This window comes from uncultured Gilliamella sp. (assembly GCA_945271295.1).
GTDB lineage: Bacteria > Pseudomonadota > Gammaproteobacteria > Enterobacterales > Orbaceae > Gilliamella.
Genome location: CALYPG010000017.1, coordinates 1 through 56,103, shown reverse-complemented (window position 1 = coordinate 56,103; position 56,103 = coordinate 1). Strand labels below are relative to the sequence as shown.

Below are 56,103 nucleotides of genomic sequence, written 5' to 3'. Positions count from 1 at the left end.
CAATCACTTCAAGTTATCGTTATCGTCGTCGTTATGGTCATTTTGGTGATCGTGCGATGTTTGTACCATTCCCATATCCATTCCGTCGACCAAAAGGCATGACCGCTGAAGAGTATGGTGAACATTTAGTTGCTGAATTTGCACGTTTGTTTGAAACAGAATATCACGGTGTTTGGGATCCAAAAGTTGGACAGGCTGAATATGCAGCATTTTATGCAGAACCTTTACAAGCAACAGGTGGTTATATTGTTCCGCCACGTAATTATTTCAAAGGACTTAAAAAAGTCTTGGATCAATATGGAATTTTATTAGTAGTTGATGAAATTCAAATGGGCTTTTATCGTACTGGTAAACTTTGGTCAATTGAACATTTCGATGTAAAACCTGATGTGGTAGTGTTTGCCAAAGCATTAACTAACGGATTAAATCCATTAGGTGGTTTATGGGCGCGTGAAGAGTTAATTAATCCACAAGTATTCCCAGTTGGATCTACTCACTCAACATTTGCTTCAAACCCACTCGGTACGGCTGTTGGTCTAGAAGTATTAAAAATGACCTCAGAAACTGATTATGAAAAAATGGTGATGGATAGTGGTGCTTATTTCCTTGAAGGATTAAAAACGCTAGAGAAAAAACATAAAGAAATCGGTGAAGTTGACGGTTTAGGTTTAGCGCTTAGAGCAGAAATTTGTACTGAGGATGGCTTCACCGCTAATAAAGCATTAGTGGATAAAATGGTTGATATTGGTATGTCAGGTGATCTTGATTGGAAAGGCACTAAAATGGGCTTAGTACTTGATATTGGTGGTTATTATAAAAATGTAATCACATTTGCACCGTCATTACATATTTCTCGTCAAGAAATAGATCAAGGTATTGAACTACTAGATCAATTAATCACTCGTGCGAAAAAAGAACTTTAATACTCAATTTCTAATCTTCCCGCCGACTTTATGTTGGCGGGCTTGCTATAGCAAAGTTACTCATTATAAAGACTTATGAAATATATCAATCAGTTAGAACCTACTGAACTAATAGATATTTTTTTAACTCATCCACCTAAGCACTTTTGTGCATGGCTAAGTGAAGATGGTGTACCTGCATTTTCGGCTAAATTTGATTTATTAACAACGGCTGCTGAAGATTTTAAAAATAAAATTCAGCAACTTCCTTTTTTTAAAAAATGGCAACATTGGCTACAACCAAATACCTGTTTTATTGGTACTACTGTTTCAGAATATACTTTACTCAATCATCACATTAATGTAGAGCAGTTAGCTGATAATCTAAAAGCGACTTATGCCAAACAATATCCTTTTTTAATTGTTAAAGATTTACCTTTAGCTTCTCCATTACTTAATGAAAAAGATAATCAATATTCTCAACAACTTATTTCGTCGCTAAAAAAACGAGGCTTTATTGAAGTTGAAGGACAAGCATTAGCTTGGGTACCGATTAATTTTACTAGTATTGATGATTTATTTACTCGTTTTTCATATAGTCGTCGTAAAAACTTTAGACGAAAATTAAAAGCTCGTGAAAAATTAGCAATCGATATATTACAAAGCGGTGATGATTGTTTTTTTGACGATACAATATTAGATAAATATTATCAGCTGTATCTAAATGTTTATCAGCAAAGTGAAGTACATTTTGATTTATTAACTAAACCTTTTTTTATTCAATTATTACAAAACAAAGCCGCTCAAGCTCGTATTTTTACTTACCACTACAATGGTGAATTGATTGGTTTTAATATCTGTTTTGTGGTTAATAACATGTTGATTGATAAATATATTGGGTTAGTTTATCCTCAAGCAAGAGACTTAAATCTCTATTATATAAGTTGGTTTATTAATCTTGAATATGCGTTACAACAAGGATTTAGTCACTACATTGCAGGTTGGACCGATCCTGAAGTTAAAGCATCGTTAGGCGCAAGTTTTACCTTAACCAAGCATTTAGTTTATATTCGCAATCCATTATTAAGAATAGCATTGCGTAGCATGATTGGTCATTTTGAAAATGATAAGGAGAAAGTGGCATGACATTTCCTGTTATACTCAATTTCGATCAGAGTGTAGGTGAGATTAAGCATGCAAATATGATCAATGTTACTCATTGGCAAGATAGTATTCGCTTTGGTTGTTCAGAGAAGAAATTTCGGCAATTTAGTCACTCACTACAACAATTGTTACCCGAAAATCATGGTACAGTGCTAATGGGTAGTGGTGATTACCACCATGTTTCTTTGTTACTTATCGAGCGTCTGGCTAAGCAATATTCAGCAGAGAATCCTATCCAAGTGGTAATTTTTGATAATCATCCAGATAACATGCGTTATTTGTTTGGCATTCATTGTGGTTCATGGGTAAGTTATGCTGCAAGCTTACCATTTGTTAGTCATGTGCATGTATTAGGAATTACCTCACATGATATTGGACTTTCTCATTTTTGGGAGAATAGGTGGTCGCCACTTTTCCATAAAAAACTCACTTATTGGAGTTTAGATGTCAATGTTTCATGGGCAAAAAAAATAGGTCTGAGTCATGCTTTCCGTCATTTTGTTACGCCAGATGAGTTGATTGCAAGTTTTTTATCAGAACAATATCATAGTACTCAACCCGTTTATTTATCTATTGATAAAGATGTATTGAGCGAAGAGGTTATTCATACTAATTGGGATCAAGGTAAGCTACAAACTTATCATATACTCGACACGATTACCTCAATAAAACAACGTATTATAGGTAGTGATATTACTGGTGAACTGTCAATATGGCAATCATCCAATTGGTTTAAACGTTTGTTAAGTTCATTAGATAAACAACCCACTATTTCACCTGATAACCTGATTAACTGGCAACAAGAACAACACCAACTGAATTTGACGTTATTAAAAGCATTAATATAGATTGATAGAAATATTGTAAAAAAGTTTCAGGAAAGATAGATGTTTCAGTATAAAACTGACTATCTAACTTGATTAGTTAGTGAGCTAAATCAAAGTTGTTTATTGGAATTTTGTTTGGTTAACTTATTTTCAGCAAAAGCTAAACATAAAATACCTGAAATAATTAATATAGCGCCAATTAATTTATATGACGTAATTGGTTCATGAAATAACCAAACTGAAACAATCATTACCGTTACTACTTCAAAATGTGAAGCAGCAAAAGCAGGTCCAACAGGCGCTTTTTTTAACAGCGTCATCCAAGTAAAAAAAGTTAAAATATAACCAGCAATTGAAATATAAATCCAAGGATTAGTAAATACTCGAATTAACCACTCAATACTCATTGCTAAAGGTTGGGCATGAATTGCGGCCAGTTTGAAGCTACATTGAGCAATAGTATCGAAAATCAGTAATACAGTAAAACCGATTAAATAGAATCTTGCCATATTAACTCATCCCTACAAAAATTACGCCAAGAGTGATTAACAGCATACCGATAATACGATATATTGTAAGTAACTCTTTAAAAATAATGCGCCCCATCAGCATAATGGTAATAATATTAAATGAAGCAAGCAATACTCCTTGTGATAGGGGGACTAAGGTTAAGAATGCTAGCCATAATAAAAATTCTGCAATATAGGCAATAATCCCTATCCAAATCCAGACATTTTTAGATAGATCTAACCAATAATACCAACCATTACGGTTATTGGCCGAAGTAGCCGCAAATTTAAAAGCAATTTGCCCTAATGTATCAAAACAGATATTGCTGACCCAAAGCAAAATAACTAATGGTGACATGGTGCTTTCATCCCATCTTCTGCAATTTTATTGAAAAAGGCCACTGATTCTTTAATCACTTCTCGCCTTTGACTATCAATGGTGACTAGATGATAGCTGTCATGTAATATAATAAGTTTAGTTGGGGCAGAAACGTGTTTTTCGACCAATTTAGCATTCGTTTCAATGTTGGCAATATCATCATTACCTGAATGAATAATTAAACAAGGTGAAGTGACTTTAGGTAACTGCTTACGCACATTCTTAGCTAATAACTGCATTTCAGCCAGAGCGGGAAATGGGTTACCGGCTAGTCCAGCTGCGCCACTATCACCACTAAGCATACTTTCCGATACTACCGCGCGAATGCGTTCATCTTTTAGCCCATAAGGTGGTTTTTCAATAAAAGAAACTTTTTGGAAAATACCCAGCTTTTTAAAATAAACTAACAAGAAGAAAAACCTTTTAGCCCAAAAAGGCATACTCCAACCATCATAATAAAATGTTGGGGCATAAACACCAACACCTTTGACTTGCTCTGGTCTATCGGCAGCAAGCTGTAATGCAAGTAGGGCTCCCATTGATAGTCCAGCAACAAAAAGATTATCAACATGCTGAGCTAAATAATCCGCGCCATCCCGCACACTTTGATACCAATCTTGCCATGTTGTTTTACAAAGATCGGCTTCTGTACCACAATGACCCGCTAATTGCACGGCATAGACAGTAAATCCTGCTTTATGTAGCCCATTGGCTAATATTCGCATCTCATTTGGCGTACCGGTTAATCCATGAATCAAGAGCACGCCATTTTTATTGCCAGGTAAAAAATAAGATAAATCTTGAATTGTATCCATTATAATTCCTTATTTACTTTACCATCATGACAGGAATTGCCATTTGTTGTGCGTGTTTTAAGGCTTTGGTTACATCAGTAAAACAATTTATAGCACGGTGTTCGATTTTATTTTTTTCACAATAATGGATCAGCTTATCTTTTGCAAAAACAAAATCCACATTATGTGACACACAGTAATCTGAAGTTCCATCACCTACATATAGTATTTGATTAAAATGTTGCTGTTTTTTTACATGGTTACATTTACAATTACCACTTTGCTTAATACAATCTTTATTAGCATAAGGAAATTCGAGCCGCCAGCTGCGATTATTGTCATGCATTAGTTTATTAGCAAAAATAGGTAAATGCTCCATCCCATGACGCTTTAATATAAACTCAATGGCATAATCTAATCCATCACTGACAATATGCACAGGAATGTGATTTTTTTCGGTATAATCAATAAATGCTTTAAATGTTGGATCAATTTCAATTTGTGATAAAACATGATTGAGTTCATTTAAATTTGCATCCATTAAGGCAATCTGTTTACTCATGCATTCTTGAGAGCCAATTTTACCGTTAACCCATAATTCTTCAAGTTCATCACAACCATCTTGACCGAAATGACTCAATAAGGTATCAGTTACATCCTTCACGCTAATGGTGCCATCAAAGTCACACAACACAATTGGTTTTTGTTGTTGTGAATGAGATAGATAAAACAGATGATTTGCAATAGATGAAAAAGTGTTCATTTCTTAATAAAGATAGCCAATTTATATATAAATGCGCAAATTCTCTCATAGAGTGCTTTTAAACTTTGTAGACTCTTTGTATATATTTTGTAACGGGGTTGAAATTGTCTGTATAATGGGGCATCCCTAATTACACATCATAGTAATAAGCAGGAAAAATGAGTGAACGAATATTAATTATCGAAGATGATGAGCGATTAGCTAACCTAATTCAAGTATACCTTATCCGACAAGGCTATAATGTTCAATGGCATAATAGTGGTGATGGGGCTGAAGAAAAAATTCAACAACTTAATCCTGATCTTGTTATTTTAGATGTTATGTTACCAGAAAAATCGGGATTTGATATCTGCCGCGATATACGCACATGGTTCAATAATTTTATTCTTATTATGACAGCTAGCGAAGATAATATTGATGAGATTGTCGGACTAGAGTTAGGGGCAGATGATTATTTAGCCAAGCCAGTTGAACCTAGATTACTTCTTGCTCGTATCCGTGCTTTATTACGCCGAAAACAGATAGAATTAGATAAAGAAGGGGCTAAGGATTTAATTATACCATCTAATGGCAAAACCATAGTTTTTGATAATCTGGTAATTGATGGTGAAAATCGTAAAGTATTATTACAAGACCTAGAAATTGATTTAACTACAGCTGAGTTTGATCTTTTATGGTTACTTGCTAATAATGCAGGCAAAATCTTATCTCGAGATGATATTTTTTCGCAGGTTAGAGGGATTGATTTTGATGGTAGTGATCGTTCGATTGATGCTCGCATTTCACGGCTCCGTCGTAAATTACTTGATGATCCGGATAATCCATCAAGAATCAAAACAGTGCGGGGGAAAGGCTATTTATTTTTACGCGAAGGGGATAACCATTGAGTCATTTACTCGCTAAACCACTATTTTTTAATCGTCGTATTATATTCTACCTTGTTATTTTACTTTCATTGCAGTGTATTATTGCTTATGGCGCTTTATTGGTTTTTGACTCTTTACCTTCTTCATTAACCGATATGCCTGATGATCATATTGTGTTCCGAGAATCTCAACGTGGAACAGTCAATTTAATTCGCATGCAAATTAATGAAAATAAAGATCGTCCACTGCAAGAAGTCGTTAAGGAATTACAACCTTATTTTGGTTATCCAATTGAGATAATGCCAATTAATACATCACTACCTCATTCTGTACACAACGAATTAGTCAAACTTGGATTTTCATATGATGGTGATAAGGAAGTTGTCTATGTTGATTTAAAAGATGGTAATTTGTTGCAATTAGGTCCGATTATAATGCGAGATATTTTGGAATCTAACACTATGTCTTTAAGTGTTTTCTTGCTTATTTGGGCACTATTTAGTGCTATTATCTTTTTTATTCTGATCTATTTTGCCTTTAGTGCTGTTTGGAAAGATCTCGTTAATATTCGGCAAACGGCTGAACAACTAGGGCAAGGAAACTTGCATGCACGCACAGAAAATGTAAAAGGTTGGTTATTTAAGCCATTAGCAAATGTCCTGAATAATATGGGTACTCACATTGAACATTTAGTTAGTACTAATCAAACTATTTCACATGCTATGGCGCATGAATTACGAACGCCTCTTGCTAGAATGCGTTTTGAGCTCAGTATGCTTGAAGAGTCGATCGATGAACAAGAAAGATTACTGTTACAAAAAGGCATGAGTGATGATATTAATGAACTAGAAACACTGATTAATGCTAGTTTAAATTACTTTAAAATGCAGCAAAGCAATATTGAGTTAAATCTAACCCGGGTATCGTTAAAAGAGTGGGGAGATAAAATCTGTCAGTCCCTTGAATTATTTAAACCTAAAGAATTTGAATTGATATGTAATTGCCAAAATGTTGAAGCATTAATTGACACCAATTTAATGGAAACCATAGTCAAAAATTTATTACTTAATGCTTTCAAATATGCAGCACATAAGGCCGTCTTAAATCTGAGAAAACAGCAAAATAGTGTGGTTATTGAGATTGATGATGATGGTGCTGGTATCCCTTTTGATGCCCGCGATAAGATTTTTATGCCTTTTTCCAGACTTGATACCAGTCGAACTCGTTCAACCGGAGGTTATGGTTTAGGTTTAGCTTATGTCAAATTAATGGCTGAATTTCATAATGGTAAAGCTTTTGTTGTAACCAGCCCATTAGGTGGTGCAAGATTTGTGGTATCACTGAAATCAGGTAATGAATAAATAATGATTAATAATCCAATCTTGTGAAAATGTTTCAGATTAACTATGCGTTTTAGTATAAATTTGCTTTTGGCGATTTAAATACCTAGTTTTATCATTTCGAAAAAATAAAAAATTTGTTATATTCTTCGACTAAAATAATAACAGTGACAAAGCTGATTTTAAATTTGTCATGAGTAAATATATATTCAGAGGTTTGTTATGAGCGGTTCATTACCGACAGAGACTCGTCCAACTAATTTTATTCGCCAGATTATTGATACCGATCTTGCGGCAGGGAAATATAAAACCATCCATACTCGCTTTCCACCTGAGCCTAATGGTTATTTGCATATTGGCCATGCTAAGTCAATTTGTTTAAATTTTGGTATTGCTAAAGACTATCAAGGTAAATGCAATTTGCGTTTTGATGATACCAATCCGGCCAAAGAAGATGTTGAATACGTTGAATCGATCAAAGAAGATGTGCGTTGGTTAGGTTTCGAGTGGGATGGTAAGATATGTCACTCCTCTGATTATTTTGAGAAGCTTTATGGCTATGCTATTGAATTAATTACTAAAGGATTAGCATATGTTGATGAACTTTCGGCTGACGAAATCCGTGAATACCGTGGCACCTTAACTCAAGCGGGCAAAAATAGTCCTTATCGAGATCGCAGTGTGGATGAAAATTTAGCCCTATTTAAGCAGATGAAGGAAGGTAAATTTGCCGAAGGTAAGGCTTGTTTACGCGCTAAAATTGACATGACATCACCTTTTATTGTGATGCGTGATCCGGTCTTATATCGGATTAAGTTTGCAGAACATCATCAAACGGGTAATAAATGGTGTATTTACCCAATGTATGACTTTACTCACTGCATTTCTGATGCGATTGAAAATATTACTCACTCGTTATGTACACTTGAATTTCAGGATAATCGCCGTTTATATGATTGGGTATTAGATAATATTACTATTAGCGCGCGACCACATCAGTATGAATTTTCAAGATTAAATTTAGAATATGCAATTACGTCAAAACGTAAACTCAATTTATTAGTATCAGAAAAAATAGTTGATGGCTGGAACGATCCTCGCATGCCAACCATTTCAGGCTTACGTCGCCGTGGCTATACGCCAGCATCTATTCGTGATTTTTGTCAGCGAATTGGTATTACTAAACAAGAAAATACCGTTGAAATGAGTACACTTGAGTTTTGTATTCGCGAAGATCTTAACGAAAACGCACCTCGAGCTATGGCGGTACTTGATCCGGTTAAAGTGGTTATTGAGAACTTTTCTGACACACTTGATGAAGTGCTCAGTATGCCAAATCATCCTAATCGTCCTGAATTAGGTCATCGGGAAGTGACTTTTACCCGTGAGATTTATATTGATCGTGCTGATTTTCGAGAGGAAGCGAATAAAAACTATAAACGACTGGTATTAGGTAAAGAAGTGCGGTTGCGTAATGCCTATGTTATTCGTGCAGATAAAGTTGAAAAAGATGTACATGGTAATATTCAAACTATTTATTGTACTTATGATCCAGCAACACTAAATAAAAATCCTGAAGATGGTCGCAAAATTAAAGGGGTTATTCATTGGGTTTCGGCTAAGTTTGCTAAACCAGCTGAAATTCGCTTATATGATCGCTTATTTAATACACCAAATCCAGGCGCAGCCGAAGACTTTTTAGCAACGATTAATCCCACTTCATTAGTTATTAAGCAAGGTTTTGTGGAACCAAGTTTACAAAACGCTAAAGCTGGACAAGCTTATCAGTTTGAACGTGAAGGTTATTTTTGTTTAGATAGTAAATATGCAACTGAAGATAATTTAGTGTTTAATCGAACTGTGGGCTTAAGAGATAGCTGGAATGAATCCTCATCAAAATAGTCACAATCGCCGACTGTAGTCGGCGAATTTTTCTACTTAATTTATCAATTATTGATTTTTTTAATCTCTTTAATAAGCTTCAACGCTAAAATAATTAAGAAGGCGGCTCCTGCTATTAAACAAATCCAAATTATCCATTTAGGAAAATGAGAAGGTTCCGTAGTGGTTTGAATTAATGCACTTTCCCCAGCAAGCTCTACTCTATCACCAAGATAAGCTTGTGGCAAATCAATTGCCGATTGTACATTTGAAAGCAATGCTTGCTCGGTCAACGAAGCCGAAGTTGCTTTGATCGATCCCCACGCTAAAATAAAAGGTCCATTATTGCTACTATTAAAAATAATACTCATGCGATCACGATAGGCGGTAATTTTTGGGGCTTCATCAAAGCTAGCATTGATAGCTCTAATCTGTAATTGTTGGACATTTAAATTGGCATAATCTAATTTAATGCGCTGTGGTTGATCATCGCTATTAACTCGACGAATAATATAATCACTGAGTTTATGCCAGATTTTATCATCATCACTTGTTTTATAGTACATGCTAAGTGGTAACACAGATCGGGTACTAGCTAATTGAATCGATAGCTCTTTAACTGGCTGTGGTGAAGGTAATATGTAGGTTGCTTCTTGATGATTAGAACTTGTTAGTACAGAATCGATTGGAAACAATGCTACTTCAGTACGATTATTTTTTGAAGTAAATTCAACTGTTTTGAAATTAGGTATGGCATTTTGTTTTGCTGTTAATACGATAATCCAATAGTGAGCTTTAAAATTATATTGCGGTGGAATATCAATGGTATTGAGCTTAAGAGATTGGTTATTATTGTTATCAGTAAGTGACATAATCGGAATATTATCCATCACTGATCGCCAATTTTTTAAATCATAACTACACATTAATCTAGCTGTGGCTTGCCAATTTTGAGTTATAGTGGTATCAAAATCAATCGATAAACTCGTTATTGATTTTTCTAGTTTAATATTGTCAGGAATTTGTAGTAAATAAGTTGCACTGTTACTATCTTTATCAGTGGTTTTATCAAGATTAATTTGAATATCTTTGCTATTGATATTGATGTTGTATCGTTCAAGATCTTGGTTGCTGCTATCATCTGAATTAATTTTGCGGCTGTTATCTAATGAATAAATCGTGGCCGGGAAAGTTTGGCTCTCATTATTTTGTTGGTAGATATTAACTAATGAATAAGGCACCGGTTGTCCCTTTTGATTAAATACCCTCACATCATCTAAATAGCTAGAAACAGTTTGGGTATAGACATCATTAGTAAGATCAATTCGATTATACATGCTAGCTTCATCAGTTAGCTTAATTGTGGCGCCATAGGCATAATCGAGAGTTGTTTCGGTTGCATGACTTAGTCCACTGATTAACAATAGCAAGTATAATAATGGTTTTTTCATAATTTATTCATCCATAAGAGAAATCTATATTATTTTTCATACCTAAAGGTATAACTGTTATTCCTGTTGTTTATCTATATTTACTGGGATTTTGGGTGGCAATGGTGCTAAATAACCAATTAATAGCATTAATAATGCGACACCGATAAACACAAATGCTCGTAATAATCCATCGAGTTCCACACTGTCTACAAAGACTAATTTGGCTACAATAACGCTTTGTAAAATAACGCCGGCATACCATACTTTACGCAGTAAGTAACGGTGGGCAATCCCCACTAGTATAACTGCGGTTAATGTCCAAATTAACGATAATACCACTTGAATAATGTTAGTATGCCATAAGGAATAGAATGACCAGTTAAGATTAAACCATTGGCTTAGGCTTCTTAATACCATACTATTTGCCCATAAAAAAGCCAGTGCAATTAATAAAGTAATAACAATATTGGTTAATGGTTTTTGAATGTTAGTGATATCGATGATTGCGGAGTGATCTTTTAAAACAGGTGTAGCTAATTTCAACCATAGACCAAGCATAATCCAAGCGAAGATTGCACTTTCTTCCAGAGGGTTAAGCAATGGCATATAGTACCAATAAATAATTTGTCCACTTAGAGTAATGCCGATGATTAATGAATAAGTCAAATAAATGGCAATTGGTAATAACCCAACTAACCAGTACGATTTAATTAAAGAAGAGGTAACCAGTATTCGTCGTTTAATTAAATAATAACACAGTAATATAATGCTACTTGCAACAATTGTAAGTAAGCTAAACTCAACTATTTCGAATCCCCATGGCAGTGTATTTAATAATGATCTAATTTCATTAAATAGCCAAATTAGCATTATCCAAAACAAGCTAATATGTAATATATAAAATAGCTGTTTTTGTAGTTGGTTAATTAGTTTTTTTGCTTTATGTAAATAAACATAAGCACTGATAAAAGCAACCGGCCAAACTATGCTCCAAAAACCAATATTCTTGATGCTGTAATGTAAAGTAACGCCATTATTTAAAATGGCTAATAACAGCACGGGCCAGAGCGTAAGGGTGGCATAACATAGCAGATCCCATTTTAATTTCCTACCAATGAAGTACCATAACCACACGGAGATAATAAAACACAGGATAATAGGTTGGGTTTTAGGAACACTCCCCATGGTTTGCATTATGCTAATTAAAATCCAAATTGCCCATATAATACTGGCTATTATAATAAATACGATTTTTAACACATTTGCTGAGGTATTATGCACATTACGATAATAGTGCCATAGACAAGCATTAAATAGCAAAACAGCACTCATCATACCAAAAAGAGTAATAAACTCAGTTGTGGATAAATAATATAGTGGTATAGAAATAATACCAGACATCATCCCTAATAACGTAATTAAGGCACCAAACCAAGCAAAACGATATTGTTTTTGTGTGAGCATTACCCAACTTAATGTTGTACCTTCGAATAGCCAGATTAATGCAGTCCAGTTAGCACTAAAGGCTAATGGAATGGCTAAATTACTGAACCCAATACCAATTGCCAGTCCAAATAACGAAGTTGTTTTAGCGGTAGTTCGCCAGGCATGCAATGTAATATATGCACCAATTAAGTAAAACAGTCCAAATCCTAAGGATGAAAATGCAGGACCAAATTCCCACTGGCGTGTAATTGCATATTGCAAAGCAAAACCTGATATTGGTACCCCAAAGAGTAAAATTAAGTCGATTGGATATTGATAATGTTCTTTTTTTATACTACGAATTGAAAGTAATACAGCTAATATACCGTAAATTAACATATTAGCGAGAATAAAAAATTGACACTCAGTATAAAATTCTGGTTGGTAAGATTTCATGCCCCATAATAACGACACAATAAAGGTAAATAAGAATCCTATCAGATTAAGTATGCGCCAAGATTGCCAGTTACTAATTACTAAAATAGCACTTGATAGCATTAAATAATAACTAAATAGTGCAATATGATTACCCGAACCGGTGGATAATAAAATCGGGGCTAAATAACCACCGACACTGGCAATAATCGCCATAATCATAGTACGTTGTAATATGGCAAATAAAATACTTGTACCACAAATAACAATTAATAAAGCAAAAGCTAATAGCACTGGTACTAGATCATAAAGTTTGAATGCCGCAAATATGGTTAAATATAAAATACCAATGGCACCACCTTGTAATATTAACGCATAAAGCTGTTTTTTATGACGTAGCCGCCAACCGATAGTTAATAATGCAATACCTAAAACTAAAGCTCCTAACACCCGAATTTCTGGTGATAATAAGCCATGTTCAATACTATATTTAAACAGATACGAGAGACCGAAAAACAGAATAATAATAGCGACTTTAGCCACAAGATTGCCTTTAAGTAACCAACTAATAAAATGATTAGCTACATCAGTCGACTGGTCTGACGATATTTTTTGTGGAGCAGTAATGAACAAATCGTCTGATTGTTGTAATTGAGAGGGGCGTGCAAGTGGTTCGGTATTAACATCAGGTTCAGTTATTGAAGGATTCTGCGAATCCGGTGCTATTGACGTTATTTCATTAGTTAGTGAGCTATTTTCATTCTGAGATTGTTCTTGATTTGGAATTCCATGAGTAATTTCACCATTTATTTCTGATTTAATCGGGGTGTTAATCTCGCTTAATTCAAACTGTTGAACTTTTTTTTGTAATTCAGTTAGCTGAATTTGCAAACCCGTAATATGATCTTTCATGTTGGATAAAACTATAATTACCACAACAAACATGATGATTATCATAATCAGCAAAAGAAAAGTCATTGTTTTTCTCGTATCGTTTTATTAATTGTTTTTGTTCATCAATTACGATTCTAATATATAACTAATAAATATACCTAAGTATATTTTTATTTTTTATTCAACCGTAAAAACTAACTATTTCGATCAATTATGTATGGAACTTACATTTATAGTTAAATTATTTTCAAATCAGTTTTTGTTTAATATTTAATCGTGGCATACTTAAACGTTAGTATGTCCTGAAACTTTTTTACAAAAAACTAGCATACAGATGAGCTTTTTTCCGTTAAAATCTATCAGAATTGCTTAGTAATGTCTGTCGGAGAAAAAATGAAAATAGCAAAAGATACAGTGGTAAGTTTGGCATATCAAGTTCGAACTAAAGATGGCGTTCTTGTTGACGAAGCAACAGTTACCGCACCTTTAGAATATTTGCATGGTGCTGGAAATCTATTACAGGACCTTGAAAAGGCATTAGAAGGTCATCAAGTTGGCGATAAATTTGATGTTGAACTGATTAACGCTTATGGTGATTTTAATGATGCACTTGTACAAAATGTACCTCGTGACGTGTTTGTTGGTGTTAATGAACTTGAGGTAGGAATGCGTTTTTTTGCTGATACTGAACACGGCTCTTTACCCGTTGAAATTACCGCCATCAATGGAGATACCATTACTATTGATGGTAATCATATGTTAGCAGGACAAGATCTATATTTTAATGTCGAGGTATTAGCGATTCGCGCGGCAACTGAAGAAGAAATTTCTCACGGACATATCCATGGATCTGATGCTCACAATCATAGTCATGGTGATTGTGGTTGCGGTGGACATAGTCATGGTGAAGACGAAGATGAAAACAGTGGTTGCTGTGGTGGTAATCATGGCGGATGTGGTTGTCATTAGTGTAAAAAAACAAACAACTAATAATAAAGCGCTTAATTGCGCTTTTATTTTTTAATAATGTAAAATGTTTAATCTTTCTGTGAAATAATTCACAAAATCTGAAAACTACCATTTTCCATCTTAATCATTTCATCAATAATCATCTTTTTCTATAAAGAGAATAAAGTAGTTATGCCTTCACAAACTACAAGATTAATGCCACGAGAGAAGCTTTTACAATTTGGAGTTGAAACTTTAAGTGATGCAGAATTACTTGCGCTATTTTTACGCACAGGCACGCGCAAATTACCAGTCATGGAGCTATCGCAAAAATTACTCTATCAGTTTGGTTCTTTGTATCATTTAATAAATGCAAGTCATAGTGATTTTTGTAAGATACATGGGCTTGGCACAGCTAAATATACACAATTAAAAGCCGTTGTTGAACTTTCTCACCGTTATTTAAATGTGAAAATGATAAAAGAAAATTCACTTACTTCCCCATCATTAACACATCACTATTTAGCAAGCCGTTTAGCAAACAAAGAACGGGAAATTTTTATGGTTCTTTTTTTAGATAATCAAAATCATGTAATTACCTCTGAAGAGATGTTCACCGGTACTTATAATTGTGTGGAAGTTCATCCTCGTGAAGTTGCCAGACGAGCATTACAACATAACGCTGCCGCTTTGATTTTAGCACACAATCATCCTTCAGGTGTGGCTGAACCTAGTCAAGCAGATCGTAATCTTACTAGAAAAATCGAACAAGTTTGTGAATTAATTGATATACAAATTATTGATCATATCGTAATTGGTAAAGGCGAATATGTTTCTTTTGCGGAACGAGGATGGATTTTATAGCTAATTTTACCTACAATAGAGCTTGTTAAAGTAACTCATTAATGAAGATATTTCTATGAACCAACAACTAGAATTTTTAGAAACAAAAGTCGCTTTTCAAGAAATCACGATTGAAGAACTAAATCAATCGGTAACGAATCTACAAGCTGATGTGAGTAAATTAAAAGAACAATTAATTCTACTATCACAAAAATTACAAGCAAGCCAGGTATCCAATATTGCGAACCTATCAGAAGAAACACCACCACCACATTATTAGTTTAGCTTTAATAATATTTTTTGATTAATCAAATTAAATATTTCAAATACAGTTAACTGTTACGAATGAATATTTTCATTCTCAACTTTAAATAAAATCATATGTCTTATTCGTATAAAAATCTATCGACAATAAGTTAACGAAAAAGTTAAATTAATAAGCTCTTACTCCATTTTTTTCAAAGCCTAGGTTTCTATAATAATCACATCACGAGAGATTTTGAAAATGAGCTGTAATCTATTGTTGAATAGAGTAAATATTTTATTTATAAATATTTTATAAAAATAAAATGTAATTGATAAAAATAGTGATGTTCATGAAATTCTACAGCTATGGCTGTGTTGCAGTACAATAATAATTATGAATAAAAAACCGGCACATTAGCCGGTTTTAATACACAATGGTTTGATAATATAATTATTCAGCTGCGACTTCTGCTTCCACTGCTGGACGATCAACTAATTCAATATAAGCCATTGGAGCATTATCTCCATCACGAAAGCCACATTTTAAAATACGTACATAACCACCTGGGCGCGTAGCAAAACGTGGACCTAAATCTGAAAATAATTTTTTTACTGTATCTTTATCACGGATACGAGCAAAAGCCAAACGGCGATTAGCTACGCTATCGCTTTTAGCTAGCGTAATTAACGGTTCAACGACACGACGCAACTCTTTTGCTTTTGGCAATGTAGTTTTGATGATTTCATGTTCAACAAGTGAACTAGTCATGTTACGAAACATTGCTTGGCGATGGCTGCTATTTCGGTTCAGTTGACGACCACTTTTACGATGGCGCATAACTTTATCCTTCTTATATAAATTTTATCTTAGTCTTCAACAATACTTGCTGGTGGCCAGTTCTCAAGACGCATGCCTAAAGATAAACCACGAGATGCGAGCACATCCTTAATTTCAGTAAGAGATTTTTTACCAAGATTAGGGGTTTTAAGTAACTCGACTTCAGTACGTTGCACTAAATCACCAATATAATGAACTGCTTCTGCTTTTAAGCAATTAGCAGACCGAACAGTTAATTCCAAATCATCTACTGGTCGTAGAAGAATCGGATCAAATTCCGGTTTATCTTCTTTCACTTCAGGTTGACGTACATCACGTAAATCAACAAAAGCTTCAAGTTGTTCAGCCAAAATAGTTGATGCGCGACGAATAGACTCCTCAGGATCGATAGTACCATTAGTTTCCATATCGATAACTAGTTTATCTAAATCGGTACGTTGCTCCACACGAGCAGCATCGACAGAATAAGCGATACGCTCAACAGGGCTATAACATGCATCAACTAATAGACGACCAATTGGTCGTTCTTCATCTTCTGACTTAACGCGAGCAGAAGCAGGGACATAACCACGTCCTCGTTGTACACGAATACGCATACTAATTGAAGCATTTGCATCAGTAAGATGACAAATTACTAAATCAGGATTAACAATTTCAACATCACCATCGTGAGTAATATCCGATGCAGTTACCGCACCAATACCTGATTTATTTAAAGTCAGCATTACATCATCTTTGGTATGTACTCGTACAGCTAATTTTTTCAAATTAAGCAAAATATCAAGTACATCTTCTTGAACACCTTCTTTAGTACTATACTCATGCAGAACACCGTCAATTTCAACTTCGGTTACTGCATATCCTGGCATTGAAGATAATAGAATGCGGCGTAGTGCATTACCTAAAGTATGACCAAAACCACGCTCTAGTGGCTCTAAAGTCACTTTAGCATGAGTTTGACTGTATTGAACAACATCAACTAGGTGAGGTTTTAAAAACTCTGTTACAGAACCCTGCATTATGTCCTCTCTTAAGTGCTAAACTTTACTTAGAGTAAAGTTCGACGATCAAATGTTCGTTGATGTCAGCAGATAAATCTGAACGCTCTGGTAAGCGTCTAAATACGCCTTCCATTTTCCCCGCATCAACTTCTAACCAAGTTGGTTTTTCACGTTGTTCAGCTAGTTCTAAAGCAGCTTTAATACGCGCTTGTTTTTTCGATTTTTCGCGAACACTAATTACATCTTCTGGTGAAACTTGATAAGATGCAATATTAACTACGCGTCCATTAACAAGAACAGCTTTATGACTAACTAATTGACGAGCTTCAGCACGAGTTGCACCGAATCCCATGCGATAAACAACGTTATCTAAGCGACGTTCTAAAAGGTTTAATAAGTTTTCACCTGTATTACCTTTAATACGCGCAGCATTTTTATAGTAATTACGGAACTGACGTTCAAGAATTCCATAAATACGTCTAACTTTTTGTTTTTCACGTAACTGAACACCATAATCGGATAAACGCGGTTTACGCGCACCATGTTGTCCAGGAGCTTGTTCTAATTTACATTTACTATCAACCGCTCGGACACCAGATTTAAGGAATAAATCTGTACCTTCACGACGACTTAATTTGAGCTTAGGTCCCAAATATCTTGCCATTTTATTTCTCCAATAATCCTAAACATTCAATGTTTAATAAAATTAAACACGACGTTTCTTTGGTGGACGACAACCGTTATGAGGAATCGGAGTAACATCAGTAATATTAGTGATGCGATAACCCGCTGCATTTAATGCACGAATTGTTGACTCACGACCAGGACCAGGTCCTTTTACCATAACTTCTAGATTCTTAATCCCGTAATCTTTTACGGCTTCAGCGCAACGTTCTGCTGCTACTTGAGCGGCAAAAGGAGTTGACTTACGAGAGCCACGGAATCCTGAACCACCAGCGGTTGCCCAACCCAACGCATTACCTTGACGATCGGTAATAGTTACGATTGTATTGTTAAATGATGCATGAATATGAGCTACACCATCAGAAACTTGTTTTTTTACACGTTTACGTGCACGAACAGGTGTCTTTGCCATTTATTTATCACCTCAATTATTTCTTGATTGGCTTACGCGGTCCCTTACGGGTACGAGCATTAGTCTTAGTGCGTTGACCACGGACCGGAAGTCCACGACGATGACGCATGCCACGATAACAACCAAGGTCTAATAAACGCTTGATACTCATAGTTACTTCACGACGTAAATCACCTTCAACAGTAAATTTAGCGACTTGTTCACGTAACTTTTCAATCTGATCTTCAGATAGTTCTCTGATCTTAACATGTTCAGGAATACCTGCTTCAGCACAAATTGTCTTAGCACGAGTATTTCCAATACCATAAATTGCTTGCAAAGCAATCACAGCATGTTGCTGATCAGGAATGTTAATGCCTGCTATACGGGCCACTATGCACTCCTTTATTATTAATGTTTAGTAAAATCACTATACTGAAAAGCCCGTTTTCAGGATACTCAAACAGCGAGTTTACAAATAAATTTAGGCTGGCTATTCTAGCCAGCTTTACTATACTTTGGCAAGTAAAATATGCAAAAGTTCACAACATTATGGTTAAATAAATTAACCTTGACGTTGTTTATGTTTACCTTCAACGCAAATAACACGAACAATGCCATTACGTTTAATGATTTTACAATTTCTGCATAGTTTCTTGACTGAAGCACGAACTTTCATGTTTTTCTCCGTAACTTCTTGCTAACTTATCGGCCATAGCCTTTAAGGTTCGCTTTCTTTAACACTGACTCATAACGATTTGGCATCATTAAAGTCTGTACTTGTGCCATAAAATCCATGATTACCACAACCACAATTAGTAAAGAAGTCCCACCAAATTGAACTGGAACTTTCATTGCACTTGTCATAAACATTGGTACCAAACATACAAAAGTAATATATATCGCGCCAACTAACGTTAAACGAGTCATTACTTTATCAATATACTTAGATGTTTGTTCACCTGGACGGATACCTGGAATAAACGCACCAGATTTTTTAAGTTGATCTGCTGTTTCTCTTGGGTTGAAAACCAACGCCGTATAAAAGAAACAAAAGAAAATAATCGCAGCCGCAAAAAAGATTATATATAACGGTTGATCATGCGAGAAGTATTGTCCAATAAGAACAATAATATATCTCCAACCTTCGCCATTTCCCTGAAACCAAGAAGCCATCATAGATGGTAACATAACAATGGTTGAGGCAAATATTGCAGGAATAACACCTGCCATATTAATCTTTAATGGTAAATGTGTACTTTGTGCTGCATAAACACGACGACCTTGTTGCCTTTGTGCGTAGTTAACGACAATGCGTCGCTGACCTCGTTCAACAAATACAACAAAATAGGTTACACCAATTACTAACGCTGCTACAACTAATAATAAAATCGGATGCAATGAACCAGAACGAGCTTGTTCAATTGTTTCATATATTGCATGAGGAAGACCAGCCACAATACCAGCAAAGATAATAATAGAAATACCATTACCTACACCTCGCTCTGTGATCTGTTCACCTAACCACATAAGAAACATAGTGCCAGTGACTAAACTAACCGATGCGATAAAATAGAAAGAAAAACCTGGGTTAATTACTACATGACCATATTCAGGGATATTTGGTAAACCGGTCGCTATACCAACCGCTTGAACAACAGCTATAGCTAAAGTTCCATAACGCGTATATTGGTTGATTTTTTTTCGACCCGATTCGCCTTCTTTCTTTAATTCTGCTAATTTAGGATTAATTGCTGTTAATAACTGCACAATAATTGATGAAGAAATGTAAGGCATTATTCCTAAAGCAAAAATTGAAGCACGGCTTAAAGCACCACCAGAGAACATATTGAACATACCAACAATACCATCGGATGAGGCTTTTGTTAGTAAATCCGATAACGCTTTAGTATCAATACCAGGAACGGGAATATAAGAACCAAGACGAAAAACAACAAGCGCTAAAAGCACAAACATTAACCGTCTTTTAAGCTCACCACTTCCGCCTCGTGTACTTTGAAAATCTAATCCTGGTTGCTTTGCCATCTTTCTAATTATTCCTCAATTTTTCCGCCAGCAGCTTCAATTGCAACTTTAGCACCTTTAGTTACTCGAATACCTCGAACTGTTACTGGTTTAGTTACTTCACCAGATAACATAATCTTAGCATATTCGATTTGTGAATTAATCACATTTGCAACTTTCAAGCTATTTAGATCAACAACATCACCTTCAACTTTCATCAGATCTGAAAGGCGAACTTGTGCTGTAACTAATGCTTTACGTGAAGTAAAACCAAATTTAGGCAAACGACGATATAAAGGCATTTGACCACCTTCAAAGCCGCGACGAACGCCGCCACCTGAACGAGATTTTTGACCTTTAACACCACGAGTACCAGTTTTACCCAATCCAGAACCGATTCCTCGACCTAGACGTTTTGGTGCATGCTTTGAACCCTCAGCAGGAGATAAAGTATTTAAACGCATTACTATTACTCCTCTACTTTAACCATGTAATAAACTTGGTTTACCATACCGCGAATCGCAGGTGTATCCTCACGTTCTACAGTATGACCAATACGACGTAATCCTAGTCCTACTAACGTTGCTTTATGCTTTGGTAGACGACCAATAGAACTACGAGTTTGTGTAATTTTAATTGTCTTTGCCATGGCTTAATTACCCCAAAATTTCTTCGACGGTTTTACCACGCTTAGCAGCAACCATTTCTGGTGATTTCATATTTTCTAAGCCATCAATAGTTGCACGAACCACATTAATTGGGTTAGTTGAACCATAAGCTTTAGCTAGAACGTTACGAACTCCAGCAACTTCTAACACAGCACGCATAGCACCACCGGCAATAATACCAGTACCTTCTGATGCTGGTTGCATATAAACACGCGAACCAGTATGAGCACCTTTAACAGGATGCTGTAATGTATCATTATTTAAAGCAACGTTAATCATATTTCGACGTGCTTTTTCCATTGCTTTTTGGATTGCTGCTGGTACTTCACGTGCTTTACCATATCCAAAACCAACGCGACCATTACCATCACCAACCACGGTTAGTGCAGAAAAACTAAAAATACGGCCACCTTTAACGGTTTTAGAAACACGGTTAACTGCGATTAATTTTTCCTGCAGTTCACCAGCTTGTTTTTCGATGTTTGACATCTTTAACTCCTACCTTAGAACTGTAGGCCAGCTTCGCGAGCAGCATCTGCCAGCGCCTGAACTCGACCATGATATTGGAAACCCGAACGATCAAAAGAAACTTCTTTAATATCTTTCGCTAATGCACGTTCTGCAATTGCTTTACCAACTGCTGCTGCTGCATCTTTGTTTCCTGTGTATTTTAAACTTTCACTGATAGCTTTTTCTAATGTAGAAGCTGCTGCCAGTACTTCTGATCCGTTTGGTGCGATAATCTGCGCATAAATATGACGCGGAGTACGGTGAACCACTAAGCGAGTAGCAAGTAGTTCATGCATCTTGCGACGCGCTTTAGTTGCACGACGGATACGAGCTGATTTCTTATCCATAGTGTTACCTTACTTTTTCTTAGCTTCTTTAGTACGCACAACTTCATCTGCGTAACGAACACCTTTACCTTTATAAGGTTCAGGACGACGATAAGCACGGATATCTGCTGCAACTTGTCCAATTAACTGTTTATCAGCACTTTTTAGTACGATTTCAGTTTGAGAAGGACACTCAGCCGTTACACCTTTAGGCAATTGATGTTCAATTGGATGAGAATACCCAAGTGATAAACCAATTGTTGACCCCTTAACTTGTGCACGATAACCGACACCAACTAGCTGAAGTTTTTTAGTAAACCCTTCAGTAACACCAATCACCATTGCATTAATCAGTGCACGTGCAGTACCTGCTTGAGCCCAAGCATCTGCATGACCGTCACGAGGAGCAAATTTAATATTATTCTCTTCTTGATTAATAACAACCGCATTGTTAATTGAACGAGTTAACTCGCCATTTTTACCTTTAATCGTAATTACCTGACCACTGAGTTTTACCTCTACGCCAGCAGGAATAACGACATGTGCTTTTGCAACACGAGACATTCTTTTCTCCCTTACGCTACGTAGCAGATAATTTCACCACCAAGTCCTGCTTGGCGTGCTGCTCGATCAGTCATAACACCTTTAGAAGTAGAAATAACCGCGATACCCAAACCTGCCATTACTTTTGGCAATTCATCTTTACGCTTATAAATACGTAAACCTGGACGACTAACACGTTTAATACTTTCTACAACCGCCTTACCTTGGAAATATTTTAAAGTAATTTCCAATTCTGGCTTAGTGTCACCAACAACTTTAAAGTCCCCGATATACCCTTCTTCTTTTAGCACATTGGCAATTGCCACTTTTAGCTTAGAGGAAGGCATGGTGACTGCAACTTTATTCGCAGATTGACCGTTACGAATACGGGTCAACATATCTGCAATAGGATCTTGCATGCTCATCTATAACACTCCCCTGATTACCAACTTGCCTTTTTAAGACCAGGAATCTCACCACGCATGGCTGACTCACGAACCTTAATACGGCTTAAACCAAACTTACGAAGGACGCCATGCGGACGACCAGTTTGACGACAACGACGACGTTGACGTGATGGACTAGAATCACGAGGAAGCGTTTGCAATTTCAGCACTGCATTCCAACGATCTTCATCTGATGCATTAAGATCAGAGATAATCGCTTTTAATTCTTGACGCTTTGCAAAATATTTTTCTGCTAGCTTTACGCGTTTCTTATCGCGTTCAATCATTGATTGTTTAGCCATTATGCCCTACCTTACTTACGAAATGGGAAGTTAAAGGCAGATAATAACGCTCGGCCTTCTTCATCTGATTGTGCAGAAGTGGTGATAGTAATATCTAAACCACGAACACGATCAACTTTATCATAATCGATTTCAGGGAAAACGATTTGTTCACGAACACCCATGCTATAGTTACCACGACCATCGAAAGATTTTGCGCTTAACCCACGAAAATCTCGAGTACGAGGAAGAGCAATATAAACAAGACGTTCGAAAAATTCCCACATACGTTCGCCACGTAAAGTCACTTTACAACCAATAGGATACCCTTGACGGATTTTAAAACCAGCAACTGACTTGCGTGCTTTGGTGACTAGTGGTTTTTGTCCACTAATTGCTGCTAAATCAGCAACCGCATTATCTAATAATTTCTTATCAGTAATTGCTTCACCCACACCCATATTCAAGGTGATCTTTTCGATCCGAGGGACTTGCATGACAGATTTGTAGCCAAACTGTTCTTGCAGTTTATTTACTACCTGTGCTTTGTAGTAATCATGCAGTTTCGCCATCGTACACTCCAAATTACTTATTTGATTAATTCATTAGTAGACTTATAAAAACGAACTTTTTTGCCGTCTTCAATACGAAAGCCTACGCGATCTGCTTTGCCTGTAGCTGGGTTGAAAATTGCTACATTAGAAACATTAATAGCTGCTTCTTTCTCAACAATTCCACCATCTTGATTTAATGCAGGTACAGGTTTTTGATGTTTTTTCACCAAATTAATACCTTCAACAATCACTTTGCCAGTAGACAAAACGCTTCTAACTTTACCGCGTTTACCTTTATCTTTACCAGTTAACACGATAACTTCATCTTCTCGACGGATCTTCGCTGCCATTACCCGCTCCTTACAGTACTTCTGGTGCTAATGAAATGATCTTCATAAACTTCTCAGAACGAAGTTCACGAGTGACCGGTCCAAAAATACGCGTACCAATCGGTTGCTCACTGTTATTATTTAAAATAACACAAGCATTGCGATCGAAACGAATGACAGATCCATCAGGACGACGAACACCTTTTCGAGTGCGCACCACAACAGCTTTAAGTACATCACCTTTTTTAACTTTACCACGTGGAATTGCTTCTTTGATGGTAACTTTAATGATATCACCTACTGCTGCATAACGACGGTGCGATCCACCGAGAACCTTGATACACATTACGCTACGTGCGCCTGAGTTATCGGCAACATCTAGCCTAGTCTGTTCTTGGATCATTTTAATGCTCCGTATAAATAAATTATTGTCTAATCTACCTTCATCCACCTCAACTACCATGGATAAGAATAGACAACCAAAACCCACTTATGTGAGGGCGCATAGTATAACACCACTCAAATAAAATGGATAGCATAAAATAAACGGCTACGTTCAGCCGTTTATTATATTGTGTGCAGTTTTTAATCAACTAGATTAGCTAACTGCCTTTTCAACGATGCGAACAAGCGTCCAAGATTTGGTTTTTGATAAAGGACGACACTCTTTAATTTCAACAGTATCACCAATACCACACTCGTTGTTTTCATCATGTACATGCAATTTAGTCGTACGTTTAATGAACTTACCATATAACGGATGCTTCACTTTACGTTCAATAGCTACAGTAATAGATTTATCCATTTTGTCGCTAATAACACGACCTTGCTGAGTACGAATTTTTACTTCAGTAGTCATATTACGCACCCGCCTTCTCAGTTAATAACGTTTTAACTCGTGCGATATTTCGACGCACTTGTTTTAACATATGAGTTTGATTTAACTGGCCTCCAGCTAATTGCATACGTAAGTTAAATTGCTCACGTAATAAATTAAGAAGTTCAGTATTTAACTCTTCAACGCTTTTTTCGCGTAGCTCTTTTGCTTTCATTTACATCACCGTCTTAATCACAAAGGTGGTTTTAATTGGCAGTTTTGCAGCTGCCAACGCAAATGCTTCACGAGCAACTTCTTCCGGTACTCCGTCCATTTCATAAAGGACTTTACCTGGTTGAATCTGTGCAACCCAGTATTCAACGTTACCCTTACCTTTACCCATACGCACTTCAAGTGGTTTTTCAGTAATTGGTTTATCAGGAAAAACTCGAATCCAGATTTTACCTTGACGCTTAACTGCACGAGTCATTGCACGACGTGCTGCTTCGATCTGGCGCGCAGTCAAACGACCACGTCCTACAGCCTTAAGACCGAATGTACCGAAACTAATATCAGTACTTACAGCAAGACCACGATTGCGGCCCTTGTGCACTTTACGGAATTTTGTACGCTTTGGTTGTAACATCAGCGACGCTCCTTATTGTTTTCGGCCTTTGCGCTGCTTTTTAGGTTGAGCAGCAGGTTGTTTTTCTGCTTGTTCAACGGCAGCCATACCACCAAGGATCTCACCTTTGAAGATCCACACTTTAACACCAATAATACCATAGGTAGTTAATGCTTCAGATAATCCATAGTCGATATCCGCTCGTAATGTATGTAAAGGTACTCGACCTTCACGATACCATTCACTGCGAGCAATTTCAGCGCCACCTAAACGACCACTTACTTCAACTTTGATACCTTTCGCACCCGCTTTCATTGCATTTTGTACCGCACGTTTCATTGCACGGCGGAACATAACTCGGCGTTCTAATTGAGAAGTAATGCTATCAGCAACTAATTTTGCGTCAAGTTCTGGTTTACGAACTTCAGCAATATTAATTTGTACTGCAACATCACGTTTTTCTCTTTTGTCTTTATATTTATTGACAATAGAAGCTACGGCATTACGTAATTTTTCAACGTCCTCGCCTTTTTTACCAATCACAATACCCGGACGAGCAGTATGAATAGTAATTCGAACGTTAGTTTCTGCTGAACGATCGATCACAATCTTAGAGATTGATGCTTGCGCTAATTCTTTATTTAAAAATTCACGCACTCTAAAATCACTTTCTAAATTATCAGCGAATGTCTTTGTACCCGAATACCATGTAGATGTCCAAGGCTTGACAATACCTAATCGGATACCATTTGGATTTACTTTTTGACCCATTGCTATTCTCCAGACTAGCGATCTGAGACGATCACGGTGATGTGACTCGTACGCTTCAAAATTCGATCTGCACGACCTTTTGCACGAGGCATAATACGCTTCATGGTTGGGCCTTCGTCAACGAAAATTTTCGCAACTTTTAGATCATCAATATCAGCACCATCGTTATGCTCTGCGTTAGCAATAGCAGACTCTAATACTTTTTTAACCAGTACAGCCGCTTTTTTATTGGTGTACGTTAAAATATCTAGTGCCTGAGACACATTCTTACCGCGAACAAGATCTGCTACTAAGCGAACTTTTTGTGCAGAAGAACGAGCGTGGCGATATTTTGCAATTGTTTCCATCTCTTTCTCCTACTTATTTCTTCTTAGCTTTCTTATCAGCCGCGTGGCCGCGATAAGTACGAGTCGGCGCGAATTCACCCAATTTATGCCCAACCATTTCATCGGAAACATAAACTGGAACGTGCTGACGACCATTATGGACAGCGATGGTCAAACCGATCATATTAGGAAAGATCGTTGAACGACGGGACCAAGTACGAATTGGTTTCTTGTCCCCGCTTTCCACCGCTTTCTCTACCTTCTTCAGCAAGTGTAGGTCAATAAAAGGACCCTTCTTGAGAGAACGTGGCATAGCTAATCCTCTATATTAATTATTTCTTATTACGACGGCGAACAATATACTTATCAGTACGTTTGTTGCTGCGCGTTTTCAATCCTTTGGCTTTTTGACCCCATGGAGACACAGGATGTTTACCAAAGTTACGACCTTCACCACCACCATGTGGATGGTCTACCGGGTTCATTGCTGTACCGCGAACAGTAGGACGAACACCACGCCAACGCGTTGCACCCGCTTTACCTAATACGCGAAGCATATGTTCTGAATTACCGACTTCACCAATAGTGGCACGGCAATCTGATAATACTTTACGCATTTCACCTGAACGCAAACGCAATGTTACATATGCACCTTCACGTGCAACAATTTGCACATAGCTACCAGCTGAGCGAGCAAGTTGTCCGCCTTTACCTGGTTTCATTTCAATATTATGTACGGTAGAACCGACTGGGATATTGCGCATTGGTAAACAGTTACCTGTTTTAATTGATGCATCAACACCAGACTGGATCTGATCACCTGTTTTTAAGCCTTTAGGCGCTAAAATATAACGACGTTCACCATCTTTATATAAAACCAATGCAATATTTGCACTACGGTTTGGATCATATTCCAATCGTTCTACAACTGCTGGAATACCATCTTTATTGCGCTTAAAATCGACAATACGATAATGCTGTTTGTGACCACCACCAATATGACGGGTAGTGATTCGACCATTATTATTGCGACCACCAGTTTTGCTTTTTGAATCAAGCAACGGTGCATAAGGCTTACCTTTATGCAACTCTGGGTTAACCACTTTAACAACGTGGCGACGACCCGGAGATGTAGGTTTACACTTAACAACTGCCATTGTTCTTACTCCTCCGAATTACTCAGCGACGCCAGCAAGGTCTAAGTTTTGACCTTCTGCTAAAGTAACGTAAGCTTTTTTCCAGTCGCTACGGCGACCGATTTGTTGACCACGACGTTTTACTTTGCCTTTAACAACAAGAGTATTAACGTCATCTACTTTAACTTCAAATAGTTGTTCAACTGCGGCTTTAATCTCTCTCTTAGTAGCATCTTTAGCAACTTTCAATACTAATGTATTAGTTTTTTCCATTGAAATAGATGCTTTTTCAGAAACATGTGGTGCTCGCAGGACTTTAAGCAGACGCTCTTCACGAATCATGCTAATTTCTCCTCTACTTGTTTAACTGCATCAACAGTGATAACCACTTTGTCAAATGCAATCAAACTAACTGGATCAATCCCTGCTACATCACGCACATCAACTTTATATAAATTACGTGCTGCTAAGAAAAGATTTTCGTCAACTTCAGAAGTAATAATAAGAACATCATTGAGGTTCATTTCATTTAATTTCTGAGTTAATAATTTAGTCTTAGGTGCTTCAACAGTAAAATTTTCAACCACAATTAAACGTTCCTGACGCACTAATTCAGAGAAAATACTCTTTAATGCACCACGATACATTTTGCGGTTAACTTTTTGGCTATGATCTTGTGGTTTTGCTGCAAATGTTACACCACCACTACGCCAAATAGGACTCTTAATTGAACCTGAACGAGCACGACCAGTGCCTTTTTGACGCCATGGTTTTTTGCCTGAACCAGCGATTTCTGCACGAGTTTTTTGCGCACGCGTACCTTGACGAGCAGCAGCTGCATAAGCAACAACCACTTGGTGAACTAGCGCTTCATTAAACTCACGTCCGAAGGTAGTTTCGGAAACAGAAAGCGCTTGCGCGTCTTTTACTACTAATTCCATCTCTATCTCCTCGACGTTAAGCCTTGATTGCCGGTTTAACAATTACGTCACTATTGATTGCGCCTGGAACAGCACCCTTAATTAATAAAAGGTTACGTTCTGCATCAACACGTACAATATCTAAGTTTTGAACTGTTACACGTTCATTACCTAAGTGACCTGCCATTTTACGACCTTTGAACACTTTACCTGGAGTTTGGTTTTGACCAATAGAACCATGACCACGGTGTGCCAAAGAGTTACCATGCGTTGCATCTTGAGTACGGAAGTTCCAACGTTTTGTTACGCCAGCAAAACCCTTACCTTTAGATGTTCCAGTAACATCAACTTTTTTAACGTCAGCAAAAATATCAACGTTAATGCTTTGACCTACAGTAAATTCACCTTCTTCGAAACGGAATTCCCATAGACCTCGACCAGCTTCAACGCCAGCCTTAGCGAAATGACCTGCTTCAGGCTTATTTACACGGCTTGCTTTTTTGCTACCTGTAGTAACCTGAATTGCTTGATAACCATCATTCTCAAGCGTTTTAACTTGAGTAATACGGTTGCTTTGAACTTCAACTACGGTGACAGGAATAGAAACACCTTCTTCGGTAAAGATTCGTGTCATTCCTACTTTACGACCGATTAAACCAATCATTGTTTAGACCTCTCAATCATTCAGTCTAGGATTAACCTAAACTGATCTGCACATCAACACCAGCAGCAAGATCTAGACGCATTAATGCATCAACTGTTTTTTCAGTTGGTTCAACAATATCAACTAGACGTTTATGAGTACGAATCTCATACTGATCACGCGCGTCTTTATTAACGTGCGGAGAAATCAATACGGTGAAACGTTCTTTGCGTGTCGGTAATGGAATAGGACCACGAACCTGCGCACCAGTGCGCTTCGCAGTTTCTACAATTTCAGCAGTTGATTGATCAATTAATCGATGATCAAACGCTTTTAACCGAATACGGATTCTTTGGTTCGACATGAGACCAGAGCTCCACTATTAAAAAGTTATAACAAAAGATCACTCCTCTTATCCTGTTTCGATTGACAGGAGAGTGTAATCCGTTCTTTTTCGTAACCCCCAAATCGGGAGTATTGTTGATATAATTCAATGTGTTCAGTTATTGTTTATATCTTTATATGCATTTGCTTATAGGAAAACCAATAAGCAAAGTGGAGCTAATTATACGGAAATTATTCACTTTTGCAAGGAGTAATTAACAAAACTAGCTGATACGATATATTATTCTATTTTACAATTCATGTAATAAGCTTAATCAACTTTTCAATTGTTCATATAATCATAACTTAATTTATTCTATTATCTAAAAAGTATATTCTTCTTGATAAAGGTTTTAGATTAAACCATCATTTACCTTTATAACTGGTTGTAACTTATTTGATAATTAAATTGACACTTGATATTTTTCATCTAATCATCTGTTTTAACTAGAAGTCGCAAAAAATGCAAATTTAATAGTTAAACAGCAAAACCTATAAATATGCCAGCAATAGTTGCACTCATCAAATTAGATAATGTTGCTGCCAATAACGCTCTTAACCCTAGTTTGGCAATTTCAGAAATTCGTTCCGGACATATTGCGCCAAAAGCGCCAACAATAACACCAATTGAACCAAAATTAGCAAAACCACATAATGCAAATGAAATAATTGCAATGGATTTTGCATCCATTGAAGCAAGATGATGAGATAAATCTGCATAAGCAACAAATTCATTAATTGCTAATTTTTCACCGATCAAGCCACCAGCCAAAGTTGCTTCATGCCAACCAATTCCCATTACATAAGCTATTGGAGAAAAAACATAACCCAAAATATCTTGCAGATTTAATGATTGCCAGCCGAACCAACTGCCAATACCACCAAGAAGACCATTAATTAGCGCAATTAACGCAACAAACGTCATAGCGACAGTTGCCACACCAACACCAATCTTTAAACCAACCATTGCTCCAGTTGCAACAGCTTCAATGATACTTGTTGCTTTTTTTTCGCCAAATGACATTTCTTTAAATTCAACTTTCGACTCTTCTGTTGCCGGGCTTAAAATACGAGCAAATAATATACCACCAGGAATTGCCATTAATGATGCAGCAAGTAGATATTCTAACGGAACACCAACTCCCGCATAAGCAATCAGCATTGAACCGGCAATAGATGCCATTCCACTACACATAGTGGTAAAAAGTTCATTAGTATTCATCTTATTAACAAAGGGTTTAACCGCGGCTGGAATTTCATTTTGACCAAGAATCATTGTCATTACAGCAACAAAGGCTTCAATTCTACTTATACCTAGTAATTTTTGGAATAAAGAGCCTAAAATATAAATAAACCAATTCATAAATCCAATATAGTATAAAAGAGAAATCAAAGCCGTAACAAAGATAATCGATGGAATAACATTTAGCGCAAACACAAAACCACCATCACCAAAAAGTTCCCCCATTTTTGGACCAACTAAACCACCAAAAACAAACGAGGCTCCAGCATTAGCAAATGAAACTAAATCAGTTATACCTTTAGCCGCAACTTCAACACACTGGCGACCTGCGGGAACAAATAGCATCAATCCCCCAAGTACAAATTGAAGTAATAATGCTGAACTAACAGTCCGCACATTTATTTTTCGACGATTTTTAGAAAAAATACATGCAACTAAAAGCAAGACTGCAATAGCAACAAATCCCCTAAATGCGTTCATAAACCCACCTTATAAATACTGCGCGAACACTCAACAGTGATGCCCGCATTTTTAACGGAGCGAATTTATAATACAACTTATTAGATATTGCAATAAGGAAGAGCTATTTATGAAACTAATTTGGCAGGTTGAATCATTTATTTTATGACAATGGAATTAAAAAACAGGTAATAACATTGGCAAAGAAATATAATTATCAATACTATAAGATTCTTACTAAAATAAAAGATGAATAAAATAGATAGTTAAATTGTAAACAACGATAAATCGCCGTTAAGGCGACTTGTTAATGATCTTCTTTAGCGTGATTTAGACTATATCGTGGAATTTCGACTTCGAGATCTTCATCAGTCACTCGAGCTTGACAGCTTAAACGACTTTGCGGTTCAACACCCCATGCTTTATCAAGCATGTCATCCTCTTGTTCATCGCTTTCTTCTAAAGAATCAAAACCTTTACGGACAATACAATGACATGTTGAACAAGCACAAGACATTTCACAAGCATGTTCTATTTCAATATCGTTGCGTAAAGCAACCTCTAAAATAGACTCTCCTTCTTCTGCTTCAACCGTTTTTCCTTCAGGACAAAGATCAGCATTAGGTAAAAAAGTAATTTTTGGCATAATTATCTCATCAATTAGATATCATCAACATTATGACCTGTTAACGCATGGCGAATAGATCTATCCATACGTTTAGCAGCAAAATCTTGAGTAAGGTTATCAATAACTTTAATGTATTTTTCGATCTCGTAACTGTCGCTAGCTTGACTTGCGACTTCTAACTGATGCTTAGCAGTTAAAATTAGATTGAGTTGATGTTCACTTAATAAATCAATATCTTTATCTAAAGCAGTTTGTAAACTTTCAAGTACTCTTGCCGCTTCAACTTTTTGTTCTGCTAACATTCTCGTTTGCTTATCTTGTTCAGCATAACTTATTGAGTCTTGAATCATACTCGCAATTTCATTATCGGTAAGTCCATAAGACGGTTTAACCTGAATTGCAGCTTCAACCCCAGTTGATTTTTCTAAAGCGGTAACACTTAATAAACCATCGGCATCAACTTGAAATGTAACCCTAATATGAGCGCCACCAGCAGGCATAGGCGGAATTCCGCGTAAAGTAAATTTAGCCAACGAGCGACAATCAGCAACACGTTCTCGTTCTCCTTGCAAAACATGAATCATCATGGCTGTTTGACCATCTTTAAAGGTGGTAAATTCTTGAGCACGAGCACAGGGAATAGTACTATTGCGTGGAATAATTTTTTCAACCAGTTCACCCATAGTTTCAATCCCTAAAGACAGCGGGATAACATCAAGCAATAACATATCAGAATCGGGTTTATTTCCGACTAAGATATCAGCTTGAATGGCAGCGCCAAGAGCAACAACCTGATCTGGATCAATAGAAGTAAGAGGATCTTTGTTAAAATAATTACTTACTAACTGGCGAACTAATGGTACACGCGTAGAACCACCCACCATAACAACTTCAACTACTTCATTAATACTAATATCAGCATCTTTTATTGCTCGTCGGCACACAGCTAAAGTTTTTTTCACCAATGGTTCAATTAGTTTTTCAAATTGCTTTCGAGTGATTGTCAACGATTGATTATCAAGCGTAAATGAAATTGATTCTTGATGACTTAAGGCAATTTTCATATTCACAGCTTGATTTATAATCTCTTGGTTAATATAAGGATCTATATTATTAAGACCTAATTCGGCTTTTATATAATCAACAAGCAACTGATCAAAGTCATCACCACCGAGAGCAGAATCGCCACTAGTTGCTAAAACTTCAAATACACCTTTATGTAACCGCAGAATAGAAATATCAAATGTACCACCGCCTAAATCATAAACGGCAATTATGCCTTCTTTGCCAGAATCTAAACCATAAGCAATAGCGGCTGCCGTTGGTTCGTTTAAAAGACGTAACACATGTAAACCGGCTAATTTAGCCGCATCTTTAGTTGCTTGCCGTTGAGCATCATCAAAATAAGCAGGAACTGTAATCACAGCACCATCAATTTCATTATTAAATGTTTCTCTGGCTCGATTTGCTAATGCTGTTAAAATTTCAGCCGAAACTTGTACCGGATTAACTTGACCATTTGGTAAATTAAGTAATGGCACACCATTTTCACTTTGCGAAAATGAATAAGGGAAATGAGATTGATCAATATCAGATAAACTTCTTCCCATAAGCCGTTTAATTGAACTCACGGTATTTTGTGGATCATTAGCAGAATTAGCTTTGGCATTTTTTCCAACAGTTACAATTGGATTATCATCATGATCAAGTCCATAATGCACTACTGAAGGCAACAATGGCTCCCCTGCCAAATCAGCTAAGACTTCAAATTGTCCACTACGTACAGTGGCAACTAATGAGTTAGTTGTACCAAGATCGATACCTACTGCAAAACGGCGTTGATGAGGTGCTGGTGTTTGTCCAGGTTCACTGATCTGTAAAAGTACCATGTAATATATCTCTAATTGACGTTTATTTACCTAAAATTATAAAGGAAATTGCATTTCTTGTATCTTTTCGACTTGTTCAAGCAATCGGTTGAGATAACGAATTTTATAGATATGATTAAGTGCTGTATGCCAATCTTGCTCTTTGATATATTGCAATAATTGGTCATAAACATTTTTTCTACGCTCAACAATTTCAGTATGAAAACCATCTAATAATTCAACATTATGTTGATTTTCAATATTATCAAGCCGTTCACGTAAGGAAAATTGCTCCATCAAAAAATCAGCATCATGAATAATATTCTGTTCTGTGGCAATGTCAAAACCTTGAAGAGATAATAAGTGTTCCGCCGCTGTAATAGGATTCTTTAAAGTTTGATAACCATCATTAATCATAGATGATTTTTGGATAATTGAAACTTTTTCACTATCTACAGCAGCAGTAAAATTATCTGGGTGATATTTTTTTTGTAACTGTTGATAATGTGTTGTAAGTAATGCAGTATCAATAGGTAACTGAACGGGTAACTGAAATAACTCAAAGTAATTAACCACTATAATTGCTCCAATTAAACATTAAAGCTTTCGCCACAACCACATTCATTCTTTGCATTGGGATTATTAAATTTAAAGCCTTCGTTTAATCCTTCTTTAACAAAATCAAGTTCTGTTCCATCAATATAGACCAAACTTTTTTTATCAACGATAACTTTAACATTTTTATCTTCAAATACACTATCATCATTATTAATGGTATCAGCAAATTCTAATACATAAGCCATACCAGAACACCCCGATGTTTTAACGCCTAATCGAAGTCCAACACCTTTACCTCGATTTGCCAAAAAAGATTGGACTCGATCAGCAGCACTCGTTGTTAGTGTAATTGCCATTAACGCTGTCCTTTTTTGGTTTTATAATCTTCAATTGCGGCTTTAATTGCATCTTCAGCCAAAATTGAACAATGAATTTTAACTGGGGGTAAAGCTAGTTCTTTAGCAATATCAGTGTTTTTTATCGCTTCGGCTTCATCTAATGATTTACCTTTTATCCACTCAGTAACCAAAGAACTCGAAGCAATCGCGCTACCGCAACCATAAGTTTTAAACTTGGCATCTTCAATAATCCCATCATCATTCACTTTGATTTGTAAACGCATAACATCACCACATGCTGGTGCGCCAACCATACCACTACCAACATTAGGATCATTTTGATCAAAAGAACCCACATTACGAGGGTTTTCATAATGATCAACAACTTTTTCACTGTATGCCATAATTTGCTCCTAATTTTAATGCGCTGACCATTTGATTTTAGTTAAATCAACGCCTTGTTTAAACATTTCCCAAAGTGGTGATAAATCCCTTAATTTACCAATAGAGTCTTTAATCAACTTAATCACATAGTCAACTTCTTCTTCCGTACTAAAACGACCAAATGAAAAACGAATTGAACTATGTGCCAACTCGTCATTAAGCCCTAAAGCACGCAAAACATAAGAAGGTTCTAAGCTAGCTGACGTACAAGCAGAGCCTGATGATACCGCTAAATCTTTTAACGCCATCATAAGTGATTCACCTTCAATATATGCAAAGCTAACATTTAAGATATTGGGCGCACTATGTTCCAAAGAACCATTAAGATAAACTTCTTCAATATCTTTTAAACCATTCCATAAACGATTTTTTAGTGCTAATAAACGAGGCATTTCCGTTGCCATCTCTTCTTTAGCAATATGGTATGCCTCACCCATACCAACAATTTGGTGAACAGGTAAAGTACCAGAGCGCATACCGCGTTCATGACCACCACCATGCATTTGAGCTTCAATCCTTACCCGAGGTTTACGCCTTACATAAAGTCCCCCAATACCTTTTGGTCCATAGATTTTATGGCCTGAAAATGACATTAAATCCACTTTCAGTTTAGTTAGATCAATTGGTAATTTACCAACGCTTTGGGTCGCATCAACGTGAAAAATAATGCCTCTTTCCCGACACATTTCACCAATTTTTTCGATATCTTGTACTACACCTGTTTCGTTATTTACATGCATAATTGATACAACTGTTGTATCTGGGCGCATTACTGCTGCTAATTTATTGAGATCAACTATTCCGTCAGATTCAGGAGCTAAATAAGTGACCTCATACCCTTCTCGTTCTAATTGACGGCAAGTATCAAGCACCGCTTTATGTTCGGTTTTACAAGTAATAATATGTTTACCTTTTGCTTGATTAAAATGTGCAGATCCTTTAATAGCCAGATTATCTGCTTCCGTGGCACCTGAGGTAAACACAATTTCACGCGAATCAGCCCCAATAAGATCGGCTATTTGATTGCGTGCAATATCAACCGCTTCTTCAGCTTGCCAACCAAATCGATGCGAACGTGAGGCAGGATTACCAAAAATCCCATCTTGAGTCAAAAATTGCATCATTTTATCGGCAACCCTAGGATCCACAGGGGTAGTTGCTGCATAATCCATATAAATCGGTAGTTTCATTTATTACTCCCAAATGTAAATGCTATATTCTATTTTTTATTAATTGATTCTTGCATGTTGTATATTGCTTTGACGATTAGCCACAGCTCTAACTTCTTTATTGTTGACTAATTCACTTAACGTAATACTGGTTAGGAAATCATCAATTCGTTCACTTAAATCATTCCACAGGGTATGAGTTAAACATTTAACTCCACCTTGACAGCCCGTTTCACCATGACATTTGGTAGCATGAACTGTTTCATCAACCGCTTTAACAATTGAACTGATGGCAATCTCATCCATACCACGGCTAAGTACATAGCCGCCTCCTGGACCTCTAACACTCATTACCAAGCCATGTTTGCGTAACCTCGCAAACAATTGTTCAAGATAAGATAGTGAGATTTCCTGACGTAATGAGATATCTGCAAGTGATACCGGACCGGAATTAGAATGCAATGCAACATCTAACATTGCAGTTACTGCATAGCGCCCTTTTGATGTCAATTTCATTAATCAATTCCCCCCTGTATAATTAGGGCTATTGTATATTTCCTTTCAATTTAGTCAAGTATTTAGTTGAGTATTTTAGTCGGAATTAAGCTTAATTTCTTCATCGACGAATAATTGCATTATATGCTAAGCTAATAAGTCAATTTGATATAGGGGTTAAAGAATGAAATTAGCTTTTCGTTGTTTATTGATAATAGGATTATTTTTTTCTCAAAGCATTGTTGCAGATAATTCGCCAAAAAATTTAAGGGTAAATTATCAAAAATGGCTTAATTCCAATCAATCTTTAAACTATGACGAACAAAAGACGTTAGTCAATTCTTTACAAGATTATTCCTTATACCCTTATGTTGCAGTTCAATTTTTTCAAAAAAATCTTAAAATTATTTCACCGCAAATGGTTAGCGATTTTGTAAAAAAATATAATGATTTCCCTTTAACTTCTTCATTAATTCAATCCTATTTAACTGAATTAACTAATCGTCACGATTGGGATTCAATTGTTTCGTTGCCAAAAGACAATTCAATATTATCAAATTGTCGATATCAATATGCATTATTACAACAAGGAAACAATAAATCTGTATTTAATACTGTTGAGAAGTTATGGAAAACAGGGAAAGAACTTCCTTCTGCATGTGACCCACTACTCAATGCATGGGCACAAGCTGGTAAACGAACCTCTAATTTAATCTTATTACGCATCGAACTTGCTATAGAAGCAAACAACTTAAAATTAGCTCGCCATTTAGCAAATTTATTAGAAAATGACTACAAAACAACCAAAGCCAATTTATTAGCTTTACTTGATAATCCTCGAAAATTGGCTGATTTTTCCAAAAATATAAAAGCCAGTCCATTTACTAAACACATTGTATTAGCCTTTTTTCCCCGCTTAGTTAAAACAGATACAAATTTAGCCATTTCGCTATTACCTGATCTGATTAAACAACAAACATTAAACGAAACAGAACAGATCTTATTACAAAAAAGTCTAGCTAATAGTTACTTTAATGATTCGGCAACCAGTGAACAAATCAAATGGCGTGATAATTTTATCGCTAAAAATCGTGATGCATTACTCATTGAAAAACGTATTCGTCTTGCAATTAATGACAATAATTATAAAGATATTGCTTATTGGTTAGCACTATTACCTTCTGAGGCTCAATCAAAAGAAGATTGGCAATATTGGCAAGCACGAGTATTATTAAAAAATAATAAAAAAAAGGAAGCAAATACTATTTTACAAGTATTATCAAAAAATCGTGGTTTTTATGGCATGATTAGTGCTCAAACACTTAAAAAAACCTACTTACTTAATAATCGTTCAACTAAAATGTCCAAAACTGAATCAACCACATTAGCAACCAAGTATAATAATCAGCCGGCTATTCAAAGAATTAATGAATTACGTTATTGGGGTATGTTATCCGAATCAAACCGTGAATGGCGCTATCTGCTAAATAATCATGCAGCAGATAACGAGTACTTAAATTTAGCTAAGTATGCCTATCAAAAAGGTTGGGGCGATCTGAGTATTCAAGCAACAATTGCCGGTAAGCTTTGGGATAATTGGACTGAACGTTTACCTATTATGTATAAAAGCCTGTATACAGAGGCGTTAAAAAATAAAGCAATTCCTTTATCTTATACACTAGCCATTTCTCGTCAAGAAAGCGCCCTAGATACTACAGTACAATCACCTGCTGGAGCTAAAGGTTTAATGCAATTAATGCCTGGTACAGCAAAAGAAACAGCTAAAAAAGTAAATACTGTGACGTATTATTCATCCAATCAGTTGTTTGATCCGAAGATAAACATACAATTAGGTACTTACTTTTTAAATACTATGTACCTAACTAATGATAATAATCGTATTTTATCTTCCGCCGCTTATAATGCAGGACCAAATCGAGTAAAACGTTGGCTTAACAAGAGTAATGGAAAGCTTGATGTGATCGCTTTCATTGAAAGTATTCCATTTACTGAAACCCGTAATTATGTCAAGAATGTATTAGTCTATGATTATGTTTATCAATTAATTTTAAGACAACCAAACGCTAATATTCTTACTGCAAATGAATTTAATAGACAATATTAATGGTGCATAAAATGAAAACTAAACAATGGCAACAAACAGTTGAAATCTTACACCAAGCATTTAATGATGGTTATGCAATTGATATATTAAAACTACTCATGACCGCTGATGAACGAGATGCTTTAATCACACGAGTAAAAATTATTCACTCACTGCTCGATGGTTCAATTAACCAACGCCAACTCAAAGAGCAGTTAGGAATAGGTATTGCAACTGTAACACGTGGTTCAAATAGCTTAAAAGAAGCTACACCAGAGTTTAAAAAATGGCTAGAAAAAACTTTATTAAATTAATGACAATTAAATTAGTTATGTATATCAATACTTTTAGTATTTAATAAATTTTATAGTTATCATTATGAGATTTGCTGAATATTAACTTCGTTTTCGGTTACTACAGGTACACAATAATCACATTCCATGTTTTTAATATCTCTAATTGATTCAACAGTATCATCATGGCGATTATGGTGAATTTCAATTAAGCACCCTGGCCGTAAACGAACTTTTAATGCTGGCATGGCAGCTAAATGTACTTGTGAAATAAAATCACTAAAATTATCTGGGGAACCTATATATTTAAAACAAAGATAAAGACCACCTTCACTCACAAACTGCTCTATATGTTCAAGATGATTATTATGATCTAAAGCAATTGTGTAAAGAAGCTCTTGTTCATTGGCATTATCTTTACTTTTTAATATCCGACTAAAAGCATATATTTTATCGGGTAAATTTTCATCTTTATGAGGATATCGAGATAAATAGTTATAAAAGAATTGCGCTCTTAGCTTGTATTTTTCATCCAATAATTTACCTAAATTACAATTATTTTTATAAGTAATACCCCAAAAAGTTTGACTCGGCATATTAACAAACTCTGGTTCGGGTAAAGTAAGTTGACTCTTATTTAACTCAATCGCTGGCGTTAATCCAGTCGGATCCCAAAACTCTCCACGCCGATAGCTTGCCGGTGTTTCATTAAATTGCTTTTTAAATGAACGGGTGAATGTCTGTTGTGAATCAAACCGATATTGCATGGCTATATCTAAAATCGGTTTACTGGTCATTCGTAATGACAGTGCCGCATAAGTTAACCGTCGATGGCGAATATATGTCCCCAAAACTTGACCCGTTACTTCTTTAAACATCCGTTGTAAATGCCATTTCGAATAACCCGACTTTTGCGCAACATGATCAATAGATAATGGTTGCTCGAGATTTTTTTCAATCCAAACGATAAGAGCTGAAATAATGCTAACTTGATTCATAACACCCCATCATAATATTAACTGGCAGACATCTTGCGATTATGACTTAATCACAGTAATAAGCAAGGTTTAAATAAAATTATTTCAGTAATAAGAATGAGTTCCTGCCTGATGTTCAGTGATATCTTTTACTCCGGCAAGTTCAGGAAATTCGGCTAATAGCTGCTTTTCTATTCCTTCTTTCAAGGTATAATCAACCATAGAACAACCATTACATCCACCACCGAATTGTAAAATCACATAATTATCTTCAGTTATTTCAATTAAGCTTACATGCCCACCATGACTGGCAAGTTGTGGATTGACTTGAGCTTGGATTGCATAATTAACGCGCTCAATTAATGGTGCATCATCCGCAACTTTTTTCATTTTAGAGTTCGGTGCTTTTAATGTTAATTGAGAACCTAGCTCATCAGTAACATAGTCAATAACAGTTTCTTCTAAAAATGGCGCGCTCATCTCATCAATATAAACCGAAAAGCCTGTCTGTTTTTCTTCTATGTCACTATCTTCTATAGTATCAGCCGGACAATATGAAACCCCACACTCTGCTGAAGGTGTGCCTGGGTTAATCACAAATACGCGAATTTGTGTTCCATCAGCTTGATTAGCAAGTAATTTTTTAAAATGCTGTTGTGCTGATTCAGAAATGGTAATAATGGACATAACCCCTCTCTTTCGCTTCGACGCTACTGGTTGGCATAACCAGTGATATCATCGATAATAGTTGACTTTGTTTCTTGGTTATTATAGGGATTGTTTAATATTTTACAACATAGTGCGGCATAAACAAATAACTTGAATGTTAACCGCACCACATTTTTTTAATTGTTGACTGATAACATTAATCGTATTACCCGTAGTGACAATATCATCAACAAGCAAAATTGATTTACCCGAAAGATTCTCTTCACATATAAATAATGACGCAACATTTTTGGTACGTTCATTAAGCGATAGACTTTTTTGATCCATTGCCACCTGCTTTCGCTGTAATAAATAAGGATTAAAATCTCTAGCCAACCATCTGGCTATTGGTTTAGCAAGTTGTTGTGCTTGATTAAAGCCACGAGACCAATAACGAATATGATGTAGTGGCACACAGGTAATTAAATCTGGTTTTAAAATACCATACCTTTCTCTGCGTTTATACCAGGCTAAAAACATTAACCTCGCAAGCGCATTAGTTAATTCAATCTTTTGATAAAACTTTAGATGATGAATCAATTTTTTTAATGGATCTATATAATTAGCAACCGCAATAAGTTCATCCCAGCAGGGTTTTTGCTCACGACATCGATAACAAATATGAGTTGACCAGGAATGAGGCAAAGCACATTGAGGGCAAACTTTATTTAAAGCGGGTAAATTTTTTAAACACTGACAACAAATACCATGCTGAGATAAAAATAAAGGCATATTACATAAAATACAGCGCATATAGATCACCTTAGTTGTAAAGATGTTTCAGGAGTAGCGTGCGTTTTAGTATAAAAATCAGTTTTATTTCTACTAAAATTAATATATTGCAACTAAACCAACTTATAATACGGCTTATTAAAAATAAATTTGCCAACAAACCAATCAAGTTTTGATCTGTTTCACATTGTTTCATTTAATTTTGCATATTTAATATTTCAATAAATGTGATTTTAGGTATAATTTGCCCAACGAATTAAATAAGGAAGGTTATATATGAAAAAAATCAAAATGTTATTTATATTGTTATGGTTAACGCTTTTTTCCACCGTCGTTTTAGCTGATACCAAAGTGTTATTACAAACCAGTATGGGGGACATTGAAATTGAATTGGACAGCGAACATGCTCCAATTACCACTAAAAATTTTATCAATTATGTCAACAATGGTTTTTACGAAAATTTAACTTTCCATCGCGTTATTCCCGGTTTTATGATTCAAGGTGGGGGGGCTGACGATCAATTAAAATTTAAAGATAATAATGCCCCAATCAAAAATGAAGCCAATAATGGTCTAAAAAATGACCGAGGCACAATAGCAATGGCAAGAACCAGCGCAATAGATAGTGCCACTAGCCAATTCTTCATTAATGTTGTAAATAACGATTATCTTAACTACCAATCTCCAGAACAATACGGTTATGCAGTATTTGGTAAAGTAATCAAAGGAATGGATGTTGTTGATAAAATTGTTAATGTTCCAACCAAACGAATGGGGCCGCACCAAAATGTTCCTGTTGATCCCATTTATATCAAAAAAGCTATCATTCTTGACAGCCAATAATTTAATTAACGTTTGTCTGTATTCACTTGGAAAACCACTTTTAAAAGTGGTTTTTATTTCAATTGACTCAGTAAGTTAGCAATTGTTCTAATTCCTGTCCCTGTGGCACCGGTTGCCCATAAAGCTGTACCACTTTTGCGAAATGTGGCTGAGCAATCAATATGTAACCAATTGCGTTTATAATTCTTAATAAAATAAGACAAGAATGCTGCCGCTGTACTAGCGCCGGCAGTATTAGGCAATCCAGAATTGGCGATATCAGCAAAAGATGATGGAAACTGAGAACGATGAAATTCGGCTAATGGTAAACGCCAAAACGCTTCATGTTCAATTTCACTACATGCTAACAATTGGTTAGCTAATTTATCATCAAAGGATAATAATGACTGATAATCATTACCAACCGCTATTTTAGCGGCGCCCGTTAGTGTTGCGCAGTCAATAATATAATGCGGTTTGTCATTATCGGCACAAATTAAACCATCGGCTAACACTAAACGCCCTTCCGCATCTGTATTATCAACTTCGACAGTTTTACCATTACGGTAATGAATAATGTCACCTAACTTAAAAGCATTGCCGCTGACTAAATTATCAGCACAGCATAAATATAGTTTAATTCGATGATTAACACCTCTGGCTATCGCAAGTGCCAATGCCCCCGTGACTAATGCAGCACCCCCCATATCAGCACGCATCGACTCCATAAAACTACTTGGTTTTAAACTGTAGCCACCCGAATCAAAAGTAATTCCTTTGCCAACTAAGCAAGTAGTAACCGGGGCTTTTGGATTGTTAGTTGGATTAAAATCAAGTTCAAGTAAAGCCGCAGGTCTATCAGAACCTTTACCGACCGTATAAATTCCCATATAGTCATGTTCTTTTAATGCCTCGCCTGAAATGATGTTATAACTAACATCCGCACTATAGGAGCTAATCAATTTCGCACTTTGCGTAGCAAGCTCTAGGGGTGATAATGTTTCAGCTTGTTGGTTAACAATATCGCGACACCAATCAATAATAGCTAAACGGTAGTTAAGTTCTTGCTTCTCTTTACTGTTAAGTGTTGGCCACGTTACTTTCGTGCTTTTTTTAGCATTCCGGTAACCTAACCAAAAATGCCAGCAGGCTTCTAAATCCCAATTCTCACCACTTAATTTGACGGAATTAATGCCTTGGTTATCTAATTTGCGTCCAGCTCGCTGAATCGCCCCTAAACGATGTTCTGGTTTGTAGTGAATAGTAATTGTGCCATCCGAAAAACTCAGCAAAGCATCTTTTCCCCATTGTGATGGAGCGGGTTTATCAGAAAGCAAAATAGATAACATCGACATAGCAAGAACCTCAATAATGATAAACAATGAATTAAATTTAATCAGAAACATGTTAATATAGCAAGCGAAGTTAAGAATTATTAAGGATAAGCAATGACAGTGGTACCAATAAAAAATGGAATCAATTTCCGGGATTTGGGTGGAATCGCAACAATGGATGGTCGCCAAATTCGACCGGGCATGTTATACAGAGCTGGTAACTTTGCGCATATTACACCTAGCGAAGGTGAATTTTTAGCTAATCAATTAAAACTACATTATGTGATCGATTATCGAGATCAAAAAGAAATTGAACATTTTCCTGATAGGCTATGGCATAACGCCAATTATATTAATGTTCCTGCCAACCCTTTGAATAATGAGGTTACCGCTAGTTTAACCAGTGACTTGGAAGATGATAATAAAATTCTAAAAAACCGTTCCCCATTCGATTTTATGATAAAACTGTATCAAAAGTTACCATTTAATAATCCCGCTTATCAAAAACTCACCTCTATTTTACTTAATGCTGATGGCAAACCTTTAGTACAACATTGTGCCGTGGGTAAAGATCGTACCGGAGTTGGCGTGGCGTTAATCCTATTTGCATTAGGCGTGAGTGAAGATAATATTATGCAAGATTATTTACTTACCGAACAGCTATTAACCGACTATCGGGAATGGTTATTAAACCAATATAAAGAAAAAGAAAAATATAAATTAAATCCTGATAAACTAGAAAATCGTAGACTAATTTTTGCTGCTAAAAAAGACTATTTATTAGCTGCTATTACTGCAATAAAAGAGCATTATGACACAATTGATAATTGGTTAGCTAAAGAATATCAGTTAGATGAAAAGAACAAAAAAATTCTACAACAAATATATCTCATTTAATTACTTGAACAATATTAAAATGCGCCAATCCAATGTACCTATTTGAATAGGTACAAACAAATAATTTAGAGTAATTCGAGTAATTAAAAAATAATAAATTACCTTCAATTATACCAGCAATTCACATTTACTTATTGGAATATTACTGTTAACCGCAAGGTGGACATGTTTAATTTGTTTATATTGATAAAAAAAATGTTCGGCAAAAGGCGCACTAATTATGCCGTTATCTATATCAACACTAACTGACTTAATTTGCCAAACACCTTTGGCGTATAATTTTAGTGCAGACTCTTTTAAGGTCCACAATTGCCAAAAAGCCTTTAAACAATCAGCTTGTTTAATCATCCATTGATATTCATCTTCAGCAAAAAAATTTTTGGCTACATTAAGATAATTTTTGCGCGCACGTGCAACTTCAATATCTAATCCAACTTTTCCTGTCAACGAAACCGCGACAGCTACCATATTTTGACTATGGCTGATATTAAAATCCGGTAAATTTCGGTCTAAAAAGCAAGGGCGACTATTATCCCCAATAATAATATCGGGTAATATTGAGATAGCACAATAACGGTGCAGTAACCTTGCCAATACTGATCGACAAACTAAAAATTGTGTTTTGCGGTGAGCATTTAATTTATTAGCTTGTTCAAGAATTTGCGGAGACAAAAGAGAAAAATCCACGCTAGCATCATTTAGATCAGCAAGTTGTATGATTAGCATTGTCGACAAACCATTATTAATAAAATTTATTTTTTCTATTTTAACAGCATGCTATGCTAACTGTTATTAAAAATTACTAAGTAGCCAAAGGACACATCATGTCGTTACCAACCCAATTAGTTAATGCCGGACGTAAAAAGCGTTACACCCAAGGCGCTGTTAATTCAGTAATTCAACGAGCCTCTTCATTGGTTTTTGATACTGTTGAAGCCAAAAAAGAAGCAGCTGAAAATCGTACCAAAGGAGCACTATTTTATGGACGCCGTGGTACACTAACGCATTTTGCACTACAAGATGCCATGGTTGAAATTGAAGGTGGCGCGGGTTGCTATCTCTACCCGTGTGGCGCTGCTGCTATTGCTAATGCGATGTTAGCATTCGTAAAATCAGGTGATCATATTCTTGTTTCCGAAGCAGCTTATGAGCCTACCCAAGAATTTTGCCAACATATTTTAAAAGATTTTGGCGTGCAAACAGATTACTTTTCGCCCTTAATCGGACGCTATATTAGTCAGCAGATTAAACCAAATACTAAAGTAGTCTTCCTTGAATCACCAAGTTCAATTACGATGGAAGTTCATGATGTCCCTGCTATTGTTAAAGCCATTCGCAGTGTTAACCCTGAGATCATCATTATGATGGATAATACCTGGGGAGCGGGTGTATTATTTAAAGCACTCGAACATGATATTGATATATCAATCCAAGCTGGCACCAAATATTTAGTTGGTCATTCTGATGCCATGATAGGCACAGCAGTAGCAAATGAACGCTGTTGGGATACACTGCGGGAACGTAGTTATTTAATGGGGCAAATGTGTGATGCTGACACTGCTTATATGGCTGCACGCGGTTTACGTACCCTAGCAATAAGATTGAAGCAACATCATGAAAGTGGCATAAAAGTCGCTAAATGGTTAGCTGAGCATCCAAAAGTTGCCATTGTCAATCATCCCGCATTAGAAAGCTGTAAAGGTCATGAGTTTTTTAAACGTGATTTTACTGGGGCTAGCGGTCTATTTTCTTTTGTGCTCAAAGAACATCTGAGCGACGTTCAATTATCGGATTTTTTAGATAATCTCACTTACTTTTCTATGGCTTATTCTTGGGGCGGATTCGAATCATTAATTCTGGCCAATCAACCGGAAGAACTCGCTAAAATTAGACCGGTATCGGGCGTGAATTTTAGCGGAACGTTAATTCGACTACATATTGGTCTTGAAGATCCCGATGATTTAATAGCTGATCTAGAAGCTGGTCTCAATCGTATAAAATTACATAAAAATAAAGTCAATGCCTTACAAACATTAGTATAGTCGGACTAATAATGATAAACCAACAAGATCAAATTATCGATGAAACAATTATACAAACAATATTGCATAGTCTTAAAGGTAGACAATCGCTGTTAATTGCTTTTAGTGGTGGTGTAGATTCATCGGTACTCTTGCATGGGCTGGTACAACTCAAGCAGTATTCCATGCCTGACTTACAACTAAGAGCTATTTATATTCACCATGGCTTAAGTCAAAATGCAGACTATTGGGCTGAGCATTGTCATCAACAGTGCCAAACATGGCAGGTGCCATTAATTATTGAAAAGGTAAAACTTAACGCTAAAGCGGGTAATATTGAAGAGCAAGCTAGAAAGGCTCGTTACCAAGCTATCTTTAAACATCTACACCATAATGAAACATTATGTACCGCTCAACATTTAGACGACCAATGTGAGACCTTTTTTTTAGCCTTAAAACGCGGCAGTGGTCCTGCCGGCCTTGCGGCTATGCCACAAGAAAATAAACAACATCTTCGTCCTTTATTAACCATCACTCGCCAACAAATTGAGCATTATGCTACCAAATATAAATTAACTTGGATTGAAGATGAAAGTAACCAAGATGATCATTATGACCGCAATTTTTTAAGATTAAATGTCCTGCCCATTCTTAACCATCGTTGGCCACATTTTTCACAAATGGTGGCGCGCAGCGCTGAACTATGTCAGCAACAACAAGATCTTATTGAAGAACTTTTACAAGCAGATTTCAGTCAAATAATTGGTAAACAAGGGCAACTATCAATAACGCCACTACTCGATTATGCTGAATATAAACGCAATGCAATTTTGCGCATGTGGTTTAAATCACAACAAATTAACATGCCAACACGTCAGCAAATTGCCTTAATTTGGCAAACTGTCGCTTTAGCCAAAGAAGATGCTAATCCCAAATTTTTGTTACATAATCGGCAAATCCGCCGCTATCAAAACCAACTTTATTTACTGCCGATATATCAAGAAATTGAACATGAAATACTGAATTGGGATTTGCATTCTCCGCTAGTCTTGCCAGATAATTTAGGGCAACTACAAGTTGATTATCATATGGATTTAGCGTGTCGCTTACCTCTTGCTAATGAACAAATTACAGTTCGATTTCATACCCAAGGTCAATTCCAGATTGTTAATCGGCACGGTTCTCGTTCCATAAAAAAACTTTGGCAAGAGCATCGTATTCCATCTTGGCAACGAACCCGTATTCCTTTGATTTATTATAATGAACAACTGATCACCGCTGTGGGTATATTTGTGACAGAACAAGGTAAAGGTACTGAAATTAGCTTTATTCAAAAATAATCATTAAACCAAATTATTAGATTGACTAAAAATCAAACGATAAAGGAGGCACTAGCGCCTCCTTTTTTTGAGAAATTATATTCCACTAGATATTTAAGACCTGGCTTGCCAACGTTTTAGTAATAGCGCATTTGTCACCACACTCACACTACTTAATGCCATTGCCGCACCGGCAATCATCGGATTTAAGAAACCTAATGCCGCTAGTGGGATCCCAATTAGATTATAGAAAAATGCCCAAAATAAATTTTGTTTAATTTTATTATAGGTTCTACGAGAAATATCAATCGCATCAGCAATTAAAAATAAATTACCGCGCATTAAAGTGATACTTGAGGCATGCATGGCCACATCCGTGCCCGTTCCCATTGCAATCCCAATATCAGCTGCTGCTAATGCTGGCGCATCATTAATACCATCACCGACCATGGCAACTTTATAAGCGTTATTGTGCTCATTATTTTTTTGCAGTTGATAAATATAATTAGCTTTATCTTGCGGTAAAACCTCTGCAATAACATCATCAAGCCCTAACTGCTGTCCAACATAATTAGCAGCAATTTGATTATCGCCCGTTAACATTACCGTTTTTACCTGTAGTTGATGTAAAGCTTGGATAGCGGTTTTTGCTTCATCTTTTATTACATCAGCAAAACCAAATAGGGCTAAGATTACTACGTTATCTTCTGATTGCTGTTTAGCTAACAATGAAATGGTATAGCCCTTTTGTGTAAATTCGTTGATTTTATCATCCATATCCACAAAGTAAGCATTGAGTGATTTCATCCAACGTAAACTTCCTAAGTAATATTCACTATTATCAAGTGTCGCCATCACGCCCGAGCCAGCGACCGAAGTTATATTTTGTGCATAACTATATTGTTTAGCTTTAGCTAAAATAGCTTTGGCTAATGGATGTTCACTACCGGCTTGCATTGACGCCGCAATGGATAAGATTTGTTCTGGCGTATCACTGCCAACAATATCCATTTCAACCAATTCTGGCTTACCCATAGTTAATGTACCAGTTTTATCAAATGCAACAGTATTTATATTATGTAACGTTTCTAGCGCTTCGGCATCTTTAATTAAAATACCATGACGAGCAGCAACGCCAGTGCCAACCATTATCGCCGTTGGTGTTGCCAAACCCAATGCACACGGACAAGCAATCACTAGCACCGCCACGGCATGTAATAATGCCTGTTGCCAATCTTGGGTTAACACCCCCCAACTGACTAACGTAATAAGTGCAATCAACAAAATTACTGGTACAAAAATAGCAGATATACGATCAACAATTCTTTGGATTGGTGCTTTCTTGGCTTGGGCTGACTCAACCATTTCAATAATCTTAGATAAGGTTGAATCAGCTAAAATGGCCGTGGTTTTAACGATAATCAATCCTTCACCATTGATGGCACCACCGGTGACTTTATCATTAACTGTTTTGTTAACTGGAAAGCTCTCACCGGTTAACATCGATTCATCACTACTTGATGAACCTTCAATAACCACACCATCAACAGGTATCCTTTCACCTGGTTTAATCACGACAATATCATCAACTTGTACTTGATTAATTGGTATAGTTATCTCGTGTTCATTGCGCCTGACTAAAGCCATTTCCGGTCGTAAGGCAGAAAGTGCTTCAATTGCTTGGGTAGTTTGATGTTTAGCCCTTGATTCTAACCACTTACCGATCAAAATCAAAGTAATAATAACTACGGATGACTCAAAATAAAGGTGGTTATAATCACCCTTAATCAGTTGATAAACCGATAATCCATAAGCGGCGCTCGTGCCAATTGCCACCAATAAATCCATATTACCGGATAGTGCTATAGCAGATTTTAAACCACTACGATAAAATTTTGCCCCTAAGCCAAATTGCACGGTTGAGGCTAAAATAAGTTGTAGCCAAGCTGGCATCATTAAATGCAAACCAAATGGTTCTAATAACATAGGAAAGACAAAAGGTATAGCAAGGATTACTGAGGTAACAATTGGCCAAAGTGATGCTTGTTTATCAGTATCTTTGGCGTGGGTTTCTTGGTCAGAAATTTTAACTGCATGATAACCAGCTTTATCAACTGCTGCCATTAAGGATTCTAACTTAACATTTGCGTTAGCAGCTACCGTTGCTTTTTCTGTAGCAAGATTAACACTAACATCAATCACACCATCAATTTTTTTTAGTGCTTTTTCAACACGGCTAACGCATGATGCGCAGCTCATATCTTCAACAAAAAAATTATATTCAACTGTTTTCATTTAACGCATCCCTTAATTGGTGTTGTTAGGTTTAATATATCCTACATGATAAGAAATCATTTGCTAGCAATGTGCACTATTATTTTAATAGATAGAATTGATGCTACTTACATTTATTAAATATTACAGAGAATGAGCGGTTTACTTTATCTTAATAATATAACTAACAAACATTTTAATACTAATTATTGTATTAACAAGAATGCACTTTTTTGATATATACTTACCAAAAAGATACTGTCGAGACATCTATATGAATAGTAATTTGTTTACCGCTGTTGAACAAAATCAGCGTGATCCTTCTATTACCCATTGCCCGGTTGAAACAACAATAAACATGATTGGGGGGAAATATAAATCCTTAATTTTATGGAAACTGATGACGACAACAACGTTAAGATTTTCTCAATTACATAGAGAAATTCCATGTGCTACACCTAAAATGCTAACCCATCAATTACGTGAACTTGAAGCCAATGGTTTGATTATCCGAAAAGTTTTCCCGGTGGTACCACCAAAAGTTGAATATTCATTAACCGATTTTGGCAGAAGTATTAAACCAGTATTAGAAGCAATGTATAAATGGGGAAGCCATTGCTTGAAAAAACAAGGGTTGGAAGTTAATTGTTCAATGGTAGCAATAACTGACCAATTTTAACCATATTCACTTAAATCACTAATATGTTATGCTCACTTCTCTTATACCAATTATGAAGAAAAACACACATAAAAAGCAGGAAAGAAACAACAGGGCTGGTTAACCCTGTGTTTTAACAATGTAAATTAATTACGTAATTTTTCAGGCCATTCATTTTGAGTCGCAATCAGCAGTTCTTTTACCACTTTAGGATTACCAGCTACAACATTACCTGAAACCATGTAATTATTGCCGCCTGCGAAATCAGTAATCACCCCACCGGCTTCACGTAAAATAAGTTCACCACCGGCAATATCCCATGGTTTTAAACCAATTTCAAAAAAACCATCTAATCGACCGGCAGCAACATAAGCTAGATCTAAAGCCCCTGAGCCAGCCCGACGAAAATCACCACATTTAGTAAATAATTTTTGTAATACTAAAAAGTAGCTATCACTATACTGTTTTGCTCTAAAAGGGAAAGCAGTTGCCAAAACACAACCTTCTAAATCTTTAGCATGACTAACACGAATTCGGTAGCCATTAAGTTGCGCTCCTTGTCCCCTCACTGCCGTGAAAAGCTCATTACTCATTGGATTATATACTACCGCAACTTCAGTTTTACCTTTTACTCGCACGGCAATTGAAACAGCAAAATGGGGAATATTTTTGATAAAGTTAGTTGTACCATCGATTGGATCAATTATCCATTGTGTATCACTATCATTACCTTTAGCCAAACCACTCTCTTCAGCAATAATAGTATGATCTGGATAAGCTTTTTTGATTGTTTCAATAATTAATGCTTCAGCCGCTCGGTCAACATTAGTAGCAAAATCATTCGGACTTTTGGTATCAACTTCTATTGATCCCGGATTTTCATAAGCCTTAATGGCCACATTACCTGCTTTACGAGCAGCACGAATAGCAATATTCAGCATCGGATGCATAATTTTTTTCCAATTGATGATGTTAAAGAACGGGTTGATTTAATATGCACTTACCATATTAAAACGTGGCGCTAGTATAAAGCTTTTACAGTCTTTTTGCTAGTTTATGTTGTATAGAGATGACACAATTATGCGATTGAGTGATAAGCGTTATATGAAAAAAAACCATCAGCTAAAGCTGATGGCAAAAGTCGGAATTTATAATTAATGTTAGGAGTAATTTAAAAACAATACCATAAGCCAATAACCTTATACCGCAATGATCAAAGGTGCTTGAGTTGCATTAATAACATCTTCAACCGTATACTCTGGATTGATTTCTGTTAGTTTTAATCCATTTGGTGTAACTTCAATAACGCCCATCTCGGTAATAATTAAGTCCACAGCATTAACTGCGGTTAATGGTAAATTACATTCATTCAAGATTTTTGGGGCGCCTTTGGCAGTATGTTCCATCGCAACAATCACTTTTCTTGCGCCAGTAACCAGATCCATTGCGCCACCCATACCTGGTACCATTTTTCCAGGGATCATATAATTCGCAATGTTACCATGCTGATCAACTTGTAGGGCGCCGAGCACTGAAACATCAACATGCCCACCACGGATAATACCAAATGAAGTTGCACTATCAAAAAAACATCCACCCGGTAGAATAGTAACGGGTTGGCCACCAGCATTAACAATACTTTCATCAAAATTTTCAGTAGAAGGGCTTGGACCTAAGCCTAAAAAACCATTTTCAGATTGGAAAATAATTTCGATGTCATCGGGAATAAAGTTAGCTACTCTGGTTGGTAAACCAATGCCAAGGTTAACAATATCACCATCGGCTAACTCTTTTGCAACACGACTAGCAATATAATTTTGCAATTGTTCCTTATCCATTAGCAACGACTCCCTTTCACAATATAATCAATAAAAATCCCTGGCGTTGCAATCTCTTGAGGGTCTAACTGGCCAACCTCAACAATCTCACCCGCTTCAACAATAGTAATTTTTGCTGCACTCGCCATGACATTATTAAAATTATTCATTGAACCTTTGTAAACCATATTGCCGGCTCGATCAACTTTATCTGCATATAATAAAGCGACATCTGCCGGTAATGGTTCTTCCAGCAAATAATCTTTGCCACCAACCATGAGTTTTTGTTTACCTTGTTCAACTAAGGTACCAATACCTGTTGGTGTCAAAATACCACCTAAACCATAACCAGCGCAACGAATTCGTTCTGCTAAGGTTCCTTGTGGAATCAACTCAACTTCAGTTTCACCTGCTGTCATTTGTCTACCTGTTTCTTTATTCAACCCAATATGTGAAGCAATGATTTTTTTAAACTGCTTTAATACCACCATTTTACCGACACCTTTGTCAATTAAACCTGAGTCATTGCAAATCAAAGTCAAATCTTTAACATTTTTTTGACATAAATAATCGATAAGCATTATTGGTGATCCATTAGCCATAAAACCACCAACCATCATTACCGTGCCATCTTTAACACAAGACAAGGCTTTCTCGATATCAACTACTTTATCCATACATCCTCCTTATCGAGAAACAATCATTGCTATACCTTGCCCACCACCAATACAGAGCGTAGCTAAGCCATTTTTAGCATCACGTTTCTTCATCTCATAAATAAGTGAAATTAAAATTCTTGCACCACTAGCACCAATTGGATGACCTAATGCAATTGCTCCACCATTGACATTTACCTTTTCAGTCGGCAGTTTTAAGCTATTACAAACAGCTAGGGCCTGAGCAGCAAAGGCTTCATTAGCTTCAAATAAATCAATATCATTAACCGTTAAACCGGCTTTTTGTAAGGCTTTTTCTGAAGCTGGTATTGGCCCTATTCCCATAAGTTCTGGAGCAACCCCTGCTGATGCACAGCTAGTAATTGTTACCAGTGGTTTTAGACCTAATTTTTTAGCTTTATCGCCGCTCATCAAAATTAAAATCGCTGCACCATCATTAATACCAGATGCATTTCCCGCGGTGACCGTTCCATCTTTTTTAAATGCTGGACGTAAACCGGCTAATTTTTCTAAAGTAGTACCAATTTTTGGATACTCATCAGTATCAACAACTGTCGCTTCACCTTTTTTATTTGCTATTGATACCGGTACAATTTCATCTTTAAAACGACCAGTTTGGAGTGCTATTGCGGCTTTTTGTTGGCTGGCTAAAGCCATTTCATCTTGAGCCTGACGAGAAATCCCATATTTTTCTGCTACATTTTCCGCAGTGATCCCCATATGATAATGATTAAATGCATCGGTTAAACCATCACAAATCATAGTATCTATCATCTGCACATTGCCCATTTTAAAGCCAAAGCGTGCATTAGGTACCACGTAAGGAGATAAACTCATACTTTCAGCACCACCCGCCACAACAACATCAGCTTCACCTGCTGCAATAGCTTGAGCTGCAAGTTGAACCGTTTTTAATCCAGAACCACAAACTTTATTCACCGTAAAACTTGGAACAACATCTGGAATACCCGCTTTGATAGCAATTTGTCTTGCTACATTTTGACCAAGTCCGGCTTGTAATACATTACCTAAAATAACTTCATCTATTTCATTTGGATTAAGTGAAATTCTATCCATAGCTTCTTTAACGGCAATAACACCTAAATCTACAGCAGGGACATTTTTAAATACTCCGCCAAAACTACCAATTGGTGTTCTAACTGCCGATACAATGACAACATCTTTCATAAGCTCATCCTTTAACGTAAATGATAAATTTAACTTATGCTAGATGAAGGATTTACCTTTGTCCAAGTCTTGTTTATTATAGTATCTATAAGTTTATCTTATAGATTAATTTATGTACTTAGTTTAAGTTAACTATTGCAAAACGTGGAAACATATGGATATTAGACACCTTCAATATTTTGTCGCGGTAGTAAAAGCGGATTTTAATTTATCATTAGCCGCCAAAAGGCTTTATATTTCACAACCCGCTTTAAGCCAATTCATTAAATCATTTGAAGAGTCAGAAAAAATTTATTTATTTGAAAGGTATAAAGGGCGCTTACAAGGATTAACGCCAACAGGGGAACTGTTTTATGAACAGGTAAAACAGCTGTTATCACAATACAATTCCATGTTAACTGCTATTCGCGAAGATGCAGGTCAGCTAAAAGGAAAAGTTAGAATCGGTATTCCGCCATTAATATTAGGTGTTGTCTTTTCAGATATTATTGCTGATTTAATTATTAATCATCCCAATATTGAAGTCGAAATTATTGAAAAAGGTGCTTATGAATTGAGCAGAATGTTTATAGTGGATGAACTAGATTTTGCTATCTTACTTGATCCGACCAATATAAATTCAACTATTATTGATGAACACCTTATACAGCAAAGTGAATTATCCGTTTTTTTTAATCATGATCACCCGTTAGCAAAAAAACAAAAACTAGAGTGGTCAGATCTTCATGATCAAATGCTAGCCGTTTTTGAACCCAGCTTTATGATTCATCACAAACTAATGAAAAAATTCGGCGAATACAATATACAACCACAAAAATATACCATGTCAGCATCATGGGACTTTTTGCTTCAAATCGCTACTAATTCAAAATTCCTGACCATTCTACCTTCACCAATTCTTGATATTTATTCCAATCATCATATTGTTGAACGTCGCTTCAATGATCCCATTGATTGGAAAGTGTTATTATGTCGTCCCCGAAAAGAACATTATTCTAGACTAAATCAATATGTATTTGATTATATGCTATCTTTTTTTAAAAACAAACATGATAACCAATCGTAAATTGTAATGATTACTGTTTGTAAAAAAGTTTCAGGAAAGGCATACGTTTTAGTAGAAAATAATTCCTACATTCAACATCTAAGTGCGAATCTAGTCAGTAAAAGGCTTCATAAGGTGTTTTATACTTAAGCCGTTTTCTTGGACGAT

At 36.2% G+C, this 56,103-nt stretch carries 69 protein-coding genes; 17 read left to right on the top strand and 52 right to left on the bottom strand.

All coding sequences use genetic code 11. The annotated features are described in order from the left end of the window. The 3 genes from Q0K76_RS09295 to Q0K76_RS09285 all read left to right on the top strand — a co-directional run. On the top strand, window positions 1–923 hold a 923-nt coding region (locus Q0K76_RS09295), incomplete at its 5' end, for an aminotransferase class III-fold pyridoxal phosphate-dependent enzyme (protein WP_294614817.1). A gap of 75 nt (window positions 924–998) precedes the next feature. Beyond that, on the top strand, window positions 999–2,048 hold the full coding sequence (locus tag Q0K76_RS09290; RefSeq protein ID WP_294614814.1) for a GNAT family N-acetyltransferase: 1,050 nt from the start codon (window positions 999–1,001) through the stop codon (window positions 2,046–2,048). Continuing rightward, window positions 2,045–2,914, top strand: coding sequence for an arginase family protein (locus Q0K76_RS09285; protein WP_294614811.1), 870 nt, complete (start codon window positions 2,045–2,047; stop codon window positions 2,912–2,914). Before Q0K76_RS09290 ends, Q0K76_RS09285 begins: the two co-directional genes overlap by 4 nt. 89 nt (window positions 2,915–3,003) lie before the next feature. Here Q0K76_RS09285 and Q0K76_RS09280 read toward each other — a convergent pair whose 3' ends face one another. Genes Q0K76_RS09280 through Q0K76_RS09265 form a run of 4 tightly spaced genes read right to left on the bottom strand, consistent with a single transcriptional unit; the run spans window position 3,004 to window position 5,338 of the window. After that, window positions 3,004–3,402, bottom strand: coding sequence for an EamA family transporter (locus tag Q0K76_RS09280; protein ID WP_294614808.1), 399 nt, complete (start codon window positions 3,400–3,402; stop codon window positions 3,004–3,006). A 1-nt stretch (window position 3,403) separates the two neighbouring features. After that, window positions 3,404–3,760, bottom strand: coding sequence for a hypothetical protein (locus Q0K76_RS09275; RefSeq protein ID WP_294614805.1), 357 nt, complete (start codon window positions 3,758–3,760; stop codon window positions 3,404–3,406). Beyond that, entirely contained in the window at window positions 3,748–4,596 is an 849-nt protein-coding gene (locus Q0K76_RS09270; protein WP_294614802.1) for an alpha/beta fold hydrolase, read from the bottom strand. The genes Q0K76_RS09275 and Q0K76_RS09270 overlap by 13 nt, the downstream gene beginning before the upstream one ends. Before the next feature lie 13 nt (window positions 4,597–4,609). Further along, window positions 4,610–5,338, bottom strand: a complete 729-nt coding sequence (locus Q0K76_RS09265) for an MtnX-like HAD-IB family phosphatase (protein WP_294614799.1) — start codon at window positions 5,336–5,338, stop codon at window positions 4,610–4,612. A 158-nt stretch (window positions 5,339–5,496) separates the two neighbouring features. Here Q0K76_RS09265 and Q0K76_RS09260 point away from each other — a divergent pair, with 158 nt between their 5' ends. The 3 genes from Q0K76_RS09260 to glnS all read left to right on the top strand — a co-directional run bounded on the left by Q0K76_RS09260 (window position 5,497) and on the right by glnS (window position 9,446). After that, window positions 5,497–6,225 carry a winged helix-turn-helix domain-containing protein gene (locus Q0K76_RS09260; protein WP_294614797.1) on the top strand — a complete coding sequence of 243 codons (729 nt, stop codon included), beginning with the start codon at window positions 5,497–5,499 and terminating at the stop codon, window positions 6,223–6,225. After that, window positions 6,222–7,565, top strand: coding sequence for an ATP-binding protein (locus Q0K76_RS09255; protein WP_294614793.1), 1,344 nt, complete (start codon window positions 6,222–6,224; stop codon window positions 7,563–7,565). Before Q0K76_RS09260 ends, Q0K76_RS09255 begins: the two co-directional genes overlap by 4 nt. A gap of 201 nt (window positions 7,566–7,766) precedes the next feature. Continuing rightward, window positions 7,767–9,446: a glutamine--tRNA ligase gene (gene glnS, locus Q0K76_RS09250; RefSeq protein WP_294614789.1), complete on the top strand. Its 1,680-nt coding sequence runs from the start codon at window positions 7,767–7,769 to the stop codon at window positions 9,444–9,446. Window positions 9,447–9,490: 44 nt separating this feature from the next. On the opposite strand, the gene Q0K76_RS09245 is transcribed toward glnS, so the two are convergent. Both Q0K76_RS09245 and Q0K76_RS09240 read right to left on the bottom strand, forming a co-directional pair. Continuing rightward, window positions 9,491–10,876 carry a DUF3999 family protein gene (locus tag Q0K76_RS09245; RefSeq protein WP_294614786.1) on the bottom strand — a complete coding sequence of 462 codons (1,386 nt, stop codon included), beginning with the start codon at window positions 10,874–10,876 and terminating at the stop codon, window positions 9,491–9,493. Between the two features lie 57 nt (window positions 10,877–10,933). Continuing rightward, the gene (locus Q0K76_RS09240) at window positions 10,934–13,696 is read right to left on the bottom strand and encodes a DUF2339 domain-containing protein (RefSeq protein WP_294614783.1); all 2,763 of its coding nucleotides are present in this window, start codon (window positions 13,694–13,696) and stop codon (window positions 10,934–10,936) included. Window positions 13,697–14,005: 309 nt separating this feature from the next. Between Q0K76_RS09240 and slyD the strand changes: the two genes are divergently transcribed. From slyD to Q0K76_RS09225, 3 genes are all read left to right on the top strand, one after another. After that, window positions 14,006–14,581, top strand: a complete 576-nt coding sequence (gene slyD / locus Q0K76_RS09235) for a peptidylprolyl isomerase (RefSeq protein WP_294614780.1) — start codon at window positions 14,006–14,008, stop codon at window positions 14,579–14,581. 171 nt (window positions 14,582–14,752) lie between these two features. Continuing rightward, window positions 14,753–15,424, top strand: coding sequence for a DNA repair protein RadC (gene radC / locus Q0K76_RS09230; RefSeq protein ID WP_294614777.1), 672 nt, complete (start codon window positions 14,753–14,755; stop codon window positions 15,422–15,424). Window positions 15,425–15,479: 55 nt separating this feature from the next. Further along, complete coding sequence (locus Q0K76_RS09225) at window positions 15,480–15,683, top strand: SlyX family protein (RefSeq protein WP_294614774.1); 204 nt, start codon at window positions 15,480–15,482, stop codon at window positions 15,681–15,683. Window positions 15,684–16,100: 417 nt separating this feature from the next. On the opposite strand, the gene rplQ is transcribed toward Q0K76_RS09225, so the two are convergent. The 36 genes from rplQ to iscR form a co-directional block, all read right to left on the bottom strand. Continuing rightward, a complete protein-coding gene (gene rplQ, locus Q0K76_RS09220; RefSeq protein WP_086362668.1) occupies window positions 16,101–16,487 on the bottom strand; it encodes a 50S ribosomal protein L17 in 387 nt (128 codons plus the stop codon). Window positions 16,488–16,516: 29 nt separating this feature from the next. Continuing rightward, on the bottom strand, window positions 16,517–17,506 hold the full coding sequence (rpoA, locus tag Q0K76_RS09215) for a DNA-directed RNA polymerase subunit alpha (RefSeq protein ID WP_034911133.1): 990 nt from the start codon (window positions 17,504–17,506) through the stop codon (window positions 16,517–16,519). 25 nt (window positions 17,507–17,531) lie between these two features. Beyond that, window positions 17,532–18,152 (bottom strand): 30S ribosomal protein S4, encoded by a 621-nt coding sequence (rpsD, locus tag Q0K76_RS09210; RefSeq protein ID WP_294614766.1) that lies wholly within the window; start codon window positions 18,150–18,152, stop codon window positions 17,532–17,534. Window positions 18,153–18,194: 42 nt separating this feature from the next. Beyond that, the gene (gene rpsK, locus Q0K76_RS09205; RefSeq protein ID WP_294614763.1) at window positions 18,195–18,584 is read right to left on the bottom strand and encodes a 30S ribosomal protein S11; all 390 of its coding nucleotides are present in this window, start codon (window positions 18,582–18,584) and stop codon (window positions 18,195–18,197) included. Window positions 18,585–18,600: 16 nt separating this feature from the next. Beyond that, complete coding sequence (rpsM, locus tag Q0K76_RS09200) at window positions 18,601–18,957, bottom strand: 30S ribosomal protein S13 (RefSeq protein ID WP_025314404.1); 357 nt, start codon at window positions 18,955–18,957, stop codon at window positions 18,601–18,603. A gap of 171 nt (window positions 18,958–19,128) precedes the next feature. After that, complete coding sequence (rpmJ, locus tag Q0K76_RS09195) at window positions 19,129–19,242, bottom strand: 50S ribosomal protein L36 (RefSeq protein ID WP_025314403.1); 114 nt, start codon at window positions 19,240–19,242, stop codon at window positions 19,129–19,131. Between the two features lie 26 nt (window positions 19,243–19,268). Next, window positions 19,269–20,609 (bottom strand): preprotein translocase subunit SecY, encoded by a 1,341-nt coding sequence (gene secY / locus Q0K76_RS09190; protein WP_294614756.1) that lies wholly within the window; start codon window positions 20,607–20,609, stop codon window positions 19,269–19,271. 8 nt (window positions 20,610–20,617) lie between these two features. Next, window positions 20,618–21,052, bottom strand: coding sequence for a 50S ribosomal protein L15 (rplO, locus tag Q0K76_RS09185; RefSeq protein ID WP_294614754.1), 435 nt, complete (start codon window positions 21,050–21,052; stop codon window positions 20,618–20,620). Between the two features lie 5 nt (window positions 21,053–21,057). Beyond that, window positions 21,058–21,237 (bottom strand): 50S ribosomal protein L30, encoded by a 180-nt coding sequence (gene rpmD / locus Q0K76_RS09180; protein ID WP_025314400.1) that lies wholly within the window; start codon window positions 21,235–21,237, stop codon window positions 21,058–21,060. A 7-nt stretch (window positions 21,238–21,244) separates the two neighbouring features. Next, entirely contained in the window at window positions 21,245–21,745 is a 501-nt protein-coding gene (gene rpsE, locus Q0K76_RS09175; protein ID WP_025314399.1) for a 30S ribosomal protein S5, read from the bottom strand. A gap of 14 nt (window positions 21,746–21,759) precedes the next feature. Then, the gene (gene rplR, locus Q0K76_RS09170; RefSeq protein ID WP_025314398.1) at window positions 21,760–22,113 is read right to left on the bottom strand and encodes a 50S ribosomal protein L18; all 354 of its coding nucleotides are present in this window, start codon (window positions 22,111–22,113) and stop codon (window positions 21,760–21,762) included. A 9-nt stretch (window positions 22,114–22,122) separates the two neighbouring features. After that, window positions 22,123–22,656, bottom strand: coding sequence for a 50S ribosomal protein L6 (rplF, locus tag Q0K76_RS09165; RefSeq protein ID WP_294614746.1), 534 nt, complete (start codon window positions 22,654–22,656; stop codon window positions 22,123–22,125). A gap of 11 nt (window positions 22,657–22,667) precedes the next feature. Continuing rightward, entirely contained in the window at window positions 22,668–23,060 is a 393-nt protein-coding gene (gene rpsH / locus Q0K76_RS09160; RefSeq protein WP_294614743.1) for a 30S ribosomal protein S8, read from the bottom strand. Between the two features lie 17 nt (window positions 23,061–23,077). Further along, entirely contained in the window at window positions 23,078–23,383 is a 306-nt protein-coding gene (gene rpsN, locus Q0K76_RS09155) for a 30S ribosomal protein S14 (RefSeq protein WP_025314395.1), read from the bottom strand. 11 nt (window positions 23,384–23,394) lie between these two features. Then, window positions 23,395–23,934, bottom strand: coding sequence for a 50S ribosomal protein L5 (gene rplE, locus Q0K76_RS09150; protein ID WP_065558584.1), 540 nt, complete (start codon window positions 23,932–23,934; stop codon window positions 23,395–23,397). 17 nt (window positions 23,935–23,951) lie between these two features. Next, entirely contained in the window at window positions 23,952–24,266 is a 315-nt protein-coding gene (rplX, locus tag Q0K76_RS09145) for a 50S ribosomal protein L24 (RefSeq protein ID WP_025314393.1), read from the bottom strand. 10 nt (window positions 24,267–24,276) lie between these two features. After that, entirely contained in the window at window positions 24,277–24,648 is a 372-nt protein-coding gene (rplN, locus tag Q0K76_RS09140) for a 50S ribosomal protein L14 (RefSeq protein WP_025314392.1), read from the bottom strand. 195 nt (window positions 24,649–24,843) lie between these two features. Next, complete coding sequence (gene rpsQ / locus Q0K76_RS09135) at window positions 24,844–25,104, bottom strand: 30S ribosomal protein S17 (RefSeq protein ID WP_025314391.1); 261 nt, start codon at window positions 25,102–25,104, stop codon at window positions 24,844–24,846. 1 nt (window position 25,105) lies between these two features. Beyond that, a complete protein-coding gene (rpmC, locus tag Q0K76_RS09130) occupies window positions 25,106–25,297 on the bottom strand; it encodes a 50S ribosomal protein L29 (protein ID WP_294614727.1) in 192 nt (63 codons plus the stop codon). Further along, window positions 25,298–25,708, bottom strand: coding sequence for a 50S ribosomal protein L16 (gene rplP / locus Q0K76_RS09125; RefSeq protein WP_294614724.1), 411 nt, complete (start codon window positions 25,706–25,708; stop codon window positions 25,298–25,300). A gap of 12 nt (window positions 25,709–25,720) precedes the next feature. Further along, window positions 25,721–26,458, bottom strand: a complete 738-nt coding sequence (gene rpsC / locus Q0K76_RS09120) for a 30S ribosomal protein S3 (protein WP_025314388.1) — start codon at window positions 26,456–26,458, stop codon at window positions 25,721–25,723. A gap of 14 nt (window positions 26,459–26,472) precedes the next feature. Then, a complete protein-coding gene (gene rplV, locus Q0K76_RS09115; protein WP_034947997.1) occupies window positions 26,473–26,805 on the bottom strand; it encodes a 50S ribosomal protein L22 in 333 nt (110 codons plus the stop codon). A gap of 13 nt (window positions 26,806–26,818) precedes the next feature. Then, on the bottom strand, window positions 26,819–27,097 hold the full coding sequence (gene rpsS, locus Q0K76_RS09110; RefSeq protein WP_024496505.1) for a 30S ribosomal protein S19: 279 nt from the start codon (window positions 27,095–27,097) through the stop codon (window positions 26,819–26,821). Window positions 27,098–27,116: 19 nt separating this feature from the next. Next, entirely contained in the window at window positions 27,117–27,941 is an 825-nt protein-coding gene (rplB, locus tag Q0K76_RS09105) for a 50S ribosomal protein L2 (RefSeq protein ID WP_294614709.1), read from the bottom strand. An 18-nt stretch (window positions 27,942–27,959) separates the two neighbouring features. Then, window positions 27,960–28,262 (bottom strand): 50S ribosomal protein L23, encoded by a 303-nt coding sequence (gene rplW / locus Q0K76_RS09100; protein WP_034885052.1) that lies wholly within the window; start codon window positions 28,260–28,262, stop codon window positions 27,960–27,962. Next, window positions 28,259–28,861, bottom strand: coding sequence for a 50S ribosomal protein L4 (rplD, locus tag Q0K76_RS09095; protein ID WP_294614704.1), 603 nt, complete (start codon window positions 28,859–28,861; stop codon window positions 28,259–28,261). The genes rplW and rplD overlap by 4 nt, the downstream gene beginning before the upstream one ends. 16 nt (window positions 28,862–28,877) lie before the next feature. Next, complete coding sequence (gene rplC / locus Q0K76_RS09090; RefSeq protein WP_294614701.1) at window positions 28,878–29,504, bottom strand: 50S ribosomal protein L3; 627 nt, start codon at window positions 29,502–29,504, stop codon at window positions 28,878–28,880. Between the two features lie 31 nt (window positions 29,505–29,535). After that, window positions 29,536–29,847 (bottom strand): 30S ribosomal protein S10, encoded by a 312-nt coding sequence (rpsJ, locus tag Q0K76_RS09085; protein ID WP_006120582.1) that lies wholly within the window; start codon window positions 29,845–29,847, stop codon window positions 29,536–29,538. A gap of 498 nt (window positions 29,848–30,345) precedes the next feature. Next, window positions 30,346–31,590: a NupC/NupG family nucleoside CNT transporter gene (locus Q0K76_RS09080; RefSeq protein WP_294614646.1), complete on the bottom strand. Its 1,245-nt coding sequence runs from the start codon at window positions 31,588–31,590 to the stop codon at window positions 30,346–30,348. 286 nt (window positions 31,591–31,876) lie between these two features. Further along, window positions 31,877–32,215, bottom strand: a complete 339-nt coding sequence (fdx, locus tag Q0K76_RS09075) for an ISC system 2Fe-2S type ferredoxin (RefSeq protein WP_294614643.1) — start codon at window positions 32,213–32,215, stop codon at window positions 31,877–31,879. Between the two features lie 14 nt (window positions 32,216–32,229). Beyond that, a complete protein-coding gene (gene hscA / locus Q0K76_RS09070; protein WP_294614638.1) occupies window positions 32,230–34,086 on the bottom strand; it encodes a Fe-S protein assembly chaperone HscA in 1,857 nt (618 codons plus the stop codon). 36 nt (window positions 34,087–34,122) lie between these two features. Continuing rightward, complete coding sequence (gene hscB / locus Q0K76_RS09065) at window positions 34,123–34,641, bottom strand: Fe-S protein assembly co-chaperone HscB (protein WP_294614635.1); 519 nt, start codon at window positions 34,639–34,641, stop codon at window positions 34,123–34,125. 14 nt (window positions 34,642–34,655) lie between these two features. Continuing rightward, window positions 34,656–34,979 carry an iron-sulfur cluster assembly protein IscA gene (gene iscA / locus Q0K76_RS09060; protein ID WP_294614632.1) on the bottom strand — a complete coding sequence of 108 codons (324 nt, stop codon included), beginning with the start codon at window positions 34,977–34,979 and terminating at the stop codon, window positions 34,656–34,658. Further along, complete coding sequence (gene iscU / locus Q0K76_RS09055) at window positions 34,979–35,365, bottom strand: Fe-S cluster assembly scaffold IscU (RefSeq protein ID WP_294614630.1); 387 nt, start codon at window positions 35,363–35,365, stop codon at window positions 34,979–34,981. Before iscU ends, iscA begins: the two co-directional genes overlap by 1 nt. A gap of 15 nt (window positions 35,366–35,380) precedes the next feature. Beyond that, window positions 35,381–36,595, bottom strand: coding sequence for an IscS subfamily cysteine desulfurase (locus Q0K76_RS09050; RefSeq protein WP_294614627.1), 1,215 nt, complete (start codon window positions 36,593–36,595; stop codon window positions 35,381–35,383). 39 nt (window positions 36,596–36,634) lie between these two features. Next, window positions 36,635–37,090 carry a Fe-S cluster assembly transcriptional regulator IscR gene (gene iscR, locus Q0K76_RS09045; protein ID WP_294614624.1) on the bottom strand — a complete coding sequence of 152 codons (456 nt, stop codon included), beginning with the start codon at window positions 37,088–37,090 and terminating at the stop codon, window positions 36,635–36,637. A gap of 163 nt (window positions 37,091–37,253) precedes the next feature. On the opposite strand from iscR, the gene sltY reads away from it, so the two are divergent. Continuing rightward, window positions 37,254–39,194 (top strand): murein transglycosylase, encoded by a 1,941-nt coding sequence (gene sltY, locus Q0K76_RS09040; RefSeq protein WP_294614621.1) that lies wholly within the window; start codon window positions 37,254–37,256, stop codon window positions 39,192–39,194. Window positions 39,195–39,205: 11 nt separating this feature from the next. Next, window positions 39,206–39,487, top strand: a complete 282-nt coding sequence (gene trpR, locus Q0K76_RS09035) for a trp operon repressor (RefSeq protein ID WP_294614618.1) — start codon at window positions 39,206–39,208, stop codon at window positions 39,485–39,487. 62 nt (window positions 39,488–39,549) lie between these two features. On the opposite strand, the gene robA is transcribed toward trpR, so the two are convergent. From robA to Q0K76_RS09020, 3 genes are all read right to left on the bottom strand, one after another. After that, the gene (gene robA, locus Q0K76_RS09030) at window positions 39,550–40,464 is read right to left on the bottom strand and encodes an MDR efflux pump AcrAB transcriptional activator RobA (RefSeq protein WP_294614615.1); all 915 of its coding nucleotides are present in this window, start codon (window positions 40,462–40,464) and stop codon (window positions 39,550–39,552) included. A gap of 84 nt (window positions 40,465–40,548) precedes the next feature. Further along, the gene (nfuA, locus tag Q0K76_RS09025) at window positions 40,549–41,124 is read right to left on the bottom strand and encodes a Fe-S biogenesis protein NfuA (protein ID WP_363322454.1); all 576 of its coding nucleotides are present in this window, start codon (window positions 41,122–41,124) and stop codon (window positions 40,549–40,551) included. Window positions 41,125–41,232: 108 nt separating this feature from the next. Further along, the gene (locus tag Q0K76_RS09020) at window positions 41,233–41,904 is read right to left on the bottom strand and encodes a phosphoribosyltransferase family protein (protein WP_294614609.1); all 672 of its coding nucleotides are present in this window, start codon (window positions 41,902–41,904) and stop codon (window positions 41,233–41,235) included. 270 nt (window positions 41,905–42,174) lie between these two features. Here Q0K76_RS09020 and Q0K76_RS09015 point away from each other — a divergent pair, with 270 nt between their 5' ends. After that, window positions 42,175–42,726, top strand: a complete 552-nt coding sequence (locus tag Q0K76_RS09015; RefSeq protein ID WP_363322453.1) for a peptidylprolyl isomerase — start codon at window positions 42,175–42,177, stop codon at window positions 42,724–42,726. A gap of 53 nt (window positions 42,727–42,779) precedes the next feature. On the opposite strand, the gene pepB is transcribed toward Q0K76_RS09015, so the two are convergent. After that, window positions 42,780–44,060 carry an aminopeptidase PepB gene (gene pepB, locus Q0K76_RS09010; protein ID WP_294614602.1) on the bottom strand — a complete coding sequence of 427 codons (1,281 nt, stop codon included), beginning with the start codon at window positions 44,058–44,060 and terminating at the stop codon, window positions 42,780–42,782. Between the two features lie 93 nt (window positions 44,061–44,153). Here pepB and Q0K76_RS09005 point away from each other — a divergent pair, with 93 nt between their 5' ends. Continuing rightward, window positions 44,154–44,936, top strand: a complete 783-nt coding sequence (locus Q0K76_RS09005) for a tyrosine-protein phosphatase (protein WP_294614599.1) — start codon at window positions 44,154–44,156, stop codon at window positions 44,934–44,936. 108 nt (window positions 44,937–45,044) lie between these two features. On the opposite strand, the gene Q0K76_RS09000 is transcribed toward Q0K76_RS09005, so the two are convergent. Further along, complete coding sequence (locus Q0K76_RS09000; RefSeq protein WP_294614597.1) at window positions 45,045–45,662, bottom strand: 4'-phosphopantetheinyl transferase superfamily protein; 618 nt, start codon at window positions 45,660–45,662, stop codon at window positions 45,045–45,047. A 98-nt stretch (window positions 45,663–45,760) separates the two neighbouring features. Here Q0K76_RS09000 and metC point away from each other — a divergent pair, with 98 nt between their 5' ends. Together metC and tilS are read left to right on the top strand one after the other, a co-directional pair. After that, on the top strand, window positions 45,761–46,978 hold the full coding sequence (gene metC, locus Q0K76_RS08995; RefSeq protein WP_294614594.1) for a cystathionine beta-lyase: 1,218 nt from the start codon (window positions 45,761–45,763) through the stop codon (window positions 46,976–46,978). 11 nt (window positions 46,979–46,989) lie between these two features. Continuing rightward, a complete protein-coding gene (tilS, locus tag Q0K76_RS08990) occupies window positions 46,990–48,297 on the top strand; it encodes a tRNA lysidine(34) synthetase TilS (RefSeq protein ID WP_294614591.1) in 1,308 nt (435 codons plus the stop codon). Window positions 48,298–48,390: 93 nt separating this feature from the next. On the opposite strand, the gene Q0K76_RS08985 is transcribed toward tilS, so the two are convergent. Continuing rightward, a complete protein-coding gene (locus Q0K76_RS08985) occupies window positions 48,391–50,571 on the bottom strand; it encodes a heavy metal translocating P-type ATPase (protein WP_294614588.1) in 2,181 nt (726 codons plus the stop codon). Window positions 50,572–50,824: 253 nt separating this feature from the next. Between Q0K76_RS08985 and Q0K76_RS08980 the strand changes: the two genes are divergently transcribed. Further along, complete coding sequence (locus tag Q0K76_RS08980; RefSeq protein WP_294614585.1) at window positions 50,825–51,229, top strand: helix-turn-helix domain-containing protein; 405 nt, start codon at window positions 50,825–50,827, stop codon at window positions 51,227–51,229. Between the two features lie 125 nt (window positions 51,230–51,354). On the opposite strand, the gene suhB is transcribed toward Q0K76_RS08980, so the two are convergent. The 4 genes from suhB to Q0K76_RS08960 form a co-directional block, all read right to left on the bottom strand. Next, window positions 51,355–52,158 carry an inositol-1-monophosphatase gene (suhB, locus tag Q0K76_RS08975; protein ID WP_294614582.1) on the bottom strand — a complete coding sequence of 268 codons (804 nt, stop codon included), beginning with the start codon at window positions 52,156–52,158 and terminating at the stop codon, window positions 51,355–51,357. A gap of 249 nt (window positions 52,159–52,407) precedes the next feature. Continuing rightward, a complete protein-coding gene (locus Q0K76_RS08970) occupies window positions 52,408–53,046 on the bottom strand; it encodes a 3-oxoacid CoA-transferase subunit B (RefSeq protein ID WP_294614579.1) in 639 nt (212 codons plus the stop codon). Continuing rightward, a complete protein-coding gene (locus Q0K76_RS08965; RefSeq protein ID WP_294614576.1) occupies window positions 53,046–53,702 on the bottom strand; it encodes a CoA transferase subunit A in 657 nt (218 codons plus the stop codon). The genes Q0K76_RS08970 and Q0K76_RS08965 overlap by 1 nt, the downstream gene beginning before the upstream one ends. 9 nt (window positions 53,703–53,711) lie before the next feature. Beyond that, window positions 53,712–54,890, bottom strand: a complete 1,179-nt coding sequence (locus Q0K76_RS08960) for an acetyl-CoA C-acetyltransferase (protein ID WP_294614573.1) — start codon at window positions 54,888–54,890, stop codon at window positions 53,712–53,714. A 154-nt stretch (window positions 54,891–55,044) separates the two neighbouring features. Between Q0K76_RS08960 and Q0K76_RS08955 the strand changes: the two genes are divergently transcribed. Continuing rightward, on the top strand, window positions 55,045–55,956 hold the full coding sequence (locus tag Q0K76_RS08955; RefSeq protein ID WP_294614570.1) for a LysR family transcriptional regulator: 912 nt from the start codon (window positions 55,045–55,047) through the stop codon (window positions 55,954–55,956). Window positions 55,957–56,103 lie beyond the last annotated feature (147 nt).

Excerpts from the sequence above, each read along its gene's own strand:
- rplP (WP_294614724.1), bottom strand. The coding sequence starts at position 25,708 with ATGTTACAACCAAAGCGTACAAAATTCCGTAAAGTGCACAAGGGCCGC.
- Q0K76_RS09000 (WP_294614597.1), bottom strand. The coding sequence starts at position 45,662 with ATGCTAATCATACAACTTGCTGATCTAAATGATGCTAGCGTGGATTTT.
- rpmC (WP_294614727.1), bottom strand. The coding sequence starts at position 25,297 with ATGAAAGCAAAAGAGCTACGCGAAAAAAGCGTTGAAGAGTTAAATACT.
- rplQ (WP_086362668.1), bottom strand. The coding sequence starts at position 16,487 with ATGCGCCATCGTAAAAGTGGTCGTCAACTGAACCGAAATAGCAGCCAT.
- rpsQ (WP_025314391.1), bottom strand. The coding sequence starts at position 25,104 with ATGACTACTGAAGTAAAAATTCGTACTCAGCAAGGTCGTGTTATTAGC.
- rplB (WP_294614709.1), bottom strand. The coding sequence starts at position 27,941 with ATGGCAGTTGTTAAGTGTAAACCTACATCTCCGGGTCGTCGCCACGTT.
- rpmJ (WP_025314403.1), bottom strand. The coding sequence starts at position 19,242 with ATGAAAGTTCGTGCTTCAGTCAAGAAACTATGCAGAAATTGTAAAATC.
- Q0K76_RS09080 (WP_294614646.1), bottom strand. The coding sequence starts at position 31,590 with ATGAACGCATTTAGGGGATTTGTTGCTATTGCAGTCTTGCTTTTAGTT.
- fdx (WP_294614643.1), bottom strand. The coding sequence starts at position 32,215 with ATGCCAAAAATTACTTTTTTACCTAATGCTGATCTTTGTCCTGAAGGA.
- rplF (WP_294614746.1), bottom strand. The coding sequence starts at position 22,656 with ATGTCTCGTGTTGCAAAAGCACATGTCGTTATTCCTGCTGGCGTAGAG.
- rplE (WP_065558584.1), bottom strand. The coding sequence starts at position 23,934 with ATGGCGAAACTGCATGATTACTACAAAGCACAGGTAGTAAATAAACTG.
- Q0K76_RS08980 (WP_294614585.1), top strand. The coding sequence starts at position 50,825 with ATGAATAGTAATTTGTTTACCGCTGTTGAACAAAATCAGCGTGATCCT.
- Q0K76_RS09245 (WP_294614786.1), bottom strand. The coding sequence starts at position 10,876 with ATGAAAAAACCATTATTATACTTGCTATTGTTAATCAGTGGACTAAGT.
- rpsE (WP_025314399.1), bottom strand. The coding sequence starts at position 21,745 with ATGTCAAACATCGAAAAACAAGCTGGTGAACTGCAGGAAAAATTAATC.
- rplO (WP_294614754.1), bottom strand. The coding sequence starts at position 21,052 with ATGCGTTTAAATACTTTATCTCCTGCTGAGGGTTCAAAGCATGCACCA.
- rplD (WP_294614704.1), bottom strand. The coding sequence starts at position 28,861 with ATGGAATTAGTAGTAAAAGACGCGCAAGCGCTTTCTGTTTCCGAAACT.
- rplR (WP_025314398.1), bottom strand. The coding sequence starts at position 22,113 with ATGGATAAGAAATCAGCTCGTATCCGTCGTGCAACTAAAGCGCGTCGC.
- sltY (WP_294614621.1), top strand. The coding sequence starts at position 37,254 with ATGAAATTAGCTTTTCGTTGTTTATTGATAATAGGATTATTTTTTTCT.
- glnS (WP_294614789.1), top strand. The coding sequence starts at position 7,767 with ATGAGCGGTTCATTACCGACAGAGACTCGTCCAACTAATTTTATTCGC.
- Q0K76_RS09270 (WP_294614802.1), bottom strand. The coding sequence starts at position 4,596 with ATGGATACAATTCAAGATTTATCTTATTTTTTACCTGGCAATAAAAAT.
- iscR (WP_294614624.1), bottom strand. The coding sequence starts at position 37,090 with ATGAAATTGACATCAAAAGGGCGCTATGCAGTAACTGCAATGTTAGAT.
- rpmD (WP_025314400.1), bottom strand. The coding sequence starts at position 21,237 with ATGGCAAAGACAATTAAAATTACACAAACTCGTAGTTCTATTGGTCGT.
- Q0K76_RS09015 (WP_363322453.1), top strand. The coding sequence starts at position 42,175 with ATGTTATTTATATTGTTATGGTTAACGCTTTTTTCCACCGTCGTTTTA.
- radC (WP_294614777.1), top strand. The coding sequence starts at position 14,753 with ATGCCTTCACAAACTACAAGATTAATGCCACGAGAGAAGCTTTTACAA.
- Q0K76_RS09240 (WP_294614783.1), bottom strand. The coding sequence starts at position 13,696 with ATGACTTTTCTTTTGCTGATTATGATAATCATCATGTTTGTTGTGGTA.
- rpsJ (WP_006120582.1), bottom strand. The coding sequence starts at position 29,847 with ATGTCGAACCAAAGAATCCGTATTCGGTTAAAAGCGTTTGATCATCGA.
- rplV (WP_034947997.1), bottom strand. The coding sequence starts at position 26,805 with ATGGAAACAATTGCAAAATATCGCCACGCTCGTTCTTCTGCACAAAAA.
- rpsD (WP_294614766.1), bottom strand. The coding sequence starts at position 18,152 with ATGGCAAGATATTTGGGACCTAAGCTCAAATTAAGTCGTCGTGAAGGT.
- Q0K76_RS08965 (WP_294614576.1), bottom strand. The coding sequence starts at position 53,702 with ATGGATAAAGTAGTTGATATCGAGAAAGCCTTGTCTTGTGTTAAAGAT.
- rpsS (WP_024496505.1), bottom strand. The coding sequence starts at position 27,097 with ATGCCACGTTCTCTCAAGAAGGGTCCTTTTATTGACCTACACTTGCTG.
- Q0K76_RS09020 (WP_294614609.1), bottom strand. The coding sequence starts at position 41,904 with ATGCGCTGTATTTTATGTAATATGCCTTTATTTTTATCTCAGCATGGT.
- secY (WP_294614756.1), bottom strand. The coding sequence starts at position 20,609 with ATGGCAAAGCAACCAGGATTAGATTTTCAAAGTACACGAGGCGGAAGT.
- Q0K76_RS08970 (WP_294614579.1), bottom strand. The coding sequence starts at position 53,046 with ATGGATAAGGAACAATTGCAAAATTATATTGCTAGTCGTGTTGCAAAA.
- tilS (WP_294614591.1), top strand. The coding sequence starts at position 46,990 with ATGATAAACCAACAAGATCAAATTATCGATGAAACAATTATACAAACA.
- Q0K76_RS08985 (WP_294614588.1), bottom strand. The coding sequence starts at position 50,571 with ATGAAAACAGTTGAATATAATTTTTTTGTTGAAGATATGAGCTGCGCA.
- Q0K76_RS09225 (WP_294614774.1), top strand. The coding sequence starts at position 15,480 with ATGAACCAACAACTAGAATTTTTAGAAACAAAAGTCGCTTTTCAAGAA.
- rplN (WP_025314392.1), bottom strand. The coding sequence starts at position 24,648 with ATGATCCAAGAACAGACTAGGCTAGATGTTGCCGATAACTCAGGCGCA.
- rplW (WP_034885052.1), bottom strand. The coding sequence starts at position 28,262 with ATGATTCGTGAAGAGCGTCTGCTTAAAGTCCTGCGAGCACCACATGTT.
- iscA (WP_294614632.1), bottom strand. The coding sequence starts at position 34,979 with ATGGCAATTACACTAACAACGAGTGCTGCTGATCGAGTCCAATCTTTT.
- pepB (WP_294614602.1), bottom strand. The coding sequence starts at position 44,060 with ATGTCGATGTTATCTATTTTGCTTTCTGATAAACCCGCTCCATCACAA.
- Q0K76_RS09285 (WP_294614811.1), top strand. The coding sequence starts at position 2,045 with ATGACATTTCCTGTTATACTCAATTTCGATCAGAGTGTAGGTGAGATT.
- rpsK (WP_294614763.1), bottom strand. The coding sequence starts at position 18,584 with ATGGCAAAGACACCTGTTCGTGCACGTAAACGTGTAAAAAAACAAGTT.
- metC (WP_294614594.1), top strand. The coding sequence starts at position 45,761 with ATGTCGTTACCAACCCAATTAGTTAATGCCGGACGTAAAAAGCGTTAC.
- rpsH (WP_294614743.1), bottom strand. The coding sequence starts at position 23,060 with ATGAGCATGCAAGATCCTATTGCAGATATGTTGACCCGTATTCGTAAC.
- Q0K76_RS08960 (WP_294614573.1), bottom strand. The coding sequence starts at position 54,890 with ATGAAAGATGTTGTCATTGTATCGGCAGTTAGAACACCAATTGGTAGT.
- rplX (WP_025314393.1), bottom strand. The coding sequence starts at position 24,266 with ATGGCAGCGAAGATCCGTCGAGAAGATGAAGTTATCGTGTTAACTGGT.
- Q0K76_RS09275 (WP_294614805.1), bottom strand. The coding sequence starts at position 3,760 with ATGTCACCATTAGTTATTTTGCTTTGGGTCAGCAATATCTGTTTTGAT.
- Q0K76_RS09290 (WP_294614814.1), top strand. The coding sequence starts at position 999 with ATGAAATATATCAATCAGTTAGAACCTACTGAACTAATAGATATTTTT.
- rplC (WP_294614701.1), bottom strand. The coding sequence starts at position 29,504 with ATGATTGGTTTAATCGGTCGTAAAGTAGGAATGACACGAATCTTTACC.
- rpoA (WP_034911133.1), bottom strand. The coding sequence starts at position 17,506 with ATGCAGGGTTCTGTAACAGAGTTTTTAAAACCTCACCTAGTTGATGTT.
- Q0K76_RS09050 (WP_294614627.1), bottom strand. The coding sequence starts at position 36,595 with ATGAAACTACCGATTTATATGGATTATGCAGCAACTACCCCTGTGGAT.
- suhB (WP_294614582.1), bottom strand. The coding sequence starts at position 52,158 with ATGCATCCGATGCTGAATATTGCTATTCGTGCTGCTCGTAAAGCAGGT.
- rpsN (WP_025314395.1), bottom strand. The coding sequence starts at position 23,383 with ATGGCTAAACAATCAATGATTGAACGCGATAAGAAACGCGTAAAGCTA.
- rpsC (WP_025314388.1), bottom strand. The coding sequence starts at position 26,458 with ATGGGTCAAAAAGTAAATCCAAATGGTATCCGATTAGGTATTGTCAAG.
- Q0K76_RS08955 (WP_294614570.1), top strand. The coding sequence starts at position 55,045 with ATGGATATTAGACACCTTCAATATTTTGTCGCGGTAGTAAAAGCGGAT.
- iscU (WP_294614630.1), bottom strand. The coding sequence starts at position 35,365 with ATGGCATACAGTGAAAAAGTTGTTGATCATTATGAAAACCCTCGTAAT.
- Q0K76_RS09265 (WP_294614799.1), bottom strand. The coding sequence starts at position 5,338 with ATGAACACTTTTTCATCTATTGCAAATCATCTGTTTTATCTATCTCAT.
- slyD (WP_294614780.1), top strand. The coding sequence starts at position 14,006 with ATGAAAATAGCAAAAGATACAGTGGTAAGTTTGGCATATCAAGTTCGA.
- Q0K76_RS09005 (WP_294614599.1), top strand. The coding sequence starts at position 44,154 with ATGACAGTGGTACCAATAAAAAATGGAATCAATTTCCGGGATTTGGGT.
- hscA (WP_294614638.1), bottom strand. The coding sequence starts at position 34,086 with ATGGTACTTTTACAGATCAGTGAACCTGGACAAACACCAGCACCTCAT.
- trpR (WP_294614618.1), top strand. The coding sequence starts at position 39,206 with ATGAAAACTAAACAATGGCAACAAACAGTTGAAATCTTACACCAAGCA.
- Q0K76_RS09260 (WP_294614797.1), top strand. The coding sequence starts at position 5,497 with ATGAGTGAACGAATATTAATTATCGAAGATGATGAGCGATTAGCTAAC.
- Q0K76_RS09280 (WP_294614808.1), bottom strand. The coding sequence starts at position 3,402 with ATGGCAAGATTCTATTTAATCGGTTTTACTGTATTACTGATTTTCGAT.
- robA (WP_294614615.1), bottom strand. The coding sequence starts at position 40,464 with ATGAATCAAGTTAGCATTATTTCAGCTCTTATCGTTTGGATTGAAAAA.